The sequence below is a fragment of the Candidatus Margulisiibacteriota bacterium genome (assembly GCA_028715625.1).
Taxonomy (GTDB): Bacteria; Margulisbacteria; Riflemargulisbacteria; order GWF2-35-9; family GWF2-35-9; genus JAQURL01.
Map to the genome: position 1 here is coordinate 1 of JAQURL010000002.1, position 57671 is coordinate 57671.

General features: G+C 37.1%; 52 protein-coding genes and 2 tRNA genes (1 of these 54 running past the window's edge). 29 read left to right on the forward strand and 25 right to left on the reverse strand.

Translation table 11 applies throughout. The features are described 5' to 3' along the window. From PHV30_00555 to PHV30_00605, 11 genes are all read right to left on the reverse strand, one after another. Positions 1-254: DUF1018 domain-containing protein (locus PHV30_00555; GenBank protein MDD5455502.1), on the reverse strand; the 254-nt coding region annotated here is incomplete at its 3' end. Beyond that, complete coding sequence (nadB, locus tag PHV30_00560; GenBank protein ID MDD5455503.1) at positions 248-1810, reverse strand: L-aspartate oxidase; 1563 nt, start codon at positions 1808-1810, stop codon at positions 248-250. The genes PHV30_00555 and nadB, both read right to left, overlap by 7 nt. A 181-nt stretch (positions 1811-1991) precedes the next feature. Continuing rightward, positions 1992-2084, reverse strand: a tRNA-Ser gene (locus tag PHV30_00565). A 2-nt stretch (positions 2085-2086) separates the two neighbouring features. Then, positions 2087-2980, reverse strand: coding sequence for a prephenate dehydrogenase/arogenate dehydrogenase family protein (locus PHV30_00570; GenBank protein MDD5455504.1), 894 nt, complete (start codon positions 2978-2980; stop codon positions 2087-2089). Further along, positions 2977-4002, reverse strand: coding sequence for a 3-deoxy-7-phosphoheptulonate synthase (aroF, locus tag PHV30_00575; GenBank protein MDD5455505.1), 1026 nt, complete (start codon positions 4000-4002; stop codon positions 2977-2979). Before aroF ends, PHV30_00570 begins: the two co-directional genes overlap by 4 nt. An 18-nt stretch (positions 4003-4020) precedes the next feature. Continuing rightward, entirely contained in the window at positions 4021-4377 is a 357-nt protein-coding gene (aroH, locus tag PHV30_00580; protein ID MDD5455506.1) for a chorismate mutase, read from the reverse strand. 79 nt (positions 4378-4456) lie between these two features. Further along, the gene (locus PHV30_00585) at positions 4457-5626 is read right to left on the reverse strand and encodes a hypothetical protein (GenBank protein ID MDD5455507.1); all 1170 of its coding nucleotides are present in this window, start codon (positions 5624-5626) and stop codon (positions 4457-4459) included. 79 nt (positions 5627-5705) lie between these two features. Further along, a complete protein-coding gene (gene ribD / locus PHV30_00590) occupies positions 5706-6821 on the reverse strand; it encodes a bifunctional diaminohydroxyphosphoribosylaminopyrimidine deaminase/5-amino-6-(5-phosphoribosylamino)uracil reductase RibD (GenBank protein MDD5455508.1) in 1116 nt (371 codons plus the stop codon). Continuing rightward, entirely contained in the window at positions 6821-7468 is a 648-nt protein-coding gene (gene rpe / locus PHV30_00595) for a ribulose-phosphate 3-epimerase (protein MDD5455509.1), read from the reverse strand. Before rpe ends, ribD begins: the two co-directional genes overlap by 1 nt. Before the next feature lie 4 nt (positions 7469-7472). Then, positions 7473-8360 (reverse strand): ribosome small subunit-dependent GTPase A, encoded by an 888-nt coding sequence (rsgA, locus tag PHV30_00600; protein ID MDD5455510.1) that lies wholly within the window; start codon positions 8358-8360, stop codon positions 7473-7475. 11 nt (positions 8361-8371) lie between these two features. Beyond that, positions 8372-9205, reverse strand: a complete 834-nt coding sequence (locus PHV30_00605) for a PASTA domain-containing protein (GenBank protein ID MDD5455511.1) — start codon at positions 9203-9205, stop codon at positions 8372-8374. Positions 9206-9325: 120 nt separating this feature from the next. Here PHV30_00605 and lysS point away from each other — a divergent pair, with 120 nt between their 5' ends. The 9 genes from lysS (at position 9326) to PHV30_00650 (ending at position 18982) form a co-directional block, all read left to right on the forward strand. Continuing rightward, positions 9326-10834 (forward strand): lysine--tRNA ligase, encoded by a 1509-nt coding sequence (lysS, locus tag PHV30_00610; protein MDD5455512.1) that lies wholly within the window; start codon positions 9326-9328, stop codon positions 10832-10834. Continuing rightward, positions 10827-12116: an NAD(P)/FAD-dependent oxidoreductase gene (locus PHV30_00615; protein MDD5455513.1), complete on the forward strand. Its 1290-nt coding sequence runs from the start codon at positions 10827-10829 to the stop codon at positions 12114-12116. The genes lysS and PHV30_00615 overlap by 8 nt, the downstream gene beginning before the upstream one ends. Before the next feature lie 47 nt (positions 12117-12163). Beyond that, complete coding sequence (locus PHV30_00620) at positions 12164-12964, forward strand: lipoyl synthase (GenBank protein ID MDD5455514.1); 801 nt, start codon at positions 12164-12166, stop codon at positions 12962-12964. Further along, on the forward strand, positions 12957-14024 hold the full coding sequence (ruvB, locus tag PHV30_00625) for a Holliday junction branch migration DNA helicase RuvB (GenBank protein ID MDD5455515.1): 1068 nt from the start codon (positions 12957-12959) through the stop codon (positions 14022-14024). The genes PHV30_00620 and ruvB overlap by 8 nt, the downstream gene beginning before the upstream one ends. Before the next feature lie 13 nt (positions 14025-14037). Continuing rightward, positions 14038-14622, forward strand: a complete 585-nt coding sequence (gene hisB, locus PHV30_00630; GenBank protein ID MDD5455516.1) for an imidazoleglycerol-phosphate dehydratase HisB — start codon at positions 14038-14040, stop codon at positions 14620-14622. 61 nt (positions 14623-14683) lie between these two features. Further along, entirely contained in the window at positions 14684-15202 is a 519-nt protein-coding gene (pyrR, locus tag PHV30_00635; GenBank protein ID MDD5455517.1) for a bifunctional pyr operon transcriptional regulator/uracil phosphoribosyltransferase PyrR, read from the forward strand. Beyond that, positions 15195-17054, forward strand: a complete 1860-nt coding sequence (ftsH, locus tag PHV30_00640; protein ID MDD5455518.1) for an ATP-dependent zinc metalloprotease FtsH — start codon at positions 15195-15197, stop codon at positions 17052-17054. The genes pyrR and ftsH overlap by 8 nt, the downstream gene beginning before the upstream one ends. 110 nt (positions 17055-17164) lie before the next feature. Next, entirely contained in the window at positions 17165-18391 is a 1227-nt protein-coding gene (locus tag PHV30_00645) for a hypothetical protein (protein ID MDD5455519.1), read from the forward strand. 24 nt (positions 18392-18415) lie between these two features. Further along, complete coding sequence (locus tag PHV30_00650) at positions 18416-18982, forward strand: hypothetical protein (protein ID MDD5455520.1); 567 nt, start codon at positions 18416-18418, stop codon at positions 18980-18982. Here PHV30_00650 and PHV30_00655 read toward each other — a convergent pair. Both PHV30_00655 and PHV30_00660 read right to left on the reverse strand, forming a co-directional pair. Then, positions 18979-20238, reverse strand: a complete 1260-nt coding sequence (locus PHV30_00655; GenBank protein MDD5455521.1) for a putative sugar nucleotidyl transferase — start codon at positions 20236-20238, stop codon at positions 18979-18981. The genes PHV30_00650 and PHV30_00655 overlap by 4 nt on opposite strands. Positions 20239-20277: 39 nt before the next feature. After that, positions 20278-20994: an RsmE family RNA methyltransferase gene (locus PHV30_00660; protein ID MDD5455522.1), complete on the reverse strand. Its 717-nt coding sequence runs from the start codon at positions 20992-20994 to the stop codon at positions 20278-20280. Between the two features lie 115 nt (positions 20995-21109). Between PHV30_00660 and gap the strand changes: the two genes are divergently transcribed. From gap to PHV30_00710, 10 genes are all read left to right on the forward strand, one after another. Further along, positions 21110-22123: a type I glyceraldehyde-3-phosphate dehydrogenase gene (gap, locus tag PHV30_00665; GenBank protein MDD5455523.1), complete on the forward strand. Its 1014-nt coding sequence runs from the start codon at positions 21110-21112 to the stop codon at positions 22121-22123. Between the two features lie 125 nt (positions 22124-22248). Then, entirely contained in the window at positions 22249-23535 is a 1287-nt protein-coding gene (locus tag PHV30_00670) for a phosphoglycerate kinase (protein MDD5455524.1), read from the forward strand. Positions 23536-23543: 8 nt separating this feature from the next. Next, positions 23544-23957 (forward strand): signal peptidase II, encoded by a 414-nt coding sequence (lspA, locus tag PHV30_00675; protein ID MDD5455525.1) that lies wholly within the window; start codon positions 23544-23546, stop codon positions 23955-23957. Beyond that, complete coding sequence (locus PHV30_00680) at positions 23938-24810, forward strand: RluA family pseudouridine synthase (protein ID MDD5455526.1); 873 nt, start codon at positions 23938-23940, stop codon at positions 24808-24810. The genes lspA and PHV30_00680 overlap by 20 nt, the downstream gene beginning before the upstream one ends. A 151-nt stretch (positions 24811-24961) precedes the next feature. Next, a complete protein-coding gene (locus PHV30_00685) occupies positions 24962-25621 on the forward strand; it encodes a YggS family pyridoxal phosphate-dependent enzyme (GenBank protein MDD5455527.1) in 660 nt (219 codons plus the stop codon). An 11-nt stretch (positions 25622-25632) separates the two neighbouring features. After that, positions 25633-26097, forward strand: a complete 465-nt coding sequence (locus PHV30_00690) for a cell division protein SepF (protein MDD5455528.1) — start codon at positions 25633-25635, stop codon at positions 26095-26097. Next, entirely contained in the window at positions 26094-26900 is an 807-nt protein-coding gene (gene proC / locus PHV30_00695; GenBank protein ID MDD5455529.1) for a pyrroline-5-carboxylate reductase, read from the forward strand. Before PHV30_00690 ends, proC begins: the two co-directional genes overlap by 4 nt. A gap of 2 nt (positions 26901-26902) precedes the next feature. Next, positions 26903-27154 (forward strand): YggT family protein, encoded by a 252-nt coding sequence (locus tag PHV30_00700; protein MDD5455530.1) that lies wholly within the window; start codon positions 26903-26905, stop codon positions 27152-27154. 254 nt (positions 27155-27408) lie between these two features. Further along, complete coding sequence (locus tag PHV30_00705; protein ID MDD5455531.1) at positions 27409-27675, forward strand: DUF167 family protein; 267 nt, start codon at positions 27409-27411, stop codon at positions 27673-27675. A 15-nt stretch (positions 27676-27690) separates the two neighbouring features. Continuing rightward, positions 27691-32835, forward strand: coding sequence for a hypothetical protein (locus PHV30_00710; GenBank protein MDD5455532.1), 5145 nt, complete (start codon positions 27691-27693; stop codon positions 32833-32835). Here the strand turns inward: PHV30_00710 and PHV30_00715 are convergent. From PHV30_00715 to PHV30_00745, 7 genes are all read right to left on the reverse strand, one after another. Beyond that, complete coding sequence (locus PHV30_00715) at positions 32832-33842, reverse strand: type II secretion system F family protein (protein MDD5455533.1); 1011 nt, start codon at positions 33840-33842, stop codon at positions 32832-32834. The genes PHV30_00710 and PHV30_00715 overlap by 4 nt on opposite strands. Before the next feature lie 92 nt (positions 33843-33934). Next, positions 33935-34702, reverse strand: coding sequence for a TatD family hydrolase (locus PHV30_00720; protein MDD5455534.1), 768 nt, complete (start codon positions 34700-34702; stop codon positions 33935-33937). Between the two features lie 4 nt (positions 34703-34706). Further along, positions 34707-42275, reverse strand: coding sequence for a hypothetical protein (locus tag PHV30_00725; protein MDD5455535.1), 7569 nt, complete (start codon positions 42273-42275; stop codon positions 34707-34709). Positions 42276-42278: 3 nt separating this feature from the next. Further along, positions 42279-43079 (reverse strand): FliG C-terminal domain-containing protein, encoded by an 801-nt coding sequence (locus tag PHV30_00730; protein ID MDD5455536.1) that lies wholly within the window; start codon positions 43077-43079, stop codon positions 42279-42281. After that, positions 43072-44490, reverse strand: a complete 1419-nt coding sequence (locus tag PHV30_00735; GenBank protein ID MDD5455537.1) for a FliG C-terminal domain-containing protein — start codon at positions 44488-44490, stop codon at positions 43072-43074. Before PHV30_00735 ends, PHV30_00730 begins: the two co-directional genes overlap by 8 nt. Positions 44491-44713: 223 nt before the next feature. Then, a complete protein-coding gene (gene ssb / locus PHV30_00740) occupies positions 44714-45064 on the reverse strand; it encodes a single-stranded DNA-binding protein (GenBank protein MDD5455538.1) in 351 nt (116 codons plus the stop codon). A gap of 160 nt (positions 45065-45224) precedes the next feature. Further along, positions 45225-45497, reverse strand: coding sequence for an HU family DNA-binding protein (locus tag PHV30_00745; GenBank protein MDD5455539.1), 273 nt, complete (start codon positions 45495-45497; stop codon positions 45225-45227). Between the two features lie 174 nt (positions 45498-45671). Here PHV30_00745 and PHV30_00750 point away from each other — a divergent pair, with 174 nt between their 5' ends. Beyond that, complete coding sequence (locus PHV30_00750) at positions 45672-47978, forward strand: ATP-dependent Clp protease ATP-binding subunit (protein MDD5455540.1); 2307 nt, start codon at positions 45672-45674, stop codon at positions 47976-47978. Here the strand turns inward: PHV30_00750 and PHV30_00755 are convergent. Together PHV30_00755 and PHV30_00760 are read right to left on the reverse strand one after the other, a co-directional pair. Further along, positions 47971-48702 (reverse strand): OmpA family protein, encoded by a 732-nt coding sequence (locus PHV30_00755; protein MDD5455541.1) that lies wholly within the window; start codon positions 48700-48702, stop codon positions 47971-47973. The two genes, PHV30_00750 and PHV30_00755, sit on opposite strands and share 8 nt — an antisense overlap. Next, positions 48703-49479 carry a MotA/TolQ/ExbB proton channel family protein gene (locus tag PHV30_00760; protein ID MDD5455542.1) on the reverse strand — a complete coding sequence of 259 codons (777 nt, stop codon included), beginning with the start codon at positions 49477-49479 and terminating at the stop codon, positions 48703-48705. It abuts the gene before it with no gap. Between the two features lie 193 nt (positions 49480-49672). Between PHV30_00760 and PHV30_00765 the strand changes: the two genes are divergently transcribed. The 9 genes from PHV30_00765 (at position 49673) to PHV30_00805 (ending at position 53359) form a co-directional block, all read left to right on the forward strand. After that, positions 49673-49749, forward strand: a tRNA-Arg gene (locus PHV30_00765). Positions 49750-49853: 104 nt separating this feature from the next. Continuing rightward, positions 49854-50138: a 30S ribosomal protein S16 gene (rpsP, locus tag PHV30_00770; protein MDD5455543.1), complete on the forward strand. Its 285-nt coding sequence runs from the start codon at positions 49854-49856 to the stop codon at positions 50136-50138. A gap of 27 nt (positions 50139-50165) precedes the next feature. Further along, entirely contained in the window at positions 50166-50399 is a 234-nt protein-coding gene (locus PHV30_00775; GenBank protein MDD5455544.1) for a KH domain-containing protein, read from the forward strand. A gap of 10 nt (positions 50400-50409) precedes the next feature. Next, positions 50410-50838, forward strand: a complete 429-nt coding sequence (locus PHV30_00780; protein ID MDD5455545.1) for a YlqD family protein — start codon at positions 50410-50412, stop codon at positions 50836-50838. After that, complete coding sequence (rimM, locus tag PHV30_00785) at positions 50839-51360, forward strand: ribosome maturation factor RimM (GenBank protein ID MDD5455546.1); 522 nt, start codon at positions 50839-50841, stop codon at positions 51358-51360. It abuts the gene before it with no gap. Beyond that, on the forward strand, positions 51353-52105 hold the full coding sequence (trmD, locus tag PHV30_00790; protein ID MDD5455547.1) for a tRNA (guanosine(37)-N1)-methyltransferase TrmD: 753 nt from the start codon (positions 51353-51355) through the stop codon (positions 52103-52105). The genes rimM and trmD overlap by 8 nt, the downstream gene beginning before the upstream one ends. Beyond that, complete coding sequence (rplS, locus tag PHV30_00795; protein MDD5455548.1) at positions 52098-52457, forward strand: 50S ribosomal protein L19; 360 nt, start codon at positions 52098-52100, stop codon at positions 52455-52457. Before trmD ends, rplS begins: the two co-directional genes overlap by 8 nt. Positions 52458-52464: 7 nt before the next feature. Continuing rightward, complete coding sequence (gene lepB, locus PHV30_00800; GenBank protein ID MDD5455549.1) at positions 52465-53151, forward strand: signal peptidase I; 687 nt, start codon at positions 52465-52467, stop codon at positions 53149-53151. Between the two features lies 1 nt (position 53152). Beyond that, complete coding sequence (locus PHV30_00805; GenBank protein MDD5455550.1) at positions 53153-53359, forward strand: hypothetical protein; 207 nt, start codon at positions 53153-53155, stop codon at positions 53357-53359. Here the strand turns inward: PHV30_00805 and PHV30_00810 are convergent. The 3 genes from PHV30_00810 to gyrA form a co-directional block, all read right to left on the reverse strand. Beyond that, entirely contained in the window at positions 53356-54219 is an 864-nt protein-coding gene (locus PHV30_00810) for a flagellar hook basal-body protein (GenBank protein MDD5455551.1), read from the reverse strand. The genes PHV30_00805 and PHV30_00810 overlap by 4 nt on opposite strands. A gap of 582 nt (positions 54220-54801) precedes the next feature. Further along, complete coding sequence (gene ychF / locus PHV30_00815) at positions 54802-55902, reverse strand: redox-regulated ATPase YchF (protein ID MDD5455552.1); 1101 nt, start codon at positions 55900-55902, stop codon at positions 54802-54804. Positions 55903-55907: 5 nt separating this feature from the next. Further along, positions 55908-57671 carry the 3' portion of a DNA gyrase subunit A gene (gyrA, locus tag PHV30_00820; GenBank protein MDD5455553.1) on the reverse strand. It continues 693 nt past the right edge of the window, so only the last 1764 of its 2457 coding nucleotides appear in the window; its start codon lies off the right edge, out of view — the gene reads right to left on this strand; it ends in the stop codon at positions 55908-55910.

Genomic DNA, 57671 nt, shown 5'->3' on the forward strand with positions numbered 1-57671 from the left:
TCTGTCCATTTAAGCTGGTTACCCAAATACTGGACATACAATTTTTGTTTTATCGTTAATCCGTTCTGGTTGAGCTTGTAGTATTTGCTTCGAACAAAATAATGCATAAGCTTCCTGAACTTTTGTTCATCCAGGTCTTTGGAAGTTGTAACACCTGCAATGTTATGCAATATCTTGCGATAATCATCATCGGACAACTGTAATTCCTTTTTTAAAATGTGAATAACTGCCAGTTTATTCTTATCAGCTAACATATTGGTGTGGATCGAATATTAAGTTCTGTGTGCTTTTGATCTAATGAATTGTCTGTTTTCGGGTAATCACTACGAAAATGCGCCCCCCTGCTCTCTTTACGTGACAGCGCGCTTTTTACTATCAGATAGGAACAGATTAGCTGATAAAGGAGTTGCTTTTGCTGTACATTTTGGCAGTCAGTAGTTTTCATTTTTTCCAAGACCTGTTTTAGCTGTACTTCCGCTCCTTTTAATTTTTGTTCATCTCTCTTTATTCCGACGTTGTTGTACATCAGGGCCCGATTGTCGGCTTTGAGGGTAAATAATAACCGACCGCTCGTCGGTTTACAGGCTTTTTCCTTCAGTTTTTTACTGTTCTTTATTTTTACTCGCGGCTGACCGGCTATATGTTTCCCAACCCTGTGACCGTATACCATACATTCCAGCAATGAATTGCTGGCCAAGCGGTTAGCGCCATGTACGCCCGTTGAAGCTACTTCGCCGCAAGCGTAGAGGTTATGAACACTCGTTTGGCCATAATAATCTGTTTTTATTCCTCCTATCATATAATGAGCGACGGGTAGTATAGCGATGGGCTGTCGTGTAATATCCACACCCGTTTTTAAACAATTCTTATAAATCATGGGGAAAACTTTTTGAATTTGGTTTTTTTCAATTTGTCTGAAATCCAGATAAACCTGGTGCCCTTCCTCCAGTTGATTGGCAATTGCTCTGGCTACAATATCTCTGGGGGCCAGTTCTCCACGTTCATCATGCTCATATAAAAATCTTTCTTTCTTTTCATTTATAATAATGGCCCCTTCACCTCTTACAGATTCGGAAATAAGAAAAAACTTATTTGCCTTTTCATTAATCTGGATAGCTGTTGGATGAAATTGATAGAATTCCATGTCCCTTATGTCTGCTCCTGCCAAATATGCCGCAGCCAGACCGTCGCCAAAACTTCCGTTCCAGTTTGTTGTTTTTTGATATACTGCTCCTGCGCCTCCTGTAGCCAGGACTGTTTGTTGTGCTAAAACTCTAACTTTTCTACCTGTATTCAAATCAGTAAAAATTGCACCGGAACAGTTATTATCTTCAACCGACAAACTATCCAGAAACAGCATTTCTCTGTAATTAATTTTTCTATGCCGCACCTCTTTTAGCAAGCCGTTTTCAATAAAATAACCTGTTTTGTCAAAAGCATGCAATATGCGTCGTTCGCTATGTGCTCCTTCTTTCAGAAATTCAAACTCACCATTTTCTTTTTTGTTAAAGCATATACCGTAATCGATTAAATCCTTTACACGTTCAGGACCCTCATTAACCAGAATTTCAACCGCTTTTTCATCCGCCAGCATTAATCCTGTCCGCATTGTATCTCTAATATGTATTTTTACATTATCTGTATTACTTAAAACAACAGCAACACCGCCCTGGGCGTAATAAGTGTTACATTTTCTCAGCCTCGATTTGGTTACCAAAAGAACTTTTCTTTTGTCTGACAAAGTCAAAGCTGTCATTAAACCGGAAATTCCTGTGCCTATAACCAAAACATCTGTTTCAAGACCTAGCATTATATGTCCTTAATTTAACGTTTATGAAATATTGAACAATATGCTATCACGAATTTGTATTGTCTGCCAGATTGTATAGGATCAAGAAGTAAATATACTTGCTAGGCGCTCGTCGACTTTCGAATCCAATGTCTTTAATTTCCTAATAAATTAATTGTCTGAATATATTGTGAATTTTGACTGGCGGAGGGTGAGAGATTCGAACTCTCGCGGCAGAAAAATCTACCCTACAGGTTTAGCAAACCCGCCCCTTCGGCCACTTGGGTAACCCTCCTGTTAATTGGATGCGCGTTTCAGCAATTTATAATAATCAGTAATCTGCTTTTTTACAAGCTGTAATTTCTTTCTGTCGCCTTTTATTCCATCGATATTCAGGAAATCAAAAATTTCTTCAATGTTTATCTTTTTTAAGTTTGTTTTTATTTTTTTTAATTGAGTAATATGTTCATCAATACCGTTAACAAGATTGTCTTTGTTGAGTAAGGTAACCAGGAGTCCCCAGTATGGGTCTGAATGGGCTATTCTGGTCGTATCTCTGAAACCGGTGGAGGCAACCCGGTTCAGATCCTCTTCTTGCAGATATCTGTTGTATAATGAACAAGCCACCACATAGGGCAAGTGCGAAATTGTCGCTATCGTTCTATCATGCTCTTCAGCACTTAAAACCATATACCTGGCCTTCAATAGTCCGGTTAATTTTCTTAGTACAGGCTCAAACAACTTTTTATCTTTTATATTTATATAGGTGACGATAAAAGCCTTGTCTTCAAATAAATTTTTAACGTAATTGGCAATACCGGTTTTTTCAGAGCCCGCCATGGGATGAGCTCCTACAAACATAACTTTTTTAAGCTGCATGCTCTTTACCTGGTCAACAATAAACAGCTTAACGCTAGCCACATCGATAACCAGGGTTTTCTTGTTTAAAAAGGTATCTATCTTTTGAATATATTCCGGGATTATTTCAATGGGTAGGGCTATAATAATTAAATCCACGCTTTTGACTGCTGTTTTTAAATCTGTGCTACCTTCATCTATCAATTTATATTTATAGGCTTGGGCAATAGTTTCTTTTTTTCTGGCATAACCTTTTACATAAATGCCTTTGTTTCTTAGCTGCCAAGCTAAAGAACTTCCAATCAGGCCCATTCCAACTACTGTAATTTTCATGAGGTGATGGTTCGATGGTTCATAGAGGCAATAATTTTAATATCTTCCATAAGTTTTTCAAACTTATCGAAACGCAGCGACTGCGCTCCATCACTTAATGCTTTCTTAGGGTCTGGATGGACCTCAATGGTTATTCCGTCAGCCCCGGCTGCAAGAGCGGCTTTAGCCATGGGTGTTACAAGTTCCCAGCGACCTGTTCCATGGCTTGGGTCTACAACTATTGGCAGATGACTAAGTGTCTTTACTACCGGCACTGCACTGATATCCAGCGTGTTGCGTGTATAGTTTTCATATGTTTTAATTCCTCTTTCACAAAGGATGACATTGCGGTTGCCTTCTGAAAAAATATATTCTGCGGACATTAGCCATTCCTCAATCGTTGCAGATGGACCTCTTTTTAGCAAAACAGGTTTGCGCGTTTTCCCAACTTCTTTTAATAAATTAAAATTTTGCATATTCCTGGCGCCAATTTGCAGAATATCGGCATATTCGGCTACGAGCTTCACGTCTCTGGTATCCATAACCTCTGTAATTATCGGTAGTCCTGTTTTTTCTCTGGCCTCAGCCAGATACTCCAACCCTTTTTTACCAAGCCCCTGAAAACTGTAAGGCGAGGTCCTGGGTTTAAACGCTCCACCTCGCAAAATATTAGCTCCGGCTTTTTTTACAAATTTAGCAATCTCAATAATGCCTTCCCTGCTCTCTACCGCACATGGTCCGGCAATTACTGCAATTGGTGATTTGGAGCCGATTGTCACTTTTTTATTTATTTTTACCTGAGTATCATCAGGATAAATTTCTCTGGAAACCAGCTTATAGGGCTTCTGAACTGGAATGATTTCCATAACCCCATCCATCATCAATATTCTGTCTACCTGTACTTTTGTTTTATCGCCGATTGCTCCTATAACCGTGCGTTCAACGCCTTTGCTAATATGAACCCCAAAACCTTCCTGGTTTAAAACGTCTGTAATTTTATTTATATCGTTTTCTGTAGCCCCTTTTTTCATTACAATAATCATAAATCGTCACCTTTCATTTTAATCCAGGTCTTCCCTGAGGCTTTTGGCATCATGAAGATACACATGTTTAATTTTTTGTTTATCATCCTCAACATTGTAGTGAATTAGAATTCTTATACATTGCCTCATGCTGTTGGGAACATTTATTTCTCTGGCACACAAAAGCGGAACTTCTGTCCAGCCCAGCTGTCTTGCAGCTACCGCTGGAAATTCAGCGTTCAAATCATCACTCAGGGTAAAAAATACACTGGCAATCCGTTCCTTTTTTAAAGAATTTTTTTGTATCATTTCCAACAAAAGTTCTTTAGTTTTCATCAGTATTTCAGCTTTTGTATTGCTAAGCGCTGTCGTTGCGCCTCTTATTCCTCTTAAAATAAAAACCACCTCGCTATTTTGCTAAATTTAACAGTAACAGCATATCTTATATCCCGCCTGATGATCAACAAGATATTAATCAGAAACTGAATTCGATATTAATATTTGCCTGTTGGTCAAGGCTTGATGTAAGTGTAGAATCATTAACTTTATCTATATTCAGTCTATTTTCCAGATAACTCATGTTAATCTGCAATACCCAGACGCGAAAGGCTACACCAGCGGAATAACCGAAATATTGTTCCGACAAAGATGCTCCGGCCCTTAAACGTAATTTAGGTAATATCCAAAAATTTATTAGGTCCTTTTCCATTCCCAAATGATAACTCATTTCCTTGCTGGTACGGTTCAAATTGTGAATATCAAAAGCAAGGACCAGGTCCCCGTCCGAATAGGAAAGTCCTGCCCTCAAGTTTTGCAAGGCCCAATCCTCGTTGGCTATCAGGTTCTGCGAGACATTACCTTTAATGGGCTGCAGGTTAATGTTGCTGGCAATAAAATTTTCCATGGCCAGCCCCAGGCGAACATTGTTCCACTCAGTCATGATTCCGATGTTCCCGGCAAATCCTACTCCATTCATTATGCTTGCACTGTTTTGATCGGAAAAAATTGTATTTTCAAAATCAATTGCGTTTTGAATATTATTCGAATTGATCTGAGCATAAGTCATGTTGTTGTACATTCTGGATAACAATTCACCTCTGCCGGATAAACCCAAAGCAAAAGGGCCCATTTCAAAACTTTTTCCATAAATTGCCATAAAATGTGTGTCTTTATTGGCTTTAACTCCTGTTGTCTGAAAAATATACTGCATATCTTCTACTGCGTATAGTGACAAACCATTGTCCGGAGAAAACAGGCTGAAGTTTAATGCCCTTTTCGCATAAGCTTTTTTCTCCAGCCCTGTATTAAATTGGATCATTTGAGGTCCCGTGCTCTTGTTGTTTTGTATATACTGCATCGCGTTAAAGTAGCCCAGATTAAAGAAAAAATCCAGCGAGGCGTTCATGTGTTGCTTGGTGGGTTCTTCCAGTAGTTTCATTACATCCGTTTCGGAATTATAAATTTCAGTATCAATAAAATGAAGCCCGGCCGGGTTATAAAACAATGCTCCTTCATCATTAGCCAAACCAACAAAGGCATTGCTCATTCCCCTTGCCCTGGTTGTGTTTATATCCGGTTCGGAAATAAAGCTTAAAGTAATAACCTGAAACAAAATAATAAGCAGACCCAAAAAGTATCTATGCATAATTACCTCCGCTAAATTATATGTACTAAAACAATTAACTGAAAATATAATCTTAGAATACTGTTTTTGTTACTAAAAATCAAATCGCTGGGGAAGGGTAATACTCAAGCATCAGGTCATCGCCATACCGTTTTGTTTCGCTAAGACTTAATTGCTGCATATCATTTATGCTTTTTTCTCTTGATCCGTTGAAAATAGAGAGAGCGTTATTATCTCCCATTATTCTGGGCGCTACAAAAATCACGAACTTGTCCACCATTTGCTGGTTCATTAAGGAGAATGACAACTGACTCCCACCCTCGACAATAATTGATGTAATATTTAGTTTCCCTAGTTCCAGCATGATTTCATCAAAATTAAAACTTTGATTTTTTGCTTCAAAATATAAAACCGTTATATTGTTATATGAATCTTGTAATTTTTCAAATTTTCTTTCGTACATTTTTTGTGTTATAAAAACAATGTGATCCTGCATGTCATATATTTTAGCCTTTTGCGGAGCCTGACCTTTTTGATCAACTACAATCTTGGTTAATGATTTCGTTTTATTTTTTAACCTTACGTTGAGGGAAGGATCATCTTTTAAAATCGTACCGACACCTGTCATAATGGCATCATTACTATACCTCAGTTTCTGAACAACATTTCTGGATAAATCATTGGTTATCCATTTGCTGTTTCCATACCTGTCTGCAATTCGGCCATCAAGAGTTTGTGCCATTTTTAAAGTTATAAAAGGTTTTCTCCACACAATATATTTCCGGAATATTTCATTCAATTTCTGAGCTTCCTGTTCCAGGACCCCATGTAAAACTTCGATCCCGGCCTGTCTCAGAAGTGCAGGGGCAGAACAGTTCTTCACCAAAGGATTAGGGTCGCTCATAGCATATACAACCCGTTTTATGCCTGCTTCGATAATAAGTTTGGTACAGGGTGGGTTGTTGCCCCAATGGCAGCAGGGTTCCAGATTCACATATATGGTTGCACCTTTTGCCTTTTTTCCGGCTTTCCTAAGAGCCTCAGCTTCAGCATGCGGTTTTTTAAAACCTTTATGATAGCCGCTTGCCAGTAATTTATGATCTTTCACGATAACAGCGCCGACCAACGGATTTGGGGACACGATGCCAATACCCTTTTTTGCCAGGGACAAGGCCTTTTTCATGTATTTAATGTCTTCTTTGGGTAAAAAACTCATCAAACTTTTTTTAAATTCCTGATAGTTTGCCTGATGTCTTTACTGTTAAAAACAGTTGAACCGGCAACCAGCACATTAGCCCCAGCTCTGGTCAGCTGCTTGACATTTTCTTCAGTAATACCGCCATCAACTTCTATATCAATATTCAGTTTTTGCTTTTCAATTTCTTTTTTCAAGGCCTTAACTTTGTTAATACAATAAGGAATAAGTTTCTGCCCGGCAAATCCAGGGTTTACTGTCATAACAAGCACCTGGTCAACTATGGACAAGACGGGAAAAACTACTTCAATATTGGTAGAAGGATTTATTGCCAGGGATGCCTTGGCGCCTTTTTCTTTAATTAGGTTCAATATTCTGTCCAGATGAACTGAAGCTTCATACTGAATAGAAATTATATCCGCACCGACTTTTATAAATTCTTCTACATAATCCTGCGGGTCGAGGATCATCAAGTGCACATCAAGAGGTAAAGATGTAGCTTTTTTTAAATCTTTTATTACTACCGGGCCAAATGTAATATTCGGCACAAAGCGGCCGTCCATTACGTCAATATGAACATAATCAGCGCCGGCTTTTTCAATTTTTCGCACATCTTCTGCCAAATGATTAAAATTCGCAGACAAAATCGAAGGCGCAACTTTTATCATGTCTTTAATAATCGCATCTTTTCTTTATCTTTTCAAGCTGGCTATATAGCATCCGGTAAGAGTCATAGCGCGATTTTTTTATTAATTTTTTTTCTGCAGCCTGCTTTATTGAGCAGTCCGGTTCCTCCTGATGAGAACAGTTGCTGAAACGACATTGAGCAGCAAGGGTCTGAAATTCAGGGAAACCTCTGGTTAGGTCAATTTGTTTAAACAGGCTTTCATCGAAAAAAGAAAAACCGGGCGTATCAGCTATAAATGTTTTATGTGAATCCAGACAATAAAGACTTACCTGTTTGGTCGTCTGTTTTCCTTTTAAGGTCTTTCTGGATATTTCATCCGTTTTTACATTTATATTCATAGACAGATTTTTTAATAAGGTGGATTTCCCAACTCCGGAGCCTCCGGCAAAGACAATGACTTTATTTTTTATCTCCTCATGAATTTGCTTTTTTTCCTCCGGTTTTAAGTCCAGCGAATTTAGAAATAAAGGCTCAAAACCTAATGAAGCATAGAACCCCAAATCTTTAAACCCATCTTGATGCACCAGATCTTTCTTGGTAAAAACCAGTTTTGCTTTGATATTTAAGGAAAAAAGGTAGGCTAAAAATAAATCAATTTGATAAAGTTTATATTCCGGATTTTTCAGAGCAGAAATATAAAAAACCACATCAACATTAGCAATACAGGGATGTGTGAGCATATTCTTCCTGGGTTTTACTTCTACAATATTGCCCTTACCACCATTGCTATCAAATATAACATCATCTCCGACAACAAGATGTTCTATTTTTTTTTGTTTATGGCATGTTTGGGTATTCAAGGATTTTGGGTCAAAAACCTCGTACAGGCTGTTATATATTTTTAATATTTTACCGTAACCTAAAACGCTCATTACCTTTTTTTCTACAAAATGACTTTTCTTGTTTTTGCCAGTTCATTATTGAAATAAACCTCTATCGTTGCTCCTAGTTCTTCCTCTATTTCAAAATATAATTCTTTCCCGGGCATTACGTTTTCATTATAAAGTATTTGAGAATTATCGCTTTTTATGGAAATAATTTTAATATTGGTTTTTTCTTTATTCAAACTCTGGCTCACTACCAGATCAATTTTAACCATGAGCCTGTCCAGGCCGGGCTCTATTTGTTCTATATTGATACTAACCGGATACCCTTTGGAAATGTATACTTTAACCGTAGAATCTCTGGTGGCGTACTGTCCTTCCTGCGGGTCTTGCGAGGCTATAACACCCTCTTTATAATCAAATGAATAGATGGCATCTGTTTTTTCTATTTTTATAAGTTTATCCTGCAAGAGGCTTTCCGCCTGTTCTAAGGACAGGCCTTTAAGGTCAGGAAGCACCATGCCTTCCTTACCCATGCTCACGATAAAACCTACTTTACGGCCGGCTTTTACATGGCTGCCTACTTCCGGCCTGCATTCAATTACCTGATTGTTGGAGACCTCTTCCGAATATCTTTTAGCCAAAACATAACCATTTAGTTTATATTCCTTAAGTACTGCCAACGCGTCCTCTTCATCCAGGCCGACTATATTGGGAACTTTGGTTTCGGGAATAGCGGTTAAATAATTAACTGCCTGAGAGTATATAAAAGCAAAACCAACACCGATGATTGCAATCAGAATTACTATCAAGACTATCTTATTTATCTTTTTCCTGGGCTTGTTTTCCTTTTCCTTTTTCCGATCTTCGCGTGGGGCATCTGCTTTTTCCATAGAAAAAGTATACCGCATGCGTTTTGTTATTAGCAATATTCTTTATTTTTTAAAGAAATTACTCTTTTCATTTCTGGACAATTATCTGTATAATGAGGTCACGAAAAGGATGTAAGCATTATGACTAAACAGGAAACACCAAATTTACCACCCTTTGATGAATTTGCTACAAGGCGTCTGAAAAGACAAGCCCTGCTTGATAAGGGCATAAACCCTTATGTACACAGCTATGAAAAAAAACAAGACATTGGCAAAATTCTCGGATCTGCGACCGGGCTGGAACCCGAAAAACTCAGCCAACTGAAGGTATCAACCGCTGGCAGAATTATTGCTAAAAGGGGGCATGGAAAAGCGTCTTTCGGTAACATCTGTGATGAATCCGGTAAAATTCAGATTTATTTTAAACAGGACGTTTTGGGTGATGAAAAATATGCCTTGTCTCAAAATCTGGATGTTGGTGATATTGTCGGTGTTTCAGGGGAATTATTCATCACTCATACTGGTGAGTTGACCATAAAAATTCAGGATTTTGTCTTGTTATCCAAGGCGCTTAATCCTCTGCCTGAAAAATATCATGGACTACATGATAAAGAACTGCGTTATCGCAAACGTTACTTGGATCTTATTGCTAATCCGGATGTTAAAGATATTTTTAGTAAACGCAGTAAAATTATGGCTTTCATACGAAAATTTTTGACCGACTTGAATTTTATCGAAGTGGAAACTCCGGTTTTACATACGCTTGCCGGTGGTGCCAGCGCTAAACCTTTCATCACTTATCATAACGCTCTGGATATGAACCTGTATCTAAGAATAGCGTTGGAACTGCATTTAAAGCGATTAATTGTAGGTGGATTTGAAAAGGTTTTTGAAATCGGCCGCGTTTTTAGAAATGAAGGCATCTCCTTTAAACATAACCCGGAATACACTCTGCTTGAACTATATCAGGCTTATGCCGACTATAACGACATGATGAGCCTTATGGAAAACCTCCTTTCGGCCCTGGCTAAAGAGATTACAGGAGAGTACAAAATAAAGTATGGAGATAATGAGCTGGACTTTACTCCTCCTTTCCCTCGTTTTACCATGCAGGATATAGTTAAAAAACATTCCGGTATTGATATTATCAAGACCGACTTCAAGGGTTTAACAAAATTAATTAAGGAAAAACATATCGAAATTCCTGACAACTATACCTCCAAGGGGCAGCTTATTAATCTGTTATATGACAAATTGGTTGAACCAAAGCTTATACAGCCGACTTTTGTAATTGACTATCCTGCTGAAACTTCCCCTTTAGCGAAACGTCATCGCAAAGATGATTCTCTTGTGGAAAGATTTGAACTCATAGTAAACTCACTGGAAATTGCCAACGCATTTTCTGAGCTGAATGACCCTATAGACCAAAGACAGCGCTTTGAAGACCAGCTCAAACAAAGGGAGGCAGGAGATGAAGAAGCGCATATGATGGATAATGACTTTGTGGAATCACTGGAGTATGGTATGCCGCCCACCGGTGGCTTGGGTATTGGGATTGACCGCGTTGTAATGCTGCTCACCAATTCTCCTTCTATTCGTGATGTTATTTTCTTCCCACACTTAAAACATAAACCTCTACCGAATGAATAACGACTGCTTTGATATTGCCATAATCGGAGGCGGGCCTGCCGGTTATGAGGCTGCGCTTGCTGCGGGAAAATACGGTCTTAAATCTTTGCTTGTTGAGGGCAAAAGCATAGGTGGTACCTGTTTAAATGTAGGTTGCATCCCAACCAAGACCTATCTTCATAAAGCCAAAACTTATGATTTGATTAGAAAAAACATCAATACTTCGCCTGAACTCAGCGAATTCTCGTCCTTAAAAAATATTAAAAATTCCGCTCAACGTGTTATCAAAAGAATGCAGTTGGGAATGGAAACTAGCCTAAAGGCTAATAATGTTGTTTATGTTAAAGAAAATGTCGTCGGGTTTGATGCTGCAACATTGATCACGGATCAAAAAAACAAATTTTGGTTTAAAAATCTGATTATCGCTACTGGTACTAGACCCTTTATTCCTGAACCTTTGATGAATAATAATTTCTATACCAATGAGAATATCTTTGAGCTTGAGGAGCTCCCCGCTTCCATATCAATAATTGGTGGCGGTGCTATCGGTGTAGAGTTTGCCTTTTTCTTTTCCTTATTAAATGTTCCTGTAACTTTATATGAAACCGCGCCTTCCATTCTGGCCTATTTTGATAATGATCTGATTGAAGAAGTACGCAAGTTGCTTAAACGGCAGAAGGTAAAAATATTGGAAAATACAACACCGGATATGGCTTCTTTAAAAAAAGGCATCGTTCTTGTCGCTACAGGAAGAAAGGCCTGGTTTCCTGAAACTCGACTTAATTTAAAGCTAACTACAAGGGGTTACATCAAAACAAACGCCAATTTTCAAACCGACACACAAAATATCTTCGCTATCGGCGATGTAAACGGTCTTTCTCTTCTGGCCCATAGTGCAGCTGACCAGGGCCACCAAGTGCTGAACTATATTGCTAAAAAAACTGTTCCGAAAAATAAAGTTATTCCCGGTGTAATTTATACGTCGCCATCTATAACAACCATAGGACTGAGAGAAAAAGATATCACGCAAAAAAATCTTTATAAAATTATCAAAATTAACTTTGGTTTGTCTGGAAAATCCCAGGCAGAGGATCAAACAAACGGCTGGGTCAAAGTAATAACACAAAAAAATATTCTGAAAGGCTGTCAAATTTTTGGTCATAATAGCGAAGACTTAATACCATTATGCAGCCTTGCGGTTGAAAAAGAAGTTCCTCTGGAGCAGTTTGCGGAACTGATTTATCCTCATCCTTCTTATTGTGAAGTATTGCGAGACGCGTTCCAAAAAGCGTTAGAAATTTGAAATATCCTTCGTTTCTTATAAACTCTTTTAGAAAAAAACTTTTCAATATGCAAAAGTTGCCATATCCTATAAATACAGTTTGTGAGGAAGCCAAATGCCCCAATCGCGGGGAATGTTTTTCCAAAAAAACCGTAACTTTTCTTCTCCTGGGCAAAACCTGCACCCGTAATTGTTTGTTTTGCGGCATAGATAAGGGCACTCCTGATACTCTGCAGGAAAACGAACCAGACAAAATACTGGCCGCAATAAAACATTTTGCGCTTAGATATGTAGTATTAACTTCTGTTACTCGTGATGATCTAAAAGACGGCGGCTCAGGTGAATTTGTAAATGTCATGCAAAAAATCAACGACTATAATCCGGACATAAAAATTGAGGTGCTTGTACCTGATTTCCAGGGAAATTGGGAGGCAATAAATAAGGTCTGCGAATTAAAACCTTTTGTATTTAATCATAACCTGGAACTTGTTCCGAATATTTTCAAAACCTACAGGCCACTGGGAAATTTTGATCTTTCTCTGGATATTTTAAAATACGTAAAAAAAAATTACCAGCATCTGCATGTTAAGACCGGGATCATGGTTGGGTTAGGTGAAACCAAAGAAGAGGTCGTACAATTAATAAAGTTATTAGGTTCTTTGGGAATCGATATTCTAACAATTGGGCAATATCTGCAGCCATCAAAAAAATGCGCTGAGGTAAAGCGTTTTGTGCTGCCTGAAGAATTCCTGGAATACGAAAAAAGCGGGGAAAGTTGGGGCATTAAGGTAATTGCAGGGCCGCTGGTTAGAAGTTCGTATATGGCAGAAGCAGTCTTATATGATAAAATAACTAATAAGCATGAGTAAACATCCTGTTTTAGATAGTAACAGTGAAGATCCTGTTTTGGAAACATCTTTACGCCCCAAATCCTTCAAACAATACATCGGTCAGGAAAAAGTAAAACAGAATTTGGAGATCCTGATTAAAGCCGCCAAAGAACGTTCGGAAACACTTGATCATATTTTATTCTATGGCGCTCCGGGACTGGGAAAAACAACCCTGGCCAATATTATCGCCTACGAAATGAATGTTAATATAAAGACAACTTCCGGGCCGGCCATTGAACGTCCGGGGGATCTAGCTGCCATCCTCACCAATCTGCAGGAAAATGATATTCTGTTTATCGATGAAATCCACAGATTAAGCAGAGGTGTGGAAGAAGTTTTATATCCTTCCATGGAAGATTATAAGCTGGATATAATTATAGGAAAGGGCCCCTCGGCGCGCTCCATTCGTCTGGACATACCCAGGTTTACACTGATCGGCGCAACTACAAGGGCAGGCATGCTCTCTTCACCATTACGTGATCGTTTCGGCTTTGTAGCAAAACTGAATTTTTATACACATGACGAACTTTTGGAAATCTTGATGCACTCCGCGGCCACGCTCAATCTTAATCTGGATAAAAAAGCCGGTTTGGAGCTAGCTAAAAGAAGCCGTGGCACACCCCGGATAACTCTTCGATTGCTGAAACGGGTCCGTGATTGGGCTCAGGTTAAAAAACTTGCTCATATCGGTTTTGATATTGTGCATGAAACACTTGCCGCTTTGGGCATAGATAATCTGGGTCTTGATGAAACCGATCGCAAACTGTTATCAACAATTATTATAACTTTTAATGGCGGTCCGGTTGGGCTGGATACTCTTTCAGCTTCCATTGCCGAAGACCCCAATACTATTGAAGACGTTTTTGAACCATTCCTTTTACAATTAGGGTTGATTGAAAGAACCCCCCGCGGCCGAACAGCAACAATTCATGCGTATAAACACTTAAACATCAAGCCGCCAGCAAACTATAAAAAAGTTATACAACCTATGCTCTTTAATAATAATATAGATTCGGAAATTGTTCAGGAAAATATCTGAGGAAAGGGGCAATATAATGCGACAGGCAAGAGAGGAACGCAAGACCAAAGAAACCAGCATCAAAATAACCTGGAAACTTGATGGAACCGGAAAACATCAAATAAAGACCTCCATTCCCTTTATGGACCACATGCTGGAGCTTTTTTCCAGACACGGATATTTTGATCTGAAAGTTGATGCTTACGGGGACACAGATATCGATGCGCATCATACAGTTGAGGACCTGGGAATTGTTCTGGGTTCTGTATTTAAAAACGCGCTGGGTGATAAAAAAAGTATAAATCGTTATGGCTTTCAGGTTCTACCAATGGATGAATCACTGGCGCTAATCAGCCTCGATATCAGCAACAGGCCATATTTGGACTTTAATGTTAAGTTTAAAAGTTCCCTGCAAAATTTTGATAAAGCTCTGGTTAAAGAATTTTTTTCCGCATTTGTTAATCATGCGGGAATAACGCTACACATCAGAATGTTAAGCGGAGACAATACTCATCATATGATAGAGGCCATTTTTAAAGCTTTCGCCAAAGCCCTAAGATCAGCAATTGAAGTAAACACCAGAGAAAAAGGAATTCCATCAACCAAGGGTGTGATTTAGTGCTTGTTTTTTAAAATATAACATTTTATGATAATAGCCAGTTAAATAGTGTTAACAAATAATGAAAAAAATTAATAACAACATTGATACATTAGTAAAAAAAATCGCTGATGAAATAATACAAAGTAAAACCGATTTAAGCTTCATCCTGCTTGTTGGTATCTTAACCAGGGGTTATCCGATAGCACAACGTATCGCAGACCTCATCAAAAAAGAAAAAAAAGTCAATGTTCCCGTGGGCAAGCTGGATATAACGCTTTATCGGGATGACCTGGAAATCAAAAAAAATATGCATAATCTCAAAGAAACACTTATTCCTGTGAATATAGAAAACAAAACCGTAATTCTGGTTGATGATGTTCTGTATCATGGCCGAACAGTCCGGGCAGCGATTGAGCACCTGCTGGATTACGGCAGACCCAAGAGGATACAGCTGGCCGTGCTTATTGACAGGGGCCATAGGGAACTGCCGGTATGCGCGGATTATATAGGACTCACAATACAAACAGAAATTGGTGATACCGTTCAGGTTAAATTAGTGGAAACCGATGGAACAGACAAGATTGAAAAAAATGAGTAAAAAACCTAAAAAAGATAAAGAACAAAAAAAAGACGAAAAAAGCCCATTAGAGCTGCAAAAAACTTTTAATTTCAGAAACTTTTTTTTGATATTGATTATTTTTCTCTTCATTCTTTCCTTGTTTTCACCAATGAAGGGTAAGGGAAAAACATATAACGAAATGTTGTTTTCCGATCTGATTACCGCAATTGATTCCAAACAGGTAACCAGGATCACAATAAACAATGTTGATTCTTCAGCCACCGGACAGCTTGCCGACGGCTCTTACTTTCATTCCAATATTATGAGTTACCCCGGACTTATTGAAAAACTTCAGGCGGCAAATGTTAAAGTCGGTATTAAGCATGAAGATAACAGTGCCTTGATAAATATTTTAATTCAAATTGTACCTTTCCTTCTTATTATAGGAATTTGGTTCTTCATTTTCAGGCAGGCACAGGGCGTGAACAATCAGGCTCTTTCCTTTGGCAAAAGCAGAGCCCGGCCCTGGAAAAAAGACGATCATAAAAGATATACCTTCAAGGATATCGGTGGCATAAGCGAGGCTGTTACTGAACTGGAAGAAATTGTTGAATTTTTAAAGCATCCTGACAAGTTTATCAAAATCGGAGCGAAGATTCCCAGAGGAGTATTGCTTATGGGCCCACCGGGAACAGGAAAAACCTTGCTGGCCAAAGCAATAGCCGGCGAAGCGGATGTAGCGTTCTTTAGTTTAAGTGCTTCAGAATTCGTGGAAATGTTTGTAGGTGTTGGCGCCAGCCGTGTTAGAGACTTGTTTCAACAAGCTAAAAAAAATCAGCCCTCTATAGTTTTTATTGATGAAATAGATGCTGTGGGGCGTCATAGAGGCGCAGGCCTAGGCGGAGGTCATGATGAAAGGGAACAAACCCTTAACCAGTTGCTGGTTGAGCTGGATGGTTTTGATGAGAAGTCTTCTGTTATTGTTATAGCGGCAACAAACAGGCCCGATATTCTGGATAAGGCTTTGCTCAGACCTGGTCGTTTTGATCGTCAGATTGTTATTGATAAGCCTGATATCAACGGTCGTCTGGAAATCCTGAATATCCACCGCGGTAATAAAAAAATTTCCAAAGATGTAGATATGGCTGTTGTTGCTAAAAGAACTGCAGGCTTTTCAGGAGCCGATCTGGCCAATCTGGTCAATGAAGCTGCACTACTTTCTGCACGTCGCAATAAAAAAATTATCGGGCTGGACGAATTGGAAGAAGCCATAGACAGAACTATTGCCGGGCCGGAAAAAAAGAGCAAGGTTATGTCAGAGAAGGAAAAAGAAATTGTAGCATTTCATGAATTAGGCCATGCGATTGTAGCCAAGACCCTGAAAGATACTGATCCGGTACATAAAATCTCAATTCTTCCCAGAGGGCTTGCGTTGGGCTACACTCTGCAATTGCCGGAAAGAGATAAATATCTGATTTCCAAGTATGAACTGTTCAATGAAATTACTATTCTTATGGGTGGCCGTAGCGCTGAAGAAACGTTTTTTGGAGAAATAACCACCGGAGCAACGAATGATATAAAAAGAGCCACACAAATTGCGCATCAAATTGTTTGTGAATATGGCATGAGCCCACTTGGTAACAGGACCTATGGTAAGAACCAGGAAAATGTTTTTCTTGGGCGTGATTTAAATGACCACACCAAGGATTACAGTGAAGAAACAGCGGAAAAAATTGATGAAGAAATATCAAAAATCATAGACGGTTGTTTTCTGGAAGCAATTAAGATTATCAAAGATAATAAGACAAAACTCAAACAAATAGAAAAGATACTTTTGGAAAAAGAAGTTTTAGAAGGCGCAGAATTCGAAAAATTGCTCGCAAATTCATAATTAAATAACCCACCAAAACCCCCGTTATTATTAGCTTTAAATGAAAAATGTTTAAAACAATTTTTTTCAGGGAATACTGTAAATAACTTAGAACGGTATGGGGGGAAACAATGTTGCGACGTGCTGCCTTATTAATAATAATCATAACCTTCACTCAAATATCTTTGAGTTTATATGGAGGTCAACCCGGAGCTTTTTTAAGTTTCGGTGCCAGTGCAAGAAGCATTGGAATGGGCAGGGCTTTTGTTGCCTTAGCTGATGATTCATCGGCAGCCTATTTCAATCCGGCAGGTATGGTACAAATTCCAACTATCGAAGGATCATTTTTTCAGTCCAATTTATATAACGAGTATCAATTAACAGCTTTTAATCTGGTTTACCCAATGGTTGATAATTATATCGGCGTAAATTTTACTCAGTTAGCTTCCAATCCAATGGAGCTCCGGGATGAATATAACATCAGTCAGGGATCATTTACCGACACCAAGTCTTCTATCGGTCTTTCTTATGGTCAACCTTTATTTCTACCAAACTTATCCGTTGGTTTAGGTGTTAAATATGTGACCCGCACGCTTTACACCAACACTGATTCCAGAATACTTGGCGACATCAGCGCCCTATACAGACCTTTTGCCTTTCTTTCCATAGGCGCTACCATACAAAATGTATTGGATTTCCAGCTGGATAAAAATTCAGCGGATAAATTTAAACCTTTAATTCGCGGTGGTATCGCTTACAAAGATAAAAATTTTTCTATAGCATATGACCTTGAGAATGATTTTAATACCTGGTTTGTCGGAGCGGAATTAAAGCTACACCCGCTGCTAACAATCAGAGGTGGCATCAACTACGAATCAACAAATTTCGGTTTCAGCAGTGAACTTTATGGCGTTCGTTTTGATTATGCTTATTCCAATGATGACCTCGGGGCAAATAACCGTTTTTCAATTAATCTGGGCATCGGTCAAATGATTAATGACTTCCAAAAAAATGTTGCTTCAGATTGGCATAATTCCGCTGTCGAAAAATACAGAGAAGGTTTCTTCCTTATTGCCCTGGAAGATATGAAAAAAGCCTATATTCTTAATCCACACGATGAAGAAGTAATAAAGAAATTGTCAAAATTAAAAAAACTGGAACAACTTAGCGAAAAACTAAACCTTAATATTGAAACAGAAAGAGCAATATGGCCCAAGTATGTACAGATTAAACAAAACATTAAAGATGGTCAAACAGATAAGGCTGCTCAGGATATTAAAGAACTGTTAAGAAAATACCCTGACAATTCCAATCTGTTACATCTGCTGGATTTAATAAATAATCCTGGGAAAGAATAAACTATGCTAAGCGAGGGGATGAAAATGAAAAAATGGTCTGTTTTAATAATTTCAATGTTTATGGTTTCGCTGGCATTCAGCGCTACAATTGTTAATGAAAGCCAGGATATTCAAGTCCTGCAGGAGCAAAAGATGGTTATGGAATCTTTAAAAAAATTTATTGATGACAAACCGGAAGCTGCTGATGAAATGGAATATGTAATCCAGCAAAAAGATGAAGCGGCCAGGCAGAAAATGAATTCCATGCTGGAAAAAATGGCAGCGGATGATAAGACAACCAAAAATGAGGACGAGCTTTCTGGCGGGTCCATTGACTATATATCCAGAAAATTAAATCTGGCACTGGTTTATTTTTATGAGGCAAAATACTGGCTAACAATCGGTGAATGTAATAACGTTATCAAGGTTGATCCCAAGAATACGCTGGCATGGATCAGGCGAGGTTCGGGTTATTACATGATAGGCAATTATGATCAGGCCAAAAAAGACTGGCAAATTGCTATGAACTTAAATCCCAAGAAAAAAGATAAGGTGGATTTGCAAAATTTTCTGGCGAAAATTGAAGTGTTATCTAAAGAAGAGCAAAACTAAACACTACGGTATAAATATTCTAAAAGGCTCTTTTCGGGTAACAATAATTTCTGATTTCTTCTCTGGTATACTTTTTCTACGGCATCTAAAAATTTATTGAAGTCATATTCAGTTAATTCACCCTTGCTGCTCCAGCTAAAAGCAGGTATCCATTTAGGCAGGGGCTTCCCCTCTGTAATCAGGTTACATCCTATTCCGATAACAGTACCTGCATTCAGTAATGAGCCTATACCAATTTTAACATGGTCCCCGATAATGCTTCCCAGAAATTGCATGTTGGTGTCTTCGTAGTCGTTTGGGCCTTTTGCCAGCTTTATTTTGCTGTAATTGTTTTTCAGGTCTGATGTTGTAGCCATCGCACCGATATTTACCCACTCGCCTATATAGGAGTGTCCTACAAATCCTGCGTGATATTTGTTGCTATTCCCTAAAAAAATGCTGTTTTCTATTTCTCCGCCAATTCTGCAACCTTCTCCTATGGTTGTATTTTTTCTTATATAGCCGGGATAAATAGTTGCGCTATCATCTATAAACGCAGGCCCGTCAATAACAACATTGGACTTGATCACGACGTTTTCCCCGATATAGATTGGCCCGGCCGTTGCATCCAGATGAACAAAAGGATCGATATGAGTACCTTTACCTATATATATCTGTTCTTCTTTTGTTGTGGCTACAAAATTGTTAAGATCAGACAGGATCAGCCCGCCTTTATTCAGCATCTTGAAATCATTAAGTAAAACTTTTCCGTTCTGTTCAATCAATGACTGAATGTTTTCAAAAAAAATCACATCGCTCAGGTTAACTATTTTACAATTAGGATTTTTTCTGAAAAATTTGATAATATTTTGCTCATTAAATTGATCTTCTTTAGCGGCCATCATAAATTCGGACAACAAGTTGCCAGAGACAAAAAGCATGACAACTTTATGGTTGCTAACCATCAGAAAGTTTTTATCTTCCATGTTTAAAGCTTCCTCAACAATAGCCTGGGTAATTACTGCTCGTCCATTAATTACCAGAGCTTTGAGGCCGTTATTAGAGGTATTTACAAAATATTTCGGATATCGCTGTGCAACAGCTGGTTTAAGATAGTCTCTGGTTAGCAGTGTATACTTGGCCTTGGGGAAAAAAAAGTTTATCCTCTCTAGGTTGGTAAAAATTCCTGCTTTCAATTCAAATACACTTCGCAAATAAACTAGAGGAAAAAACTGTTGTACAAGATTGTCTTCGTAAACAACAATATTCTCAAACATATGAGCCATCATACCACTTTCATTTTTTTTATAAAACCCCTAGAGAAAAAACCACCTTAAAACGCTCAGCATGCTGATTGCAGCTGTTTCTGCTCTTAATATTGTTTGGCCGAAAGAAACCAGGGGGATTCCTTCCTTTTTCAAGCCTTCCAGTTCTTCCGGGGCAAATCCTCCTTCAGGTCCGATAATAACCGCCAGCGAAGAGATGTCTTTATTGAGATGGGTTAAATGCTCCTTCAGGTTTAAACTTCCCTGGGTTTCGGCCAGACAAAATATCTGAGGATATTGCTTCTTTAACATACTCAAATTCTTCAAATCCAGCGGATTTCCCAATTCCGGCAAATAAAAACGTCTGGATTGTACTGCTGCTTCCCGCATAATAGTTTCCCATCTCTTCAAATTTACTTCTTCTGCTTTGGGCACAATATATTTGGTTTTCAAAGGAATTATCCAATCAACACCAAGTTCTGTGGCTTTCTGTAAAACCAGCTCCATCCCTGCTCTCTTGATAATTGCCTGAATAAGGGTGATCGCCGGTTTATTTTTCGGCTGTTTGGTAACTTTTTTTAGAACTTTTGCTACCAGCGTTTTTTTGCTCATCTCAACAATTTCCGCTTCTGCGAAAAAATCATCACTTAACGAAACCAAAATAAGCTTGTCTCCAACAATTTTTCGCAATGATCTGGTTATATGAAAATAATCATCACCGGTTATGCTTAGTTTTTCCTGATTTAGGTTGGGCACAAATATATGCATGGCATCAGTTTATAAACATTACCAATCCTTGTCAAATCGGAACTATTTAATAATTGACCATACCCTTTAGTAGTGTTATATTTCTTTCTGCACAATACATTTGAGGAGGTTTGTCATGGTAAAAATAGCAATAAACGGATTTGGAAGAATAGGAAGAAATGTATTCAAGATTGCTCTTGAAAATAAAGATGTTGAAGTAGTAGGAATTAATGATCTCACAGACACAAAAACCCTGGCGCATTTATTAAAATATGATTCGACTCAGGGAAAATTCAACGGTCAGGTTACTTTTGATAACGAAAACCTGATTGTAAATGGTAAAAAATATAAGGTCAGCGCGGAAAGAAGTCCTTTAAATATCCCCTGGGGCACAAGTCCTGATATCGTAATAGAATCAACTGGTGTTTTTACTTCTAAAGAAAGCCCTAGGGGCGGTTATGGCGACCATCTGAAAAATGAAAAATTTCCGGCAAAAAAAGTAATTCTTACAGTACCATCCAAGGATGAAATTGATAACATGATCGTTCTTGGTGTTAACGACGAAAAATTAAAACCGACTGATAAATGTATATCTAACGCATCTTGCACTACAAACTGCCTTGCTCCAATTGTTAAAGTTCTTAATGATAGTTTCGGCGTGGAAAGAGGCTATATGACAACAATCCACTCCTACACCAATGACCAGGTTGTATTGGATGGACCTCATAAAGATTTAAGAAGAGCTCGCTCCTGTGCTCTTTCTCAGATCCCCACAACAACCGGCGCAGCAAAAGCAGTGGGAAAAATTCTTCCGGAATTAAAAGGAAAACTGGATGGAACGTCTGTAAGAGTGCCCACTCCTACAGGCTCTCTGGTTGATCTGGTTGCCATTCTAAAAAAAGAAGTAACCAAAGAAGAAATAAATGCCGCTATGAAAAAAGCTGCAGAAGGTTCAATGAAGGGTATTTTAGAATATACTGAAGATGAAATTGTCTCCGTAGATATTATTCACAATTCTAATTCCTCAATTTTTGATGCGAAAAGCACCATGGTTATGGGAAATATGGTTAAAGTATTTTCCTGGTATGACAATGAATGGGGCTATTCCTGCAGGGTTGTGGAGTTAGCAATTTTAGCTTCAAAAGTATAATATAAACTTTTTGTTTGATACGCTTCAAGGCCCTCAATAATGAGGGCCTTTTATTTTTTGTTATTCTAAATTTTATTCATCTGTCTTATAATACCCTCAAATATTTCGTTTTGAGGAGGACGTACATGGCAAAAAGCTATATGAATAAAAAGTCTATTAAAGACCTTCCCACGTCAGATATCACGGGAAAACGCATTCTTGTTCGTGTTGACTTTAATGTTCCCATGAAAGACGGTGTAATTCAAGATGACACCCGCATAAAGGCTGCCTTGCCCACATTGAATTATATACTGGATCAGAAGCCGAAAACACTGGTACTTATGTCCCATTTGGGAGACCCTAAAAAAGATATGCAAAAAGCCAAAGAAAAAGCAGAACAGGCCGGCAAACCTTTTGATGAAGAAAAATATCTGAACGCAAAACATCGTATGGCGCCTATCGCCGCTCATTTGAGCAAACTTCTCAACCGCCCGGTGCAACTGGCTCCGGCAGCTATTGGCGCTGCGACCAAAGCAATGGTTGATAAATTACAGTCCGGTGATGTTTTGATGCTGGAAAATACCCGTTTTCATAAAGAAGAAACTTCCAAGGTAGAGTCTGAACGTGAAAGCATGGCTAAAGAACTGGCAAGCTATGCCGATTTATTTGTTAATGATGCCTTCGGCACAGCGCATCGTGCTCACGCTTCCACGGAAACTGTCGCACATTACTTGCCGGCCGTAGCCGGACTGCTGATGGAAAAAGAAATGATATATTTGGGGAAAGTTCTGGAAAACCCCGATCGCCCTTTTATAGCTATAATCGGTGGAGCTAAGGTCTCTTCCAAAATTGCCGTTTTGGAAAACCTGCTACAAAAAGTAGATCGTCTGATTGTGGGTGGCGGTATGGCTTATACTTTTTTAAAAGCAAAAGGTTTGTCTGTAGGCACCTCTCTGGTTGAAGATGATATGCTTGATAAAGCCAGGGAAATACTGCAAATAGCTTATGAAAAACAAATTTATATTTATCTGCCGATTGACCATATCGTGACACAGGAGTTCAGTGCTGACGCTGAGTTTCGCCATGTAGCTCGAGGTAATATCGAAGATGGCTGGATGGGCATGGATATTGGTCCTCTGACCATACAAAAATTTGAAGGCGCCTTAAAAGGTGCAAAAACTGTTTTCTGGAATGGCCCTCTCGGAGTTTTTGAGTTTGAAAATTTTTCCAAAGGAACAATGGCTATTGCCAAGGCTATCGCCGATCTGCCCGACTGTACAACTATTATCGGTGGAGGAGATAGCGTTTCAGCCGTTAACAAATCCGGTGTTGCTGATAAAATGACTCATATCTCCACAGGCGGCGGCGCTTCTTTGGAATTAATCGAAGGGAAGGTACTGCCAGGTATAGCTGCTTTACAGGATAAAGCCTGAAATCTTCTATGAAAATTCTTTTTCTGTTACTTTTGGCGCTTGATCAACTGATCAAGCGCTTGTTTCTGTTCCACCAACACTTTAATTACCAAAATCTGGTTTTGGTAAAAAACTCTGGTATTGCTTTCGGTTTATTTCAAAATAGTACGTTTTTTATTATTCTTTTGAATCTGATCATTATCCAGTTTATTATCTTTTTTCGTAAAGCACTTTTTTATGACTCTACCCTAAAAAAACTGGCATTTGTCTTTATTCTCGCAGGTGGTTTTGGGAATCTTATAGACAGATGTCTGCTGGGGTTTGTTGTTGATTTTATTGCTATCTTAAACTTTCCTGTTTTTAATATTGCCGATGTTTATATAAACATCGGTATTGTGCTGCTATTTATAAGCTATTTACGAAATGCAAAAAAAGGAGTTTAACGAACAGGGATCAATCCGCCTTGATGTTTGGCTTAGCAAACAGACCGAGAAAAGCCGTTCTTTTATTAAAAATTGTTGTGAATCAAATAAGGTTTTTATTAATAACCGTCCGGTAAAGGTCAGTCGTTTATTAAAGCCTGGGGATGTTGTTCAATATGACCTGTCAGAAGAACCCCTTCTTCTAACCCCTTCGGCAATAGAGCTGGATATTGTTTACGAAGATGAATCACTAATTGTTATTAATAAACCTTCCGGTTTAACTGTTCATCCGGGAGCTGGCAATAAAACCGAGACCCTTGTAAACGCGCTTCTCTATTATAACCAGAGCCTGTCAACCTTCGGCGGGCTGGATCGACCGGGAATTGTTCATCGTCTGGATAAAGATACGTCCGGCCTGTTGGTTGTTGCAAAAAATAATTCCATTCATGAAAAACTCGCCGCGCAATTCAAAAGTCGTCTGGTGAAAAAAAAATATGTAGCACTGCTTTATGGTTATTTAAAAGAAAAAAGCGGTACTATTGAGCTGCCTATCGGCCGCAACCCTCACAATTATAAAAAATTTATGGTCAATTTACAAAAAGGCAGAGCAGCTGTAACTGAATATATAGTTTTAAAAGAAGCCAACGAAAAAAGCCTGGTGGATATAACGCTGCATACCGGAAGAACTCATCAGATAAGAGTTCACTTCAGCTATCTGAACCATCCTCTGGTAGGGGATTCGTTATATGGGAAACAATCAGCAGGAAAGCAACTGCTTCATGCCTATTGTCTGGGCTTTTATCATCCCCTGCACAAAGGGTGGGTAGAATTTAAAACCAATTTTCCATCCTGGGCCAATTTAAAATCCTTCTAATCTACTAAATGTAGGGTTTTTTCCCTCCTTTATTTTTTATTAGTACTACCCCTATGGATTACCCGGTTTTCCTGGCAAGGTGATGATTTGATTTTCAATTCAAAATACGTATAATTAATCTTACTGATACCTTTTTCAAGGCAGGGGGAAAATGTTCTATAGTGATAATATTAAAAAAGTTAAGGATATCATATCCCAAAATAAGGTTGTGCCCGAGGTAACTTTAATTGGAGTAACAAAAACGTTGTCCACAGAGCAAACCGAGCAGGCCATTCAGTCCGGGCTTCAACATATTGGAGAAAATCGGCTACAAATAGCTGAGCCTAAAATTATGGCTCTGGCTAATAGATATAAGGTTACCTGGCATTTCATCGGTACAATTCAAAAAAATAAAGCAAAAAAAATTGTTCAGCTGTTTCATGTTATCCACTCGGTAAATAGCTGGGATATATTAGCGTCCCTTAATAATTACGCGAAAGAATTGAATGTGAAACCTGACATTCTCTTGCAGGTCAATGTTTCCGGAGAAAAAAGCAAACAGGGTTTTTCAGCCAATGAAATAAGGCTTACTATTCGTTCTGTATACGATTATTCCAATGTGAACTTTATCGGTTATATGACAATGGCGCCCTATACCAATGATGAAGATTATTTACATTCAATCTTCAAACAATTAAAGGATCTTGCTGAAGAATTAAAAGAATCCGGCATCAATTACCAGCACTTATCAATGGGAATGAGTAACGATTTTATTGTAGCCCTCAAGGATGGGGCGACTATGGTCCGGTTAGGGACCATATTATTTTCTTAAGGAGGAAAAAAATGGTAAACGCTCAAAAAAATATGTTCGAAAAATTCAAGGTTTTTCTTGGTCTGGAAGATTCGGAATCGGTAAACGGTCCTGCGGAACAGACTGGCAGAAAATCCAACCAGAAGAATGCTTCCACTATAAGTCTGTCGTATTTCAAAAAAGGTTTCTCGGAAGTAAAAATTATCTCTCCCAAAAAATACTCTGATGCTCTTAATATAGCTAATCTTTTAAAAGAAGAAACCCCCATGATTGTTAATTTTCAGTATTTGGATTCAATGAATATGAAAAGGTTTATGGATTTCATTTCCGGGACAATTTATTCATTGAACGGCCATTTGGCAAGGCTCACCGATAATATAATCATGTTAACTCCAGCCAAGATTATTATTACTGAGGACCAGCCTGAAAAAACTGTAGAAACTTTAAAAAACAATGCCAACGAAGAAATAGTAGTAAGTCTAATAAATAACAATTGAATAAACAGAAAAAAATCTGCTTTATCGGTGCGGGCAATATGGGTGAGGCTCTTATAAAAGGCCTTGGTAGGGATAAGTCTGCTTTTCAGATAGGAATATTTGATACCAACAAGGAACGCACTGCTGTTATTAAAAAAAATTATAAGGTAGCTATACTGAAAACTGTTCTGGAAATCAATGAATATGAAATTTGTATCCTGGCCATCAAGCCACAGACTGTTCATGAGGTTATCGGGGAGTTATCTTCATTTTTAAAAAAAAATGTGCTTCTGGTTTCAATTGCTGCAGGTTTAACAATTGGTTTTTACAAAAAGTATTTCCCCCAAAATAGAATTGCCCGTGTGATGCCAAACACTCCTGCCCTGATTAACCAGGGGATGAGCGGAATATGTTTTTCAGCAGACTGTTCCTTGCAACATAAAAAAATCGTCTCCAAAATTTTTGAAAATGTTGGGGATATTCTGCCTATAGAAGAAAAACTGATGAACAGCGTAACCGCACTAAGTGGCAGTGGGCCTGCCTATTTCTTTTATTTCGCCGATGTTTTTGCCAGGGAGGCCCTGGAAATAGGCTTAAATTATAATGATGCCCTGCATTTAATCAGCAAAACCATGCTGGGTGCTGCTCAGATGATTTTACGGAACAAACAGACACCGGCAGAGCTAGTCTCTATGGTGACTTCACCAAAGGGTACCACTGAGGCTGCCTTAAAAGTATTACAAGCGAGTGAAATTTCTGCTATAATAAAAGACACCTTATTGGGGGCGAAGAAACGGGCAGAAGAATTAAGTAAGAATATATAATAATGACCGTTCAAATAATATCTTTTGCTTTTCAGATTTACGAATTCCTGCTGGTATTCAGGATTATTCTTACTTGGTTGCCGCACGATTACAATCACCCTCTGGTTCGTGGTCTTGGCAAAGTTACGGATCCATATCTGGAAATGTTTCGCTCCTTGCCATTACAGTTCGGGGGGTTTGATTTTTCGCCGATAGTCGCATTTTTTGTATTAGACTTTATCAGGCAACTTGTTCTCAGGTTGTTTGTTTTTTAGATGTTCCTTTATTTTATTTTTAAAATCCTTTATTCAATACTTATCTTGCGTCTTGTTGCCAATGTATTGATTTTCTTTAAAAAAAATCGTAACCCTGTTCTTAATTTTTTTGTTCAAATTATAGTGTTTTTGTCTTATCCGTTGATAAAACCTTTTCAAAAGATTTTCTTAACACCTTTTGATTTTTCTCCTCTGTTGCCACTTGCTCTTCTCGCTTATATTGTAGAACCGCTTCTAAGGTTCTTTTTCTAGTTGTGCAGACCAAGCCCAAGCTTTTACACGTAAAAACAATAACCAATGCGAAAAAATGTGAAATTATTTATGAAAATGAAGATCATTTAAAAATAAAACTAAATATTATCCCTGAAAAGGGTAAGGCAAACAAAAAAATAATTGATATACTGGCAAAACAATTGAAAATTCCCAAAAAAAAGTTGAAAATTATAAGTGGGGAATTAAGTCACAATAAAATTTTGGCTATTGAAGATTTTATTAAGCCCCTGCAAGACTTTTTTAATTGAGCTCTGTTTCAAATAATGCTTCTAAAAACAATATACACTGTTCTTCTCTTTTTTTCTTTACTTTTTTGTGAAACTATTTCCAATAATGTTACCTTAAACGTTTTACCATCAACCTCGCCAACAACAGACAATGAGCCAAATCTCAGCACTAGCAACTTAATGGAACTTCTTGTGCTTGTGGATACAAAAAATCTTGAGGAAATTTCTCCGGCCATTATTCCCACAATGGCTATAATACCTGTTAATAGCGACTTGTACCCTAATAAACAATATACGATTGAAAGTTTAAACAAACCCTCTGTCAACGAGCAGGAGCTTAAGGCAAATTTTGAAGTAACTCCTTCCGTTTCTATTTCCGGTAATCTGATTCCTACTGTTGATCACAGTATCGTGGTGCTGGAAAGAAAAATTTTTAAGGTGGAGCTGTCTACTCCTTCCATTAAAGCCAGGGAGCCGGCATTGCAAAAAATTACTGATGAAGAAGATGTTCTGGAAAAACCTGTTACTTCCAGCTTCTGGAGAGATTTTCGTTGGGAACAATGGGAGGAAAAGCAAAAAAACGAAGACAACTTACACATAACACCATATATGGATGGCTTCGGTGAAATAAAACTTTATTCATTAAAGGTTAACGGAAATCGTAATAGTGCTTTATTGGACTCTGTTTATGTTGATTTAATGAGAAAAATAAAGGAGGTTGATTTCCAGATTGAATCGCGCTTTAACCTGCTTTTAAGGGCAAAAATCAATGAGGATACTGAGGTTAACTATAATATTCAGCAAGAACCGAATATGCCTCAAAAAACCGATATTAATTTAAAAATAAGAAAAAATATTATCAATTTTGGGGTCATTGATAAAGCATATTCTTTAGGGGCTTTTACAAATATCAGCAAAAAAATAGATGGAATATCAGTTGTAGGCAGTGAGGGGTCTTTCAATTACAACTTTGGGTACGGTCAAGCTAAAAGTCAGGCAGATTTCTTTAGCAGAACGGGTAGTGGAGTAAATGAATATGTGCTTCGTAACAAACCGATTTTGGAAAACTCTCTGAAAGTTTGGGTAAACGATGTTCTTCTGGTAGAAAATGTTGATTATCAGATCAACTATTTTGAGGGTAAGGTTGTTTTTAAAACTCCAAAAATGTCTCAGGATAATCTGACTTTTTATTACGAATATACCAATCCCATAGAAGAATTCATTCCGATTGCTACACATGTAAATTTTATAGGGTTAAGCGGAGAGTACACAAAGCAGGCTCAGGATGAACTACAACCTATTTATAAGGAAATAAATGAAACCTATATTTTATCGTCCGATGTTAAAATGATACAGCTAAAAAAGAAACCGGTTAAATTTACTTCTGAAAAAATATGGTCCGACGGTTTGCCCTTAAAAAACAACCGCGACTATTATATTCATTATATTAATGGTAAAGTGTTTTTTCTGAATAAACCGTTATCGCCAACGATAAACATCTCCTATCTTACTCCACAAACCCAGAAAAAAACTGAAGTATTTAACGGTAAAGGAAAGTTGGGTATTTATTACTTACAATTTATGCCAATTCTGGAATATAGTGACGAAGTCATTGTACAGGACATGGTTTACAAAAGAGATGTGGACTATAAAATCGATTACATTAACGGTAGGTTGATGTTCAATTATCCAATTCCCCAAACATCTAAAATCGTTATTAATTATGAGCAACATGTATTGGGCAAATATTCCGCTACCAATCCTGAGACCGACTCAAATTATAAAGTTCAATTCGGATACTTCAAAGAGTTTGCCAAAGCGCAAAAAGACTTAAATACCAAATTAATTTCTGATACTTATAGCTCCCCATCTCTCAATGCTGACAATAGCCTGACATTGTACCTAAGCTCCTGGCCGATTGTTTTAGATTCTATCGCAGTTTATGTTAATCAGCAGCTTATCAGTTCTGTTAATTACAACTTAAATGCTTATACCGGTGTGGTAACTATTAACAACACAGTAATAACCGGCTCTCAAAATGACGTAAATATAACCTATTATTATTATAAGGAATATGGACCGTCTCAATGGTTCTTTTCAGGAACCGATCCGGACTTTGAACACAATGTTATCTTTAATAATCAATCTGCCCATAGAATTCTCTCAAAAATGGAGCAGCCTGTTAAGTATGACCGCTACAACAACCAAATTCTCGTTGAGTATCAAAAAGCCTCTCAAGCAGGTTACTTAACACTGATTTATGGTAAGGATTATATTGTTGATTATTATAATGCGGGAGTAAATGTAGGACAAATATATATAGTTTTGTTTAATCAATATCTTGGGAAAGATGGTATGGTTTACGGTGTTCCTGCCAACCTCACATCTTATGATCAGTTTCGTATTACTTATAAATACAATAAATCCAACATACCAGACCCCGGCGACATTTCACATGAGCAATTTGAGGCAGTATATAATCAAAATTTCTCCAAAAATCTAGATATTTGTCTTGATGTAGCAAAAACCAGTAAGGAGTATTCCAGAAGTTTTCAAACTACAACCAATTATATAGCAGCAAACGGACAATACGGGTTTACCTATTCTCTGAATTACCCGAACATTGTTGAAAACTCCGAAATAGTTTACATAAATGGTCAACCTAATGCCATAAAAAATGAGCATTACTATATAAATTATGCTTTGGGAAAAATAACCTTTATAAACCTTAATCCTACACCTTCTGATAATGTCTATATCAAATACTCATATTACACAACAGATTCCGGCGAAAACATACAAAAGGTCTTCAAGGAAGGTAATGCGGTTAATCTGCGAACCAAATATACCAATAATTTTTCCAGTTCTCAGTTGGAACTGGTTTCTGTTGATGATGATTTTGCTCCGTTCGGTTCCACGAAATATGCCGCAGGATCAAACGTTATCAACTTTGCTACAGCCGTAACACCTTACAATAACGTTTCTGTGGCTACCTCCTATTTTGTTAATAAAACAAAATTGGATACAGCTTCTTTAAATGGCACTAAATTATCTCAAACTCAAGAAAAAATAATGGCCGAGATCGGTTATAAACCATTCAATATTCTGGCTGTTACCTATCACTGGGAAAAAGAAAACAATTTGTCGGATATAGATAATACAGTATCTCCAAACTCCAGAGCGGTCGATAATATCGGCTATAAAAATATGTTGGGAGTTTCTGTAGGCCCACAATATTTTCTTACAAACTTTTCTCTTAATCAGTATGACTACAGAAATGATTATATGGATTTATCTAATGTTACAGACAAAAAATCCTACAGCTGGATAGTGGATAACACCTGCACGGCATATGATAACCGTTTCCAGCTTAAAACAATTCTTTCCAAAACAAATGAAACCGAACTGGAACCTCTTTCGGGTAATCATAAACTCAGAGAAAATGCCTATCAGAAATCATCTTTTCAGCTTACCTTAAAACCCTTACCCTTTCTAGATTTATATCATTTATATAACAGAGAACTTACTGAAGTTTATAACGGTTTTGATAGTAACAATAATCCTGTTTCAAATAATTATAGCCTGGTTACTTTGCAAAACTATCAACACAACATTACTCTATATCCGCAAATTCAGACCTTTATCGTTGATAACCCCAATTATCAATATTCCATTGCTCAGTCAGAAAAAGCTTCATTACTGGTCAGCCAGACTCCTGATACAACCTTCAGTTTGCTACATCAATTTACCTGGAAATTTATCAACCTTACCAATGTCCTTTATAAAACTTCTAATGCTAACTCTTTAGAAAGCAACAATAATATCAATAAAAATGCTAATGTTACCGAGTATAATGTTTCCAGCTTTTATTTGTTCGGAAATATTTTTCCTGTTCAAATACAAACTATTTCCCGCCGGTTCACAAAATCGTTTGATTCCAATAGTATTCCGCGAAACACAACATTATATTCATCCGGAGAAAATTATTCCAGCGACTCCAGATATGGACTATCGTTAACACCATTGTCTAATCTTCGTTACAGTTTTGATTTTGCTTCGGCTACTAACTATTCATTTTCTACCGAGAACAGAACAACTGATACTTTGATATCTTTTCAAAATTATCCTAAAGAAAATACCAAACAGGTTATTCAATATACTTTGGGAGATTTACTTAAATCTCAATATACCAGTGATTATACTCTTGAGGAAAACTATAAAAATACCGTGTCTTTATCAACGGTAAATATAACTTCAGTTAATAGTGTATCCATTTATAATAAAACTGCCCATATTAATGCTCAAAACCTAAGCAATGCCTTGCTGTTTTTCAAATATCCTATTAATTTGAATATTAATCAAACTTATGACGATTATATTGATACTGACAAAGGTTTAAAGTATAGAATTATGCAGCTGATGAATATAAATACCAATATTCCTGTAGCCGATTTTAGCGTTTCTCCTGTTCTTAACTACAGCCGAACTATACAATACCTGAAGGTTTCCGCTGATATTGATTTGGCTGATATTCAGGGTAATTATAATTCATATTTGTATAACAAAACAATTGAGGGTCAGCTAAATTGCGTTAAACAACTTAATGCCCAGTTTTCCTTTTTGTTAAATTACGGTTATAAAAAAATCGAAGAAAATTTAATTACACCCCCTACTGAGGATATTAAAAGTATAAGCGTACATAGCCTGGGCATAGGGATGCTAATGTATTTACTGCCAAAATTATCTATCAGCTATACTTATACACTAAAAGCAAACATTAATGACATTACACAAATGGCTTTTAACAACTATGCTGATGCATTCCTGGCAGAATACAGGCCTGATCCGGTAAATAATGGAAAATATACAAGCTCGGTGGTTGTTACCTTTAGAAGAGAACATAGCTGGGGTATCGGGCTTAATGATTACGCCAAATTTGAAAACAATCAGGTTAACGGAAACACGCTATCTACCGAAATTACCGATATAGATAATATTTCTTCTACCGGGGTAGTCGCGGCAAATATTGAAATACCGATGGCTGAAAGAAGTAACGGAACAATTGAGAAATTTGTTTTTACCGCTGAAGGAAATTATGTAGAAAAAAAGGATTTAACTGGAAAAACTGACTTTAACTATTCAATTATTTCTTTTATTTTTAGCGGAAAACTCATTTTTTAGATTACATTTATTATTTGCTGCAGAGGACTTAACATAATATATCCGAACATGAATACAATACCTCCGATAACCAGCATAATCAGCAAAACAATCAGATTGGCTAAACGGTCGTAATGCTCTTCCTCATTGAGATTTAGCTCCTTTATCATTTTTTCTATTATGGATATTTTTTTTGTATTCTCTACCTGCTGGGAAAATATCGGTTTATACTTTTTAAGTATTGCCATTGATTCCATGGCTTCCGGCAACCCTTTTCCTTGTTTGATCAACAGGCTCAGTGTGGAAAATAAATAGCTTTCATGAAAATTATTTTGTACTTCATTATATTTATCTATTAAATAATCAAATGAAATATGATATTTAATCGAAGCCTGGTAAATAGTAAATAAAGATTTTTGAAAATGTCTGAACATAATACTTTTTATCAAAGGAAGTTTCATAACCATTGCTTTGTTCCGCTTAAACATAAAAAAACCAAAGGTTCCGATAACAAAAATTGCAAATATTATTATTAATAAATTAGAGGGATAAAATAAGACTAATAGCAATGGCGTTTTTAGTTGGTAGTATTTATAATAATTACTAATTTGAGGAATGATTATCGTTGAAAAAACTGGAATTAATATAATTACCAGAAGAGATAAGGTAGCCGGATAAAATATTTTGCTTAGCATTTTATTGTGTTCAACAATTTTGTTGCTTAACATCTCGTATATATCCTCTATGGCAGTTTCCATGTTGCCAGTTTCTTTAGCTATGAATAAATAAAGCCTGGCGTTACTTCCTATCAGAGAACCCGAGAGTAAAGCATCTGAAAAGCTGCTCCCTTTCTTTAATAAACCCAAAACCCTTTTTATCAACGGCTTCCTTGACTTTTTTACAACATTTTTGTAATTATCCAGAATGTAATAAGCATTCGTTCCTTCCTTATAATATAAATACAAAAATTGAAATAAATCTTTTTGTTCTGGCAATGATAAACCGGCTTTGCCAATATATAAAATCAACCATTTGCTTTTCTTAATTTTTTTTAGGGTTGTCTTCGAAAAATAAACTCTGAAAAACCCTTTTGTTAATGAAAAACAAAATGCCTCATAGATCATGGAAAAAATAATCCGTTTGTGTTCTTTTCAATAATATTTGCCAGTTCTTTTATGCTGATTCGCTTAATTTCGGCTAATTTGTTTAATATAACAACCAGATATTCTGGCTGATTAATATGTTTTCTGTATGGTTCGGGAGTCAGGTATGGCCCATCCGTTTCAATGAGCAATTTGTCTAAAGGTATTTGCTGGATTATATCCAAAAGATTTTTATTATTCTTAAACGTTATCATGCCGTTAAGCGAAATATAAATACCAATATCCAACAGTTTTTTAAGTGTATCTAAAGGGCCGGTATAAGAATGTAATATCATTTTTATTTTCTTGGTATCTTTGATAATCTGGTAAACATCTTCTTCTGCGCCCCTGCTGTGGATTGAAGCGGGAAGCTGAAATTCCTGTGCTTTTTCTAGAAAATAAATAAAAACGTCTTTTTGTGATTTTTGTTCACTATACGAATAAAAATAATCCAGGCCTATCTCCCCTATTGCTACACATTTCGGATTATTCTTGAATGCTAATAAAGATTCTTCAAACTCTGCTTTTAAAAAGCTTTTAGCTTCATGCGGGTGACAACCGAAACCATAATACAAACATTCATGATTTTGCGATATCTCTTTAACATTCAGACTATCTTTGTAATCTACCCCAAAATTAATAATTTTGTTTACATTATGTTTATTTGCATTATTTAACAATTCTTGGATATTTATGGAGCTAAATTTTATATCAGTAAGATGACAATGGGAATCTATTAAATTCATTATATTAATGAACTACGCCTACCATCCTTACAACTTTCGTTACCTCACCCTTTGCTTCAGGTGCTTCTATAACCACAAAGTATCCTCCTTTTTCAACATATTCTCCCGCTTCATCTTTCCCATCCCATTCAACTTCGCAGTCACCCTTAACCGATTTTCCCTGAAGTCCGCCTGTAAATGTGAATTTCTTTACAAAATGACCGATTGAATCATAAACTTTTATCTCTATTCCTGTATCCTGATTTAAAAAATAGAATAGTTTGGTCTTTTCTTTCCGCGAATAAAACGGATTGGGATAATTGGAAACATGGCTGAGAACTTTATTGGTTTCAACCGTCGTAACGGAATTTGTATAAATATAATCGCTTAATAATCCAGCCAGATTTTGTGCTTTTATTCTGTATGTATATGACATGTTGGGCTTGCGATTATACATTACAGCCAGTCTGTCTGATGATTTAATGCTGGCAGGATCGCTAATGTAGTTTTCTTTTACTACGGACCAGGATGGCGAGTAATTGCTTTTTTCTTCAACAATAAACTTACCGATACCTGATTCTTCCTCTAAAAAATCACCCCAAGTAATTTGGTGAGTAATATTATTTACATCCGTATCGCTAATAACAACTGAAGGAGGATAATTTGGCAAATGCGGAGGCGAAAAATCCGTTTTAAACTCAAAATACGAAGTCTTAGAGTAATATTTGACGCTGGGATTATCGGTCCTTTCGCTGATAGTATTGAGCATAATAAAATATTTTTTATTATCCTCCAAAATAATATTTTCGATGTTTAAAGGTTCATCAATCAATAGACTCCTCGGTGTGGCCAGGGCTTTTTCTGTATAAGTGGCAATATCTGTGCCTTCTTTTGTGCTTCCTATATAGTATTTGACCCCGACAATATTGTTTCCATTTTTGGTGTAGGAATCATAATCGATACCAATTTTTTGTACGTACTGGGAGTAATAATTACCGCTTATAATTGGCTGGCTCGGCCTAAAGGCGTCAATGATTAAAACAGTGTTGGTTGTAATCGTTTTATCGGCTTTTGCTGTCCCGTTCTGAAAGATAACATAGGGATTTGCGGTTGTTATGTAATATGTGGTTCTAAATACAAATTGTTTGTCAATGTTTGCTGTCGGACTAACCGTTGCAACTAATGCGAAACTATTTGATGAGGACAATTCATAAGGATTTGCAAATTGAATCCTGACTTTTTTATCACTATCCATCCAGGTATTCACCGCATCAAGTTTTGAAGCATCAGTTAACTCGAAATAACTGCTGTTATAGGTTTGGTTTCTTGATAGGGTGTATATGGCAATATCGTTGAAATCGCTTTTTATAGCTGTTCCATCCAATAGGTAGTCTATACTTCTAAGTTTTGGATTAAAATAGTCTACAGTTAGGTTAAATTTTTGTAAAACTATTCTGTCTCCTTGATAAACATCTTCCTGCTTGTTGTTATTATGGGTAACATCAATTTTGGAAGTGTATTTCTGAATATTAAACGGGATTGAATTAACCGGGAATGAACTGTCAACAACAATATTCGGAGTTTCAATATAGATATCGTTGGCGGTAACTATTCTCATGGAAAATGTTGTTCCTATTGGTGCGTTAATGCCAACTGCGCCGACAATATAGTATGTGTCATTATCAGATTCATTGGTTAAAGCCTGGTTAATTTTAAAATTAACTGTAATTGTATTTTTTCCGGATTCAAATCTATCATTTCCATTACTTATCAGGACGTCAATATCTTTATTAAAAATGCCGTTATAGTCCCCATCTTTGTATATGGCAATTTGTGAAAAGTTGGAGTTATCCAATGAACCGGTATATGAAATTTTCATTCCGCTCCAGACTACACTCCCAACATCTGTATAAAGTTTTAGTTTTTTTATTGTGGCTAAATCCGCACCCTGATTAAATGTGGGATTCAAGTCGCTATCATCCATATTGTTTATATAAACACGGCTTATCGGTTTAACAAATGTGACGGTTTTGGTTTTAAATGTATTATAAGGATCTATTGAATAATCAACCATTTCGTTATCATTTACCTGACAAACATTTTTTGTAGCATATTGTAAATACATAGTATTCCCTTTTACCGCTCCGGCCCCTATATCAGCAGCCACAAAAAATTTCTTTTTATTGCTGCTCACAATTATTTCATCCTCATAAAAGGGTATATATACTACATGAGTGTTATCCAGTTCTTTATCGCTGACACCTACAATTACATCATATTTTTTTCTCGGCTCAAACAAACCATTATCATCTCCATCTTTATATATTGTAAATTGACTGATGTCTGAGGCGACATAATGACCGTATGCTAAAATTCTAATGCCCTTTAAATGCACAGGCTTATCATTGGCGCTAACTGTAAAAGACATAAATGCAAAATCTTTTTGTCCCTGTTCTGCATATGGTTGTTTGATGCTTACTTCGTCCTTATATTCCTGCAGCACAAGTTTTTGCCTTAAGGCCTCTCTGGCGATAAGTCTGTTACCCGCCATGTCGTCACCTATAACTTTAATATATATATTTTTTTGTTTGTCCGAACCTTCCACGTTAATTGTGGTTATATATACATAATCGCTTTTGTTTAGTTTGAGGAAAACCAGTTCATAGGAGCTAATTGTCGTTATTTCATCTTCGTTTATTATATAAATTGTCGGGGTGGGGTTATCACACATTTTTTCATTAAAATTTATCGTCACCCTTAGAGTTTCTGTATAGTTTAAATTATCTTTTTGTTTGTACAAATCCGTCTGCATACTGTACGTCGGTATGGTTATATCAAATGTGATAACTTTTTTAACTATTCCAGGGTTTATATAAAGACTTTTCCTGGTCCAGACATATAACGATTTTGGACCTTCCAGCGCATTCTCAACAGCAGTGCCGTTATCAATCCTGTAGGATAAGGTTATTTTGTTCTCCCCCGCTGGCCAGGGGTTATTAACTTCGGTTGCCAGTGGTGTGTTATAAGATCCGTCAATTACCCGGTAATAATCATAATTCGTAAGAGAGGAGTCCTTACTGATAACAAGATTTACTGTTAGCCATCTTGTGTATTCAGTTCTTTGATCCAGTGAATATATATATAGTCCCGGGTTCGTTGCCGCATCAATATTGACATTAAAGGTCGCTCCGTCAAAGATAACATCTGTATAATTCAATGCATTATCTGTTATACCAATCCTAAAATAGGCGTTACCGCTTGCTTCTGCCAAATTTGTATTATACGTTGCCAGCCAAACCGTTCGATAGTTGGAACTTAAAGGGTTGCTCATGGTTTCAGGTAAAACAGGAGTCAAATCTACTGTAACCGTGCTGTAAAGACCAGGCAATAAAACCTGCCAAAAGGGGGTAACAATTGCCGCCTCAATATAAGCAGGATCCTGATAAGCAAGCTTGTTGGAAACCTCCATCTTGGCGGTCATCAAGCCCTTTGGCACTATCACATTGCTATATAAACCTTGAGACCCAACTTCGTCAGGTTGTATTCTGACTAATGGTTCTGTTGTGTCGTAATAAATGCTACAGGTTACGGATTCGGAAGATATAATACCCAAATCATTGGCAACCCACAAATATAGAAGCTTGGTTTCGTTTTTCTGACTATCAAATGTGTAATAATAATCTGTAGTCGGGTAGTCTGAAAAATTAGTTATATCCAGGTTTGGTGTGGCTTCCTCGGTAATCCAATATTTTTTCACCTGTGAGTCTACATTAAAGGTAACCTTAACTTGATCTAATTTTGTATAATATTGATCTTCAGTTAACGGATTATACATTCTAAAATTTGTTGCCTGTGGCGGAGATGATGTTTTAATAATAAAATAGGAGTCCCCGTTTAAGCTTGTTGTTTTATTGCCGGCATTATCGAATACTGTTGTTTTGAAAATATACCACCCGTCCTCAAGTGAGCTGACATTAAATGTACAAAACCATTCTTGCATAGCTGGCATAAGGTTTACAAAGGTCTCAAGGTTTGGGCTGTTTAAATAGTAATATCCCAACATTGGTGTTATGGTAACTTCTTCTGAAAGTTGAAGTGTAACACTTACAATATCTGAGGTTATTAGGAATGGTTTAATGAAACTTCTGGCAATTGAATAGCTTAAGGTGACTGTGGGCGCTGAAACATCAACTTTAATTTCCCTGGTGGCAATTGAACCGTTTCCGGCTCGATCCAGGGCGAATAAAAGAACATTGATCGTGTCATGATTATTCGCACTTACCGATAATGTTGCTGTTAACTGCGATGTAAAATCAGAATAATCTACCTGGCCTGTGGACGCCTTATATTTATATGGTGCATCTCTTAATTGACCGTTTTCTATTGGTACATCCCAGGACAAAGTAATAACCGTCTGGCTGAACCAGCCTGGTAAAGGTAGAACAACCCCGTTAGGGATATCGGTATCAACAATTGGGGACTGCGCGATAATATCAAATGTGTTGATAATGGGTGGTGTTTTATCAATCTTAATATATAAATTTTTGGTTGTTAAATTACCCGCTTTGTCCCGAACCTGTATATAGGCATCTCTCGTGTCGTCCCCTCCCTCAAGCACTCCCAATCCATTGTAGGCCAATTCGTTCTGCCAGTCTGTCCAGTTTTGTGTTGTTACAGACTTAAGCCTGTATGGTTTTGCTGGCAGTTGCCCGTCATCGTTTGATTGATTCCATTCCAGATTAATTTGTTCATTATCATACCAACCACTTTCCGACAAATATCCGTTGCCATCACTATCAGTATTATCCGCCAATATATTAGCATAAAAAGATGCCGGATTTACCATGTCTACATAAACATTGGTTGTCTTTTGCAGCACGTTACCTGCGTGGTCTGCTATGGCGCCGACAATATAGTGTGTTAAAGACCCGCCTTCGGTTGTATAAATACTGACATCCTTAGAGTTTGTAAATCCCTGGCCGTATGTGGTCTTGCCCAGATCGTTTTTAATAAAATATTTTGCGCTTCTAAGGCCTAAACTATCCGTAACATTTTCAGAAATAAAAGAACAAAAAACATAATTATCCGAATACCACCCCAAATCAGGAGTAACTCCTCCGCGATGCGGGCCGTCGTCTTCTAGTTTAAGCGTATAGGATCCTGTGGGTAAAGTAACATCAACCGTCACAAAAACTGAATTTGTAACTATATTACCTGCTTCATCAGCACATTCTATAGAAATTTCATTTCTTATGTTGGCCGATACCTTAAAATTAGCTACCGTATTTTCTGCTTGCCAATTACCCCATCCATTGTTGTTAATTTTAATACGATAGGGTTTGTCTCTCAGTTTCCCCCCATCTATTGGCTGCTGCCAGCTTAAATCTATTGTATCATCATCGTACCAGCCAGGTTCAGGGTCTATACCGTCACCATTGCTGTCAGCATCCGGTACAAGGGTAATATTAAGATTTGATGGTGTTGTTACGTCGGCTTTTATATATTTGTTTATACTTTTAGTCCAACCAGCCTTATCTACAAATAACGCCGTAAAAATAATGGGTGTATTATCCTGCGGTATAACTGTAAATTCCGAAAAAGTCGGATTTGAGGAGGGATTTTGACTATAAGAAACGTCTTTGTCGGTTTTCAGGTATAGCCTGGATAATCCGGCACCGCCACTATCAATATCCCATGTCAGAACAATATTAAGGGTAGACTGATCATACCAGTTCGCATTTGGCAAAACACCATCGTTCTGGTTATCACTATCATCAGGAAGAAAATTAATATCGACAAAATTAAATGAAATCGGCGTCTCGCTTACATATACAATCCCTGATGTGGTCTGAATATTTCCGGCTGCGTCTTTAGCAATTAATACAAATTCATTCCCGGTTAAAGATTCCGACGTTCCAACCATAACGTCTGAAATATTGGTCCAGTTTGATGTTGTTGAGTTCAGGCCTGACGTATTTCTATAGGCAAAAGGTTGATTTGGAAGTGCGCCGCCATCAGATACCGACCACATCCAGCGAACTTCCGACCCGTCATTGTACCAACCTTTTTCCGGCAACATTTGTCCATCAGCTTTATTTGTATCATCCATCAGTAGCAAATAATTTATTGTAGGAGGCTGAATATCAACTTTTACGTTTGCATATGCTTCCCTGACATTCCCTGCTTTATCTGCAGCCCTCACATAAACCGTTCTGTTTGTATTATTGCCTGGTTCAATATATAGGGCATTTGCATTCATCGTACTTTGAAATTGATTTATTGAAATAGTGTCTCCAATTTGAGCGGACCAATAGGGCCAACCTACATCGCTTTTTATTTGGTAAGGCTGATCTTTTAAGGCTGTGTCACTTGGTTGAGTCCAGCTAAAACTGACAGTTTCATCATTGTACCAGCCTTGTTCCGGTACTGACTGGGTTGGATTATTGTCCGTATCATCTGCTATAGTTACATAAAAAGTCCCTGGCAGTGTCTGGTCTACATTTACCGTTATCGACATGGTTACATAGTTATAAACATTATCTAAAAGATACACAACGATTTCACGGTCTGTGCCTTCCAGTGTTTTTATACTAACTGTGACGTTTGAGCTGGAATACAGCGATTGAACAATTGATTCATAATAAAACTGGCTTCTTACGCCACTTCCGGTATTATCTGTAGCCAAATTGTTAATTTTCACAGAAACGGTTAGCTGGTCATACCAGCCTGTTTCTGGAAGGATACCGTCTCCACCGTTATCCGACAAATCTGGCAATAATTGAAAACTAGAACCGTTAATTGCCGGTGCCTGATTATCAATCATTATATTTTTGGTGTTTATATAAACCGTGTTATCGATAGTTGCATTTCCTTGAGGAAAAACCAGGTTAATTTTTAGCTCCACGTTTCTGCTAATACTTGCTGAGGTTGGTAGAACAAAATTATTGAAATCAAACAAACCGCTTGTATTTATATTTACGACCGAACCCTCTGCTTTATTGTCAAAAAAAATCCTCGCCGATACATCCTGCAGTGGATAAATGTTCTGATTATACTTATATGTGACTTTGCCGCTACAATGCAACTGTTCGGCTGAACCTATTCCTCCTTTAAACCAGGTTCCCTCCGGACTTAGGTACATATATTTGGAATCGCAGGTGATGTTAAAAGTGTTTACAACAAACTGTTCGTTATAAGTTAGGTTATCGTTATAAATATAATCGTTACTGCCATCATAGCTGTTGATGGTTACAGAATATATTCCATCTTGTATAAATGAATTTTGCCACTTAATTTTAAAATTCAAAGAACATTCAGACCCATATTTGCCTCCACTGAAACTATCAAGCAAATCAAAACCCTGTACAATAGTACATGTCGGTTGATTTGCAGGAGTATATATAACGACAATTTTATCTCCGATATTAATTGTCAGCGTGTCATCATCCGATTTCAGCTGGATTGCTTCATTTTGCATGATATTCATATAGTTTGTAGTAATTCCTGATGATTTGAAAACTACTTCACTTATGGAACCGTAACTGAATACTGCTAAAAAAAGAAAAAGGCTGATTAAACGTATTAGACGGGTCATAGATTATGTTTTATTAGGCTCTTCTTTTAATATTGGCTCAATAAAACCGTCTCTCTCCAGATTTTTGGATAGTTCTATTATATATTGCTGTGATTTATTAATATCAGACTTGGAATATTTGTTCTTTCCCAATTCTATACCCTGTTGCACTATGTTTTTTACTCCTTTTGGCAACACATCATAAAGGCGGCTTATTTGTTCCTGAGGCTGATGACAAAAAGCTATAGACAGGATATCGCTCTGTATCTCTGAAAAAATTCTGAGAAAATCCTTTTCGCTAACCTTAAATAAATCTTCGAACATAATCATTATACCTCTAAAATCTTTTTCGTTTTCAGGATATTTAACCTTATAAACATTTGATAAATTAATTTTTTGATCAATATCGAGATATTCCAGAATTTTCGCCAGAACATATTTGCCTCCAAACTGCTCTGTAAGTAATCTTCTTAAGATTTTATCAAAATTTTCGATTTCTTTTTTTGTATATTGAATCAGAGACATCAATTCAGAAATTATTATGGCTTTTATATCATCCTGAAATTCCTCAAGAATTTTTTCAGCAATTTCTGGCCTGACTGATGATATGACCAGACAAACATATTTTAAGTTTTCCGGTTTTGCTCCCAGAATTTTTTTTAAAACATGAGCTGTATGATATGAGTTATATTCATTTATATAAGTAAAAAAATTCTGGGGCTGGGTTATATTCTGGTCTATTGGCTTCTCCATTTGTATAGAATCCTTTATATCATCTCTGGTTACTTTATTGGCTTTATTTACAGGCTTAACTTCTTTACTCATGACTTATTCTTATAAATCCTTCCTTCTCTAAATTTTGTGACATAGTAATAACCTTCTGCCGCGCTTGTTCCACATCATATCTTGAAGCAGTGTTGGTTTTCAGATTTAGCCACTGATCCACCATTGCCTGTACTCCCTTGGGCAATCTATCGGTAATCTTCCTCTGCAAGGTTGAGTCTATGTGTACCAGTGATGTGGCGATTACTTCGGTGTCTATGTCCTTAAAAATAGTTGCCAAGCTGTCTTCGTCCAATTCTAAAATGTCCTCAAACAGCACAATCAGAGAGTTTAGTTCGTCGGCAACTGCCGGGTACTGTTTTTGAATGATACGCAAAATTTTCTTTTTGTCTTCACCTGAAATTTTCTCCATAATTTGCTGTAACCGATATTTCCCACCGAAAAGATAATCAATGTTGCTTTTAATTTCTTCTTCCAAAACAGCCATATCTTTTTCGGGATAATGTTGGAGATTTATTAGGTTATTACAAATTTCCGATTGAATTTTTATTGGATATTCTATTAGTATCGATGCCGCCAGTTTAAATGGCAAACAAGCCATTACCACCGCTATTGTACGTGGTGATGCCTGTTGTAGTGCGATTTTAACCTGTAACAAAAATTTTAATTTATAAATATTTTCTTCATTAATAAAATTGAAATAACGAATTCCATTGCCCAGAATGTTTTTATTCATTATTTCTATCTTTTCTTCTTCCTCTTTTTTCTTTTTCTCATCTTCCAGCATTTTTTTCTGTTCGTCAGTTGATTCAGGCTTAACCTCCCCTGCTCCCTTTGCTGCTATGTATTGGGTGGGTTCTTCAGTGCCTATTGGTTCTTTCTTCTTCCCCTTGAATAATAACCTCCAGATAATTACCAGAAAAATTATACCGGCTAAAGCAGCCACAGCTAAGATAACTGCATTGAGCAAGCTGAACTTGCTTCTGGTCGTAAGTTTTTGTTTTGATAAAGCTTCTTTTCTTTCCAGTTCGCTAAAGTTTTCCTTTAAAATTGTAAGCTTGTCTCCTTTTTCCTCATCCAGATTTAAAAATTTTGTTACGAAAAGTTTCAGGCTTCTTAGTTCTCCCAATTTGATTTTTGAGTCCAGAATGATTATAACTTCCTTGTTTTTGATGATTGGGGATTTTTCTATTACTTCATAATTCAAAGGCAGAGAGTTTTCGCCTCCCGCACCTTCTGTTAAAAAACGTAATGAGGGTATTCCTGGCACAATTGTGCTTTGTTTTTTTGTTCCGCCCATGTTTTCCACACCCTCAATTTCCGGTATTTTTGTGTAGTTTATTTCCCATTTTGTTTCTTCGGCAATTAGAGAAATATAAACTATAGATTTCCCCTCACCCAAAATTTTATTTAAAGCAGATTGAACCGTATCTTCCAAATGCTTTTGAAGCATGAGTGTGCCTTGAGATTGGGAATAGGAAAATTGCAGTATAAAAATTAGCGGCAATAACAGCCTTAAAAACTTCCTCAAAAAAACCCCCAGTATCTGAATTTAGTTAGACTTTATTATTTAAAAGTATACACTTGAAAATATTTTTAAACAATATTTCCATATGGTTGAAGATAATAAAAAGGATTGATATTAATTCATCTATCAATCCTTTTTAAATTTATAGTTATTTACTCTTAACTGTCTTTTCTTCTGTAACTGTTTTTGAAGTTAAAAATTTGCAGTTTTCAGCAACAACTTCAGTAATCCATTTCCTTTCATTTTCTACCTTATATGTCCTTACCTGAATACGTCCGTCAACCAGCACTTTTTTCCCTTTGCCCAAATAAGATCCGCATATCTCTGCCAGTTTTCCCCAACTTACAATGTTGAAAAAATCCACACTTGGCTCTTTGTCTTTTCCCATATAGCGCTCTACTGCTAAAGTAAAGTTTGCTTTGCTTTTCTTGCCAATTTTTACTACTTCCGGATCTTTAACTAAATTGCCCACCAGGGTCACATGATTATAATGACTCATAAAAAACCTCCTAAATATTTTCTAAATGAAAGCCGGCTTATCTGACAATAAAATATCATAAAACTATTATTACGTCAATAGTTGTTTATATATATTTAATAACGTTAATTTGGATATAATAAAAATGCCCCTTGTTACGGGGGCATTTATAAAGTCGAGACTAGTTTACAGCATCCTTTAATTTTTTACCTGAACTGAATACTACGGTATTCTTTGCAGGTATATTAATGGTTTTGCCGGTCTGGGGATTTCTCCCGGTTCTTGCTGCTCTTTTCTTTTTCTTCCATGTTCCAAAGCCTACCAATGAAACATCTTGTCCTTTTTTCAGAGCACCTTTTACATTGTCTAATATGGAGTCTAATACTTTAGTTATTTCTGTTTTCTTTAATTTTGTACTTGCAGCTACGCTATCGATTAATTGACCTTTATTCATTGTCTCACCTCCTTAAAAACGAGTATATATAAGGAATATACACTACTTTTTTAAATAAAGTCAAGTACTATAAGGAATTTAGCGGTTTTGTCTTCTTAAACCCTTTCCCAGCTTGCTTTTCATCCTTGCAATAGAATGCTTAATATTGTAATATACTACAAAATGGAGGCCTAGATGTTTTCAAGATTTACTCAAAAAGCTATACAAGTCATTATGTTTGCTCAGGAAAAAGCAAAAAAAATAAAGATTCCTTTTATAAATAATGAATTGCTTTTATATGGAATTTTAAAAACTGATGACCCTTTGATTATTACAGCGCTGAATAAAGTCGGCATTGATATCAATTATTTCAGAAGTATCATCCAGAAACACCTGCAAAACCAAAAAGGGACCTATAAAAACGAAACCATTCCTTTTTCTCCTCAGGTTAAGCTCACTTTGTCTCAGGCTTGGGATGAAGCCCGTCAACTAGGTCATAACCATGTTTCTGTGGAGCATTTATTTCTGGCGATACTAAAGGATTCTTCTCCCGGCATTACAAATGTTATCATTGAAGCGAATATTGATATTTTAAAGATTAGAAACGCTATTTTGGAGGTTCTTGGTGAAAGCTATTCTGCCTCCACGCTTCCTCCGGAAGAAGTTCGGCCGCAGACACCTACACTTGATTTATATAGTTTGGATCTAACCTTGCTGGCCAAAGAAAACAAGTTGGATCCGGTTATCGGTAGAGAATTTGAAATTAAAAGAATTATCCAAATCTTAAGTCGACGAAACAAGAACAATCCGGTTTTGACAGGTGAAGCTGGGGTTGGTAAAACGGCAATTGTTGAAGGTCTTGCTCAACGCATAGTTAATGCACAGGTCCCTCCAAATTTGCTAAATAAAAGAGTTGTAACGCTGGATCTGGGACTACTGGTAGCCGGGACACGTTTTCGGGGTGAATTTGAAGAAAGAATTAAAAAAATTCTGGACGAAATTAAGAACGACAAAACTACTGTTTTGTTTATTGACGAGCTACATACAATTATAGGCACGGGTAACTCGGAAGGTTCTCTAGACGCAGCCAATATGTTAAAACCTGCTTTGGCGCGTGGTGAAATACAGTGCATTGGCGCAACAACACTTAATGAGTTTCGTAAGACAATTGAAAATGACGCTGCTCTGGAAAGACGTTTTCAATCTATTCTTATTGACCCCCCTACTCCTGAAGAAACACTGGAAATTCTCAAGGGTCTCAGAAAAAGATATGAAGATTACCATAAGGTAACGATTACAGATGAGGCTCTGGAAGGAGCTGTCTATTATTCTTCCCGCTATATCACCAATCGTCAGTTACCTGATAAGGCGGTTGACCTTATCGATGAGGCAGCTTCCACTGAGATGTTGGAAGCATCCAAAACAAATTTATTGCAAAACAAACCCAAAAAAGAAATACTGGTAACCAGAGAATCAATTATCAGTGTTGTTTCCATTTGGACCGGAATACCCCTGAAAGAGCTTTCCCAGTCTGAAGCCGCTCGCTTAAAAAATATGGCTGAAGATATTGCCAAACATGTTATAGGTCAAACAGAAGCCATTCAGGCACTGTCCAAATCCATCAAGCGGACCAAAGCCGGCTTGAAAGATCCCAAAAGACCTACGGGTTCATTTTTGTTCCTGGGCCCCAGCGGTGTCGGTAAAACTGAGCTGGCCCGCCAGCTGGCAAAATATTTATTCGGCAAAGAGGATGCCATAGTTCGTATTGACATGAGTGAATATACCGAAAAGCACACTATTTCCCGATTAATCGGCTCTCCACCCGGATATGTAGGCTACAACGAAGGCGGTCTTTTGAGTGAGCCTGTTAGAAAAAAGCCTTATTCTATCGTTCTTTTTGATGAAATTGAAAAAGCCCATCCGGAAGTAATTAATTTGTTGCTGCAGATTATGGAAGACGGTCGATTGACTGATTCCACGGGGAAACTTGTTGACTTTAAAAATACCATTGTAATTATGACCTCTAATGTAGGAGCTAAAACTATTGAAAACACATCTTCCTTCGGTTTCCGCACAACTCAGGATGACAAAGCTGATTACGAACGCATGAAAGAAAAAATAATGGGTGAAATAAAGGAAGCTTTCAGCCCGGAATTTATCAACCGTATTGATGATATAATAATTTTTAAAGCATTAACTAAGGAATATCTTGGACAGATTGCCCAGCTTTTTCTTGATGATTTGAACACAAGAGTTAAAGATAAAGAGCTAATCATAAAGCTTTCTCAAGCTGCATTGGACTTTTTAATAGATAAAGCCTATGTGCCAAACAAGGGTGCTCGTTTGTTGCGTAAAGTAATACAAGATAATATCGAAGACAAGATAGCTGATTTGTTAATTGATAAAGATTCCATTCAAAATTCCACTATCCTGGTAGATGCTAAAGATAAAGAATTGAAATTCACTGTTAAAACAAAAAAAACCCCTAAACCGGCTAATTAACGGTTACTTTTTCATTTAAATAAATATTGATTTCCACTCGTCTGTTCTTTGCTTTATCCTCATCGGTATCATTAGGAACAATGGGTCTGTACTCTCCATAACCGATAGCATGCATCTTGAGCGGGGACATTTTAACTTCGTTTACCATATATTTTATTACTGAATAAGCCCGGTCAAATGACAGATCCCAGTTTGAATCGTATTTGTCGGTGTGGATAGGAACAGTATCTGTATGACCTTCAATATCAATGGGGTTTTTTACCTTCATTAAAATTTGACCTATGTCACTAAGTATTCCTTTGGCAGATTCCTTCAATTCCGCATGCCCGCTGTCAAAAAGAATCGGTTGTTGCAAGATAATTCTGATTTTCTTTTCCTCCAAAATGACACTGATATAATCATTTAGTTTTTCATTATTGACCAGGGTGATGATTTCTTTGGCAATCTTGAGTTCTGCCTTTTCTTCCTGAACTGCTGATTTTTGTTTCTCTGCAACAGTTTCCTTTTTCAAAACCTTTTTTTCTTCCACCACTTTTTTGAAATTGTCGCTGATTTTTTTTAAAAATTCTTCGTATGTTGTGCCTTGTGTTTTAGATACATATTGGGAGGCAAATACGAATAATAAAATAAAAAAACATAATAACTGCGACATCAAGTCGCCGAACATTACAAATCCGATCGGGCTCTCGCCTTCCTCGTGTTGTATTTTTTTTCTTTTACTCATTTAGTTTGCTTTTGTACTTTTACCAATATCTGAAAAGTTGAGGTAACTTAATAAATATTTTTCAACTTTTATAGGTACTTCTCCTTTTGCTATGAACAATATTCCTTCAGCCATCATTCGCTTAAGGCTGGCCTCCTCATCGCTCATGATTCTGAGTTTCTGGGCTATCGGATTAAAAATCATCCCTGAAAAAAATCCTCCGTAAAATGTAGCGATAAGACCAAGCGCCATGGCTCGCCCCAGCTGAGATGGATCGGCCATGTTCCTTAGAACCTGTATCAACCCGATAACCGTACCTACCATGCCTGCAACCGGTGCAACAACTGAGGTGTTTTTATTAACCGTTATCAGAATATTATGCCTCTCCTGCATCTCTTCTATACTGTTATAAAGGGCCGCTCGGATAAACGGTTCCTGAAATCTTTCTACAACAAGCGTTATCCCATATTGAATGAAAGGGTCTTTAATTTTTTCTATCTCTGTCATTAAGGATGCTTTTCCGCTCTCCAGCGAAATTCTTGATAAATCCACAATTAACTTAATTGCGTCCTGCGGATCCATCTTTTTTTGGGGAATCATAATAAAAGTCATTGATTTAAAATATGATTTCAGGTTTTTAAATTTCGTTCCGAAAATGATAGAGAAAACACAACCCCCCAAGACTATCATGCCAGCAGGTACATGGAAATAATTCTGGGGATTATGTATTAACTCCGGCACGCCGATAAATACAATTAAAAACATGACAACAGGCGCTAAAATGACATTCCATTCCATAATTCAAACCCTCTTTTTTCTTAATTTTTTGAGAAACTTTTCTTTTTTAATTATATTCGCATTTAATGAATTCTCAATATAAAGTCCATAAATTAGCTTAAAGCCAAGATATTTGATAGACAACCCATTCCCGGTAATATAAAATTAGTAACGCTTAGGTAATGCTCAGCAACCAGGTTAGGTGTCACATTAAGCGCCTGTAGCTCAATTGGATAGAGCACATGACTACGGATCATGAGGTCGGGAGTTCGAATCTCTTCAGGCGCGCCAATCTTAGCTTGGCATTGCCGGTATATTTTTAACCCAGGCAATTGTAATATATCCATTGTTTATGATATAATTGCTGTTCTTACTGCTTATTAGGAGGTGAGTAGATGGCCGTACATATAAAACTACAAAGAAGAGGAAAAAACAAGCAGCCCATATACAGGGTCGTAGTACAAGATTCAGAAGTAGCCAGAAATGGTAAGGTAATTGATGTTCTTGGTATTTATAACCCGATTAAAACGCCAAGTATTATTGAGATAAATGAAGAAAAATCCAAAATTTGGCTGGGTAAAGGTGCTCTACCTACAAAAACTGTAGAAAGAATTTTTATTACAAAAGGGATATTGCCCCCCAAGGAAAAAAATAAAAAGGAGGACGTAAAAAAGGATTAAGGAAAATTTTGTGTAGGAGGTAGACAAATGAAAGAGTTAGTAGAATTAATCACAAAAGCATTGGTAGATGATCCGAATAGCGTCGAAATTAAAGAAACTACAGGAGAAAGCATAATAATTCTCGAAATTAAAGTCGGGCAAGATGATATTGGCAAAGTAATCGGTAAAGAGGGCAGAATCGCAAATGCAATAAGAACCGTTGTTAAAGCCGCTGCTGCTAAGCATGGCAAAAAAGTAACGGTTGAAATTATAACAAAGTAAGGAATATTTTATGGTAAAAACAGTTACTTTAAAACGTACGGTTACGATTAAGGCCATAGTTACTGAGGATTTTAAAAATTATCTTTCTTTTGAACTGGAAACAGCAATTAAAGACCTGCAAAATAAAATCCAGGAGATAGATAAACAGGGGCAATTATTAATTGAGTCTTTAAAAAAAGAAGGGGCTTCAGAACAAACAAAGTCCATAGAACAACAGCTCAAGCTGGAAAAACAGCAACAGCTTTCAGTAATCAATGATTTGAAAAATCGTATTGCTGAAGCAAAAAATTTACAGCTGGAATCTGAGTTTGTTCAGGGTACAATTGACGGTTTTGTGGCTATAAAGCCCGGAGATAATTTATATCAAAAACTCGGTGCCTTGGAAATTATTGTTAAAGACGGAATTATTCAAGAAATAAAAGGTGACGTGGAGGGATAAGTGATATCCCTCCCTGTTCCCCTGGAAACCTCGACCGTTCCAATAGGTTTTATTCGTACTACCCATGGTTTAATCGGAGGATTAAAAATTGGGTTTTTTCGTGATGATTATAAACCCCTTTTGAAATTCACCTCTTCTCTTTTTATTGACCGGACCCTGTTTCATATCAAAAAAGTTTCATGGCAGCATAATGGTGCTGTTCTTTTGATTGAAGAAATAATTTCTCTTGAAGAAGCTAAAAAGTATAAAGATTGCGTTGTTAGTGTGGATGAACAACTTATCGAAAAGCATCTTGTCGCAAATAAATATCTTTCTGAGACCTGGATAGGTTTTAATGTTTTTGATATTTCCCGGCAAGCAGTCGGATCGGTTGACCACATCATTTATACCGGAAGCAATGATGTGCTTTCGGTCTCTACAGCAGATCATAAGGAGCTGCTTGTGCCGGTTACTGGAGATTTTATCATCAAACAAGACCATAAAAACAAATTATTGGTCATTAAAATTCCCGAATATGTTTAAAACCAATATAAAAAAACTGGATATACTAACCTTGTTCCCCGATATCATTAAGGCCTATCTTGCTGAAAGCATAATTAAAAGAGCTATCGATTCAAAAAAAATTAACATTGATGTACATAATATCAGGGATTGTACCGAGGACAAACATCATCAGGTTGATGATGTTCCTTATGGCGGGAGTACGGGAATGGTCTTACAGCCGGGACCCATTAAAAAAACATTGGATAAACTACGAAAAAAAAATACCTGTGTAATTGTTTTCTCGCCTGTTGGTAACACATTAAATATGGATATAATTAAAGAACTTCTCGCCAAACCCCATCTTATTCTAATTTCCGGTCATTATGAAGGAATTGACAGGCGTGTTGATAATTATGTTGACCGGAAAATTTCCGTCGGCGATTATGTTTTAACAGGTGGGGAACTCCCTGCGTTATTGCTTTCAGATGCGCTGATCAGGCTTTTGCCCGGTGTTTTGGGAAATACAAATTCCTTTCAAGAAGACTCTTTTTTTAATAACCTGCTGGATTGGGATGTTTACACCCGCCCTAAAAAATTTGAAAATTTTACAGTTCCTGATATACTACTCTCCGGTAATCATAAAAAAATAGAGCGTTGGAAAAAAAGAAGTGCTATAATAAATACCCTTCGTTATAAACCGGACCTGCTGGCTCGGCATAAACCCGACGAAGAAGAAGAAAAAATTATTAAACACTATTTTTTAGAGGAGGACTGTGATGAGTAAAATTATTGATGAATTGGAAAAAGCCCAACTAAAGGCCGATTTGCCAGCGTTTAATGTGGGCGACACGGTAAAGGTTAGCCTGAAGGTTATAGAGGGAAAAAAAGAAAGGATTCAGTCTTTTGAAGGTATAGTTACAAAGGTTCAAAATGGCGGAGTTCGTAAAAATTTAACCGTAAGAAAAGTTGTTGATGGTATAGGTGTAGAAAAAACCTTTCTTGTCAATTCACCTCAAGTGCCTGAAATTAAAGTCTTAAGACAGGGCAAGACTAGAAGAGCCAAGCTTTTTTATTTAAGAGAAAGATTGGGATCAAAAGCCGGACGTATTAAAGCTAAAGATCCGCGCTATAATTAATAAAAGTATGGGAAAATTCATCAGATCTACTCTGGCTGTGCTTGCCGCGATTGCTATAGCTTTATTTATTAAGGCTTTTATTATAGAGTTTCATTTAATTCCAACTGGTTCTATGATCCCCAATATAAATGTCGGCGATCGTATTATCGTAAATCGCTTTTATTTCGGTATTCAGAACCCTTTGTACGAAATAAAGCAAAAAAAATCTATAATGCTTTTAATGGCTAACCCTTTTTATAAAAAAAATTTAGCGTTTTCTGACAAAAAATATATTCTCAAGTTCAATAAAAAAATCAAACGTTTTGATGTAATTGTTTTTTTTCCACCTGAGGTTCCGGTTGAAGGTTTAAAGTATTACTTTTCACCTGGAAGTGATCCTGTTTACTTTGAGCCGCCAAGTCTGATTGGAGAGAGGTACGTAAAAAGAGTTATAGGTCTTCCCGGAGAAATCCTTGAAATAAAAAATGGTGATGTATACATAAATAATAAAAAATTAACCGAACCGCAAACACGTAATGAGGACTTCAGCGACTTCGGACCTATTCGCATTCCTGCACATAACTACTTCATGATGGGCGATAATCGTCCAAGGAGCAGTGATAGTAGGGTCTGGGGTACTGTTCCCGAAAACGATATTTTAGGTAAAGCCTGGGTTGTTATTTGGCCATTGTCTTCAATAAAACTTGTTAAATAATATGACCAAGGATGCTTTTCCTGAAGACTTTTTGCAAACCAAAGATGAATTGAAGAAGCTTTTGGCTCATGCTCTTCCAAAAATAAAGGAATTAAATGCCAAGCAAAAATCTGGTGATGATTTAACTGCTGTCCAGCAAGCAGCGCTAGTAAAATATAAACGTATTATTTTTCTGTTGAAGGCTTCAAAAAAAATTAACTTATTTTAGCTGCCTATAGTTTGGATTACATTTTGAATCTGTTGGTTAACCATCTTCATGGCTGTCAGTGAGGCATTCATTGCCCGCTGTATCTCTGCTTCATCCACTGTTTCCCCAATAATTGAAACATTGGATTTTTCAACTGCACCTGAGAGGATCTGGCCCCTGCCCTCTTCCCCGGAAACGGTAGGATTTAATGGTCTGCCTGAGGCCGGGGTTTCTCTGTAACCATTAGCATTTGCCAAAAGTAACGCTTCAGGATTTGGAAAATCAGTTAAGGCCAGCTGGAATGTTGGTTTGCTATCTGACAGTTGACCTTCGCTGTTTTTGTTAGAAAAATAATCATCAACCAGAATTCCACGAACACCTTGATATTGCCAGCCAGCTTTAGACAGATTATCTGTTTTGATAGGCTCCAGCCTGCTCTGGTCAGTGTTTCCGCTGGGATCAACTTTGAACCCGTAAACTTTTCGTCCGCCAGCATCTACCAAATAGCCGCTGTTATTAAATTTGAACTGACCGTTTCTGGTATATATAAAGTTGCGGCCTTCATCCTCTGAAATAATAAAAAAACCAGAACCATTTATAGCTACATCCATGGTCCCGCCACTTCCTATTTCTCCTTGAGTGAAGTCAATTTTCGTTGAAGACAGGGCAACACTTGAGCCCTCCTGAACTGGGTTTGTTCCTCCGTAAGTTGATGACGCAGCGCTCCCCATATTTACGACTTTGTTGAAAATGCTTTGAAATGAATAACGTAGTGCTTTATACCCCACGGTCGTTGAATTTCCCAAATTTGCCGCGCTCATGCGTAAGGCTGATTCATATGCCTTCATAGCATTGGCTTCATTGTTTAAAATATCCAGCATAAAATTTTCCCTTTCCGGCCTTAGTTAGGCTAATATTTTTATCGGATTAATAGCTGAAAATCTTGTATCGATATTTTTCTATGTAATCAGTTCTTGATTAATTTTTGTAAATTTTCCTTGATCCTGTCTTACACTTAAAAAATTGTTGCGGCAAACAGGATATACTGCAGCACTACAAAACCATTCCTTCTTCGTACATAGCCAATTATGGTAATGTTTTTTCCATAATTTTCTCAAAATGATAGTCTTCATTGAAATTATATATCGTTTTTTACGGAGACGATTATGCTAGGTTTTATTTACCGCTACACCAGCAACCATCTGCGGTAACAACACCTTTCTTGCACTTTTTTCCATTTCCGTTGAATTGCGGACATTCCTTACAATAATTGATTTTCATACCGATTCCCCCCGTGCCGTATATATATTATCGGTAGAAATAGAAAAATTTTTACTTTCCATATATGTTAATTTAATTTTATACTATATCTAAAAATAATGAAAGCCAGGTGTTTCTTGGCCGGGTAGAAAATATTTCTTTAATTTGTTTGCAATGCTGGATTTTATAAAACAATTTTTGTTTTATACGTTAAATTTAAACTCTACTACATCCCCATCCCGCATAACATATTCTTTTCCTTCTAAGCGTAAGGTGCCGTTTTCTCTGGCTTTTGCCAGGCTACCCGCTTTTACCAGATCCTTGTAACTAACAATTTCAGCTTTAATAAAACCTTTTTCAAAATCTGTATGAATTACACCGGCTGCTTGTGGGGCTTTTGTCCCGGCTTTTATGGTCCAGGCCCTGGTTTCTTTCTCGCCTGAGGTTAAATAGGTAATAAGTCCCAACAAATCATAACTTGCCTTCACCAACTGATTTAATCCTGGTTCTTTAATATCCAGGGCGTCCAGATATTCTTTGTTCTCTTCTTCTGCCAATTGACTGATTTCAGCCTCAATCTTAGAAGAAATTATAACCATCCCTGCCTTTTCTTTATCGGCAACTTCTTTCAAGGCCTGCACGCGATAATTTTTTTCTCCAGCCTTTATATCCTGTTCACTAACATTGGCAACATAGATAACCGGCTTTTCCGATAATAAACTCAACTCTTTTAGAAGCTCTCTTTCCCTTTCGGTCCAGCTCAAGCTCCTTATGGGTTTACCTTCCTCCAATACCCTTTTTGCTTTTTGAAAAACATCCAGTTGTTCTATAGCCTCTTTATCGTTGCTTTTTGCTTTTTTGGCAATAGCTCCTATCCTCTTTTCCAGAGTCGCCAGATCGGCCAGAATTAGCTCCAAATTAATGATATCGGTGTCTTCCTTTGGGTCTACCCTTCCATGCACATGAATAATGTCCTGGTCCTCAAAACAACGTACAACCTGCAAAATTGCTTTTACCTCCCTTATGTGTGATAAAAACTGATTGCCTAGTCCTTCTCCCTGAGAAGCGCCTTTAACCAGACCTGCTATATCCACGAATTCAATGCTTGTTTGAACAATTTTTTTGCTTTTGGAAAGTTGAGCTAATACATTTAGTCGTTCATCCGGTACTGTTACAATTCCCACATTGGGATCGATTGTGCAAAAGGGATAATTACTGGCTTGAGCATTACAGCTGGTTAAAGCATTAAAAAGAGTTGATTTCCCAACATTGGGTAATCCTACTATACCTAGAGAAAAACCCACCTAAACTACTCTTTTTCCTCTTTTAAAATTTTATCAAAGGACACTACCCTGTCACCATCATCAAGTTTCTGAACTCTAACTCCTCTGGCAGCTCTTCCCTGTAAAGATATGCTTTTCACATTTTGTCTGGATACTGTTCCTTTTTCGGAAACAATAATGACTTCATCGTCAAGTTCCACTACAGCTCCACCCGCAAGACTGTCTTTATCTTTAAGTTTTATTCCCCGAAGTCCCATCCCTGCCCTTTTCTGCAGTCTGTAGTCTTTCAATTTGGTACGTTTGCCGATTCCTTTTTCGGAAATCAATAACAAGCTGGACTGATCTTCAGCGGAATTAATTACGCTGTTAACCACTATTTGATCTCCCTGTTTTAAGGCCATACCCCTTACTCCACGGGCAGTTCTTCCGGTTGTGCGAACTTGATCCTCCTTAAAATGAATAACCATACCCAGTTTGCTGACGAGTAATATTTCTTTCTGGCCATCAGTCACTTCCACCCAGCGCAGTTCATCTCCCTCATCAAGGTTTATAGCAATAATACCGTTGGAGCGTATGTTTTTGAAATCCTCAAATTTTACCTTTTTCACTACTCCTTTGCGGGTTGTAAAAAACAGGAATTTTCCTGATTCAAAATCGTTCATGATAGTTCCTGTGGTTACTTTTTCATTCTCGCCTAATTTTAAAAGGTTAGATATATTCGAACCTTTACTATATCTGGATTCTTCCTGTATATGATAAACTTTGGTTTTATAGGCTTTACCTATAGATGTAAAACAAACAAGGTAATCATGCGTTGAGGTAATAAATACTTTTTCAATCACATCTCCTTCGCGTGTTACCATGCCCCCGATTCCTCTGCCTCCACGCAACTGATTTCTAAAGGTATCCAGAGAAAGTCTTTTTACAAAACCGAATTTAGTAATAAAAACAACTACAGTTTCTTCCTGTATTAAATCTTCCAGGTTAATTTCCTCAAAATCTGTAGTCAGTTCTGTTTTACGCTTGTCGCCGAAACGATCTTTTATTTCCAGGGCATCAGCTTTTATAATATCCATTATTCTTTCTTTTTTAGCTAAAATGTCTTTCATATCTTTAATTTTTTCCAGAAGTTCGGCATATTCTTCCTCAATCTTTTCTCTTTCCAGACCGGTTAAGCGCTGCAGCCTCATATCCAGGATTGCCTGTGCCTGGATTTCCGATAGTTTGAAGCGTTTTACCAGTTTAGCTCTTGCTTCATCAGCATTTGCGCTGGCTTTAATAAGGGCAATAACGTCGTCCAGATTGTTAATGGCAATCCGTAAACCTTCCAATATATGGGCTCTGGCTTCAGCTTTTTTAAGGTCAAATTCCACTCCCCTTTTTACAACAATAAACCTGTGCTCAATATATTTTGTCAGTAATTCCTTAAGGTTTAACTGCTTGGGTTGACCATTATCCAGCGCTACAACATTGATTCCGTAACTGATAAGCATCTGGGTGTTTTTCAGAAGTTGATTAATAATTACATCTTCATTAGCGTCTTTTTTTATTTCTATATAAATTCTCATTCCTTTACGGTCAGACTCGTCTCGAATATCGGATATCCCATCAATAGTCTTGTCTTTCACAAGTTCGGCTATTCGAATTATTAATTGAGCTTTATTTACGGTGTAAGGTATTTCGGTAACTATAATGGCTTTCTTTTTTTTAGTTTTATTTTCTTCAACATGATATTTTGACTGGATTTTAATGATTCCTTTTCCGGTCAGATATGCATCAATAATGCCCTT

Excerpts from the sequence above, each read along its gene's own strand:
- lysS (MDD5455512.1), top strand. The coding sequence starts at position 9,326 with ATGACTAAACAGGAAACACCAAATTTACCACCCTTTGATGAATTTGCT.
- PHV30_00660 (MDD5455522.1), bottom strand. The coding sequence starts at position 20,994 with ATGCATATATTTGTGCCCAACCTAAATCAGGAAAAACTAAGCATAACC.
- PHV30_00615 (MDD5455513.1), top strand. The coding sequence starts at position 10,827 with ATGAATAACGACTGCTTTGATATTGCCATAATCGGAGGCGGGCCTGCC.
- PHV30_00710 (MDD5455532.1), top strand. The coding sequence starts at position 27,691 with ATGCTTCTAAAAACAATATACACTGTTCTTCTCTTTTTTTCTTTACTT.
- PHV30_00735 (MDD5455537.1), bottom strand. The coding sequence starts at position 44,490 with ATGCTTCAAAAGCATTTGGAAGATACGGTTCAATCTGCTTTAAATAAA.
- PHV30_00645 (MDD5455519.1), top strand. The coding sequence starts at position 17,165 with ATGTTGCGACGTGCTGCCTTATTAATAATAATCATAACCTTCACTCAA.
- PHV30_00780 (MDD5455545.1), top strand. The coding sequence starts at position 50,410 with ATGGTAAAAACAGTTACTTTAAAACGTACGGTTACGATTAAGGCCATA.
- PHV30_00680 (MDD5455526.1), top strand. The coding sequence starts at position 23,938 with ATGCAAAAAAAGGAGTTTAACGAACAGGGATCAATCCGCCTTGATGTT.
- PHV30_00745 (MDD5455539.1), bottom strand. The coding sequence starts at position 45,497 with ATGAATAAAGGTCAATTAATCGATAGCGTAGCTGCAAGTACAAAATTA.
- rpsP (MDD5455543.1), top strand. The coding sequence starts at position 49,854 with ATGGCCGTACATATAAAACTACAAAGAAGAGGAAAAAACAAGCAGCCC.
- PHV30_00570 (MDD5455504.1), bottom strand. The coding sequence starts at position 2,980 with ATGAAAATTACAGTAGTTGGAATGGGCCTGATTGGAAGTTCTTTAGCT.
- gap (MDD5455523.1), top strand. The coding sequence starts at position 21,110 with ATGGTAAAAATAGCAATAAACGGATTTGGAAGAATAGGAAGAAATGTA.
- lepB (MDD5455549.1), top strand. The coding sequence starts at position 52,465 with ATGGGAAAATTCATCAGATCTACTCTGGCTGTGCTTGCCGCGATTGCT.
- PHV30_00760 (MDD5455542.1), bottom strand. The coding sequence starts at position 49,479 with ATGGAATGGAATGTCATTTTAGCGCCTGTTGTCATGTTTTTAATTGTA.
- PHV30_00700 (MDD5455530.1), top strand. The coding sequence starts at position 26,903 with ATGACCGTTCAAATAATATCTTTTGCTTTTCAGATTTACGAATTCCTG.
- pyrR (MDD5455517.1), top strand. The coding sequence starts at position 14,684 with ATGAAAAAAATTAATAACAACATTGATACATTAGTAAAAAAAATCGCT.
- PHV30_00585 (MDD5455507.1), bottom strand. The coding sequence starts at position 5,626 with ATGCATAGATACTTTTTGGGTCTGCTTATTATTTTGTTTCAGGTTATT.
- PHV30_00690 (MDD5455528.1), top strand. The coding sequence starts at position 25,633 with ATGGTAAACGCTCAAAAAAATATGTTCGAAAAATTCAAGGTTTTTCTT.
- PHV30_00810 (MDD5455551.1), bottom strand. The coding sequence starts at position 54,219 with ATGCTGGATATTTTAAACAATGAAGCCAATGCTATGAAGGCATATGAA.
- rplS (MDD5455548.1), top strand. The coding sequence starts at position 52,098 with ATGAGTAAAATTATTGATGAATTGGAAAAAGCCCAACTAAAGGCCGAT.
- PHV30_00750 (MDD5455540.1), top strand. The coding sequence starts at position 45,672 with ATGTTTTCAAGATTTACTCAAAAAGCTATACAAGTCATTATGTTTGCT.
- PHV30_00730 (MDD5455536.1), bottom strand. The coding sequence starts at position 43,079 with ATGAGTAAAGAAGTTAAGCCTGTAAATAAAGCCAATAAAGTAACCAGA.
- rsgA (MDD5455510.1), bottom strand. The coding sequence starts at position 8,360 with ATGAGCGTTTTAGGTTACGGTAAAATATTAAAAATATATAACAGCCTG.
- PHV30_00670 (MDD5455524.1), top strand. The coding sequence starts at position 22,249 with ATGGCAAAAAGCTATATGAATAAAAAGTCTATTAAAGACCTTCCCACG.
- lspA (MDD5455525.1), top strand. The coding sequence starts at position 23,544 with ATGAAAATTCTTTTTCTGTTACTTTTGGCGCTTGATCAACTGATCAAG.
- trmD (MDD5455547.1), top strand. The coding sequence starts at position 51,353 with ATGTTTAAAACCAATATAAAAAAACTGGATATACTAACCTTGTTCCCC.
- ssb (MDD5455538.1), bottom strand. The coding sequence starts at position 45,064 with ATGAGTCATTATAATCATGTGACCCTGGTGGGCAATTTAGTTAAAGAT.
- PHV30_00620 (MDD5455514.1), top strand. The coding sequence starts at position 12,164 with ATGCAAAAGTTGCCATATCCTATAAATACAGTTTGTGAGGAAGCCAAA.
- ftsH (MDD5455518.1), top strand. The coding sequence starts at position 15,195 with ATGAGTAAAAAACCTAAAAAAGATAAAGAACAAAAAAAAGACGAAAAA.
- PHV30_00720 (MDD5455534.1), bottom strand. The coding sequence starts at position 34,702 with ATGAATTTAATAGATTCCCATTGTCATCTTACTGATATAAAATTTAGC.
- PHV30_00685 (MDD5455527.1), top strand. The coding sequence starts at position 24,962 with ATGTTCTATAGTGATAATATTAAAAAAGTTAAGGATATCATATCCCAA.
- ribD (MDD5455508.1), bottom strand. The coding sequence starts at position 6,821 with ATGAGTTTTTTACCCAAAGAAGACATTAAATACATGAAAAAGGCCTTG.
- PHV30_00755 (MDD5455541.1), bottom strand. The coding sequence starts at position 48,702 with ATGAGTAAAAGAAAAAAAATACAACACGAGGAAGGCGAGAGCCCGATC.
- PHV30_00805 (MDD5455550.1), top strand. The coding sequence starts at position 53,153 with ATGACCAAGGATGCTTTTCCTGAAGACTTTTTGCAAACCAAAGATGAA.
- PHV30_00605 (MDD5455511.1), bottom strand. The coding sequence starts at position 9,205 with ATGGAAAAAGCAGATGCCCCACGCGAAGATCGGAAAAAGGAAAAGGAA.
- rpe (MDD5455509.1), bottom strand. The coding sequence starts at position 7,468 with ATGATAAAAGTTGCGCCTTCGATTTTGTCTGCGAATTTTAATCATTTG.
- PHV30_00655 (MDD5455521.1), bottom strand. The coding sequence starts at position 20,238 with ATGTTTGAGAATATTGTTGTTTACGAAGACAATCTTGTACAACAGTTT.
- nadB (MDD5455503.1), bottom strand. The coding sequence starts at position 1,810 with ATGCTAGGTCTTGAAACAGATGTTTTGGTTATAGGCACAGGAATTTCC.
- PHV30_00725 (MDD5455535.1), bottom strand. The coding sequence starts at position 42,275 with ATGACCCGTCTAATACGTTTAATCAGCCTTTTTCTTTTTTTAGCAGTA.
- PHV30_00775 (MDD5455544.1), top strand. The coding sequence starts at position 50,166 with ATGAAAGAGTTAGTAGAATTAATCACAAAAGCATTGGTAGATGATCCG.
- aroF (MDD5455505.1), bottom strand. The coding sequence starts at position 4,002 with ATGATTATTGTAATGAAAAAAGGGGCTACAGAAAACGATATAAATAAA.
- PHV30_00650 (MDD5455520.1), top strand. The coding sequence starts at position 18,416 with ATGAAAAAATGGTCTGTTTTAATAATTTCAATGTTTATGGTTTCGCTG.
- ruvB (MDD5455515.1), top strand. The coding sequence starts at position 12,957 with ATGAGTAAACATCCTGTTTTAGATAGTAACAGTGAAGATCCTGTTTTG.